Consider the following 52,610-nt stretch of genomic DNA (forward strand, 5'->3'; position numbering starts at 1 on the left):
AACCAGTGGTTCGAGCAAAGCATCCCAGACCCCTTGTTCGGCCCATCGGCGAAACCGAACGTAGACGGAATTCCATTTCCCGTAACGTTCATGCATGTCTCGCCAAGGACAACCGACACGCAGGACATACAGCATTCCGTTGAGGAAAAGCCGATTATCGTGTGCTGGACGTGACTAGCGACCGCGCTCAGGCGGCAAAAGCTCACCAATAATCGCCCATTCTGCGTCTGTTAAATCACCGCGCATACACTCTCTCCTTTCCAACGAGAAGGAGTGCATCATATGCAAAAATATTTTTGTCAACATGGCCTAGGTGATACTATAAATGAAAGTAATGCACCTAGTCATTTTATATTTTCATATGAGAAACTAAAAAAATAAGAAATAACAATAGAACCTTCTTATGTTAAATATTATGTGATAAATTCTGTTGAAAATACTCATAAAAGAATCGTCTTACAAAAGAATAATCTCAACATATCAGAACTTAACATGATTTTACATGATCTACAGAAAAATATAGATCAGATCTCTGAAGAATCTATCCTTGAACATCAAATACATATTTTTGACACTTTTTCCCCATCGCTTGTTCATCAATATTTTTTCCTTATTTTACCCATAAAGGATAAAGAGATGAGTGAATTAAATGACAAATCATCTGATAGTAGTGAGGATATAAAACAAGTTATTCTAAATATACTCCCGGAAAATGACCATACTATAGTTATTTTTTATTTTTCAAAGAAAAATGAAATTTTTAAAAATATATAAATCAGTTCTTTCTCCAGAGTGATACCGATATAAAAATTGGCCTTTCAAATATAATTCTTAACTATGTTGAAAACTCAGCATTTGGAGGTGAATATATTGAGAACAATTTCAATCCCGAAGAAAGAACGATACTATTCGATGCATTTTTTAAATCTATACAAAATTCCAATGCCTTTAAGGTTAATGACATTAATCTCTTTATATCTCCACCCCCGGTAACGTCTTCACAACCTTCATCGTCTTCAGAGACACAGTAACGACTTTTAGGAACAACTCTAGAGGATAGCGGGGGTTGTGCATTTCTTCTATGGCCCAACGATTGGCGTCGTTGGTGATGCTGCTTTTTTTGTCTGTGCTGATGCATTGCCGTTCTACTACCCAGTCTAGGGCCGGTTTGCCGTTGACGATGTAGTCATAGGCCTCTTCTGGTATGTTCGTGACTGTTACGTGCGGGTTATAGATGAGCGTTGTGCGGTCTTTCTCGCGTGCTTTGCCGCCTTTTTTGGGGGCATAGGCCATTTGCTGCACGTGAAAGGTCTCTTCCTCACTCCCGGCTGAGGTAATGTGCACGTTCTCACTCGTATCAGGGTCGTGATACGGCTTTTGCGCGTCATACTCCGTGTGCAGCACAGCCAATGTGCGCCCGGCTTGGGAAAACTGCCTAAAGGCCTCTGCTGTTTTGACGCGTGGAATGCGTGGCAGCTCTTTACTTAGAGAGGTCGCGTATTTCTGACGATACTCAGGAGAATGCAGTAGCCCATAAACATAAAAGAACACGTCTTCTTTGCTGATCTCTTCCTCTGGGTAAGCTTCTTGGAAATGTGCGAGTCCCACCTCTGTTAGAGCGTATTTCCGACGATAGCCGTTATGAGAAGCCCCGGTGCTATTATCCCGATGGAGCAGATCCGATTGCCCACCCTGCTCGGCCTCTTCTTTTTCATAGATGTAGAGAGGGAAGCATTGTGTGCCTGTCGCCGCACCTAAGGTACTAAGGTCAGGTAACCTATCAACAATAAAACAAGCAAAACGCGCTACCCCTACTCCCGTCACACAAATCGCCAAGTTTTCGGCTTCTGCGTAGGGGAAGAGTTTGAACTGTTGGTATGGCCTATGGTTAAGCACTTTACTAAAAAATATATTTTCTTTCGTAAATGGCCTGTAAGTTCCCTTTCTTATTTCACCATCATTTTTTCTCAAGATTCTATTAGAGAACAAATGATCAACCGTTGAAGATGCCCAATTGATTTTTTCTGTCGTATAGTTGGGAGATGCTTTAAACAAAGGAAGCAGTTTATCTTTTCCTCCATTTATTCCCAAATTGTGCAACCTTTTTCGTTCTTCCTCATAAACTTCCACCATACCCTCTACACTGCGCATCACTACACCGGAAGAGAAATTCCAAACCCACGCATCACGATTTGTTTGCACACCACATGAGTAGCTTTCAAAAAGCGTTCCTTCTTTTTGCGCTTTCTTACTCCCCATAGAAATAAACTCTGAGAAGCTCTCATCGCGCTGGTTAATCCACTCATGATGCTGATTAGGCGCGATCTTCTGCCAGTGCCCCGCTTGCTCTACCCCCTCAATAGAGTGGAACGTCGCGAGCCGTTCGAGCTTTTTCTCGCGCGTGAGATAGTCACCAATATCGTGAAAGAAAATGTTACCGCGCGTGGTGGCTTTGGGGTTCTTCACCAAAATGGAAATCGCGATAGGCGAACGACTACCTTCCCCAAATATCTTCCCACCCTCTTTCCGTGACGTTTCACCTGATGTGCGTTGGTTCCCCCGCAAATGGAACACATACAGGTCAGAAAACTCTTCAGCCAAACATTTCCGCACGCCAGCAGCGGCCGCGCCTTCCAAAAAGCCTGCACCACTGACAAAGCCAATCACGCCTTGCACGTCAATCCGATCCGATGACCAACGCAAGGCACGAATGTAGGAATCATAAAGGGAGTTCTTATTCGTGCTTTGCGAAAACCGCACATAGCTCTCTTCAATCGCCTTATCCAAACGTGGGTATTTAACCAACTCCGTACCATCGCCCGCTTTCGTGGCGCCTGAGGAGTAAGGCGGGTTGGCAAAGATCACGCGGATATTGCTGTCATCAGCTTCGTGGCGAATACGGTCGGCATTGCCGCGCATCCCTGCCAGACGTTCAAGGTCTTTATTGTCCAGCATGAAGGTGTCGGTAAATACGCCGCCCTTAAAAGCCGTCCACTGCCCTGTGATGCGGGCATATTCGGTTTCGATATTGATGGTCGCGATATAGTATGTCAGCAGCATGATCTCATTGGCCCAGATCATACCGCTTTCATATTTTTCCTTCATTTGCTCAAGCGATAAAATCCCCGAGGCGAGAAGACGCGCAATAAACGTGCCTGTGCCTGTAAAGGGGTCTAGCACATGCACATTCTTGGCCCCCATGCCGTGGCCAAAGCTCTTTTGCATCACCGCTTCAATCGAGTGCAAAATGAAGTCCACCACCTCTATAGGCGTATAGACCACACCAAAGGCTTTGGCATCGCGGGGGAAGGCGTTTTTAATGAACTTCTCATAGAGTGTTTTAATGAGCTTTTGCCGCCCAACCGCGTTCATCCCTCTGACAGAACGCTGCACCTCGGCCCAAAACTCCTTCAGCTCCACCCCTTCAAACTGGGCAAGCCCCGCCTCGCGAAAAGCCTGCACGCAGGGTTCCAGCTCACGCGCAACGGGGTTCTTTTCCGTCCGGCTGGCTTCACCATCCCCAAAGAGCGCTTCAAAAAGCGGCATGGTGACAATATGCTGGGCCAGCATCCCGGTAAGCTGGTCTTCTGACACCGCATTATTAAGCGTCTTACGGATATTCTTCAGCAAGGTTGAGAACGCTTTGCGGGCATTGTCATAGTCCGCATTGCTCGTGCTTTTGCGCATACGCGTAATTTCGGTCATGAGCTGCTGAGCAATAAACCCGGCCTTCTTGGCCCATTCATCCCAATACACGCCACTGCCCAGGCGCTTCACAAGCCGCGCCCGCACCGCCCCACCAAAAGCATCGACCTCATGGCGAATATGCTGCTCAAGCTCTAGGTCAAGGTTCTGCGTGTCGTTGCCGTCCTGAGACGAACGCTGCTGCTTCTTTTCGCGGCGCTCTTTGTTCCGTTTGGCCTGTGCTTCACGTTGTGCTTGCGTGGCATCGCTGCCCAGCATATCCGTACCACCATCAGCGGCGCGTTCTTCGTCTGTCTTCTTCCGCTGTGGAAGGGCTGTGACGGTCAGCAAGTTCGTAATACGCCCACGTGCGCCAATGGCCACTTGGTTCGCGTCCGCTTCCAACTGCGGGTCATGCGAGCGCAGCGCTGCGGCAATCTTCCATAAAGACGCAAAGCCCGAGCCGCTATGGTCAAGATGCTGCTCAATATTTTCATCGGGAATAAAGTCAGGGATCACAATCGGCACGATGATATAGCCCAACGACTTTCCCGGTGCTTTCCGCATCACACGCCCAACGGACTGAATAATATCCGCTGTGGAATTGCGTGGAGATAGAAACAACGCCGCATCCAATGAGGGCACATCAATGCCTTCAGACAAGCACCGCACATTGGAGAGAATACGTGATGTTCCCTCCGGTGTATCGGCCTTTAGCCACCGCAAGGCTTCCTCACGCTCGCTCCCCGTCATAGACCCATCAACATGCCGTGCCTCGGCCTGTTTGTCTGTTAGGCCATTTTCTTGGTCATAAAGATTGGCCACATGAGAGAAAACGCGTGCAATCTTCTTGGAAGAAACCAGCGCTGTATCTTCCTCAATCGCCCCACAAAAAGCCACGGCCCGCTTCATTTGCTGAGGAATGGGCTTTTCAGCCCCTTCAGCTCCCGTTTCTGTCACGAGGTCATGCCCTAACATCGCTCGCCAGCAGCCAATAATCCGCGAGGCATCATCAAGATTCACCCGCGCTTGCTCGGCCTCGTCCTTCAGCTTTCCGCCGCGCTTACGTCCTGTTTTTTGGGGCACCTCCTCCATGTTTGCTTCTGCTGCTTGGCGGTCATCCTCATGTGACGAGTTCGCCAGTATTTTCCGCACATCGCTTTGCTGAATACGCAGCACCACAAGACGATAATCGCACAAATAGCCATCATCCACGGCCTGACGAAAGCTATAGGCAAAGACGACTGGCCCGTAGGTCTTCTCATCATCCATAGATGCCAGCACCATCGCCTTCTGACTGGCCTTCTGCTTCGTCTCACCCGCATAAATACGCGGCGTTGCCGTCATATAGAGGCGGTGCTTAGCTTGGAGATACGCCCCATCATGCACCGCTTGGAACATGCCGGGGTCATCCCCCTGCTCCACAAGTCCTGTTGTGCGGTGGGCTTCATCGCAAATCACCAGATCAAACTCTGGCAAGCCATACGCTTCTTTTTGTGCCTCATGCACGGTCGCAATCGACTGATACGTCGCGAACACCACCGTCATGCTCAGCTTTTCTGCTGCCTGACCTTTTTGAAAGGACTTTACGAGCGAGGCTGGCTCCGTCGTGGCAGGATAAGACAGCGTCTGAATGACAAAACGCGCCCCTTCCCCATCCACAACACGTTTGCCGATGTCTGAATCAGAACACACAACATGGGGCGTAATGGCCGTGCTGGCTTTGTTCGTCCACGCATCCAACGTCTGCTGCACAAGCCCTAGCGATGGCGCAAGAAACAGCACCGTCTTGCCAGCACCTGCAACCTCTTCTGCAATCGCTAATGAGGTGAGCGTCTTCCCTGTTCCGCACGCCATATGAAGCTGCGCACGCTCTTTGCTTTGCTCACAAAAAGCCTCATGACAGGCCGCCACTGCGGAAACCTGATACGCCCGTAATGAGAGCGGTTCACGCGCGCCCTCTGTTAAAAGAGCCTCCTCCGGCACGTAATGCGCCCAATCAAACCCACTTTCTTCCAATCCTTGTTGATCAACAATAATCAACCTGTTTTCATAGGCTGTCTTCTGCGCATTATCCCCTAATGGCGCCGTCGTAATCAGCAAACGATCGGAAAAACTGCTTTCTCTAAGTGGGCTGGCAGAGATAAACGAATCAATTTCTTTTTTGGAAACACGCGCGCCCGAGGTGAAAAACTTACATTGGATGGCAACAGCACGACCATCATGACGCACGCCCACCAGATCAATGCCCGTATCACGCCCATCTGATACATGCTCCGCATGCTCTGCGGCCCATTGTGCATAGGTCTTAACGGCCTGAAACAGCGCTTTCCAACGCGGGCTATTCTTCAGATACGTGAGGCATAATTGTTCAAAGTTCGTGCCCCGATCCCGGTTCGTCGGAGACGATGTATCAATCCATCCGAGCAGTTTTTCTAAAGGCGTTTCCTGAGACGATAAAACAGTGGAAGCAAGAGTATTCTCAGGCATGGGCACGACCTTTTCACACGCACGGATAGCAATCACGCCACTATATCGTTGTCTCTCATCGCTGACGAGATGCTCTGGAATGAAAAACTTTCTCTACTACTACCTGTTTTTTAACCCCCACCCTCCATGTGAACGCTGGTCCATTGGGGGATGGGGAACGACAACATATGCTACATTCTTTACTAGGCGCGTTGTATAAATTTCTATTGAGAAGGTTCCATATACATCTTTAACTCCCCCATATACAAAGGGAGTATCGCTCGTACGTACATATAGAAGAAGGCATATATCTTCTTCCAATGAAGAGCTTGGCAGGTTTTCTCTGCGTTCGATAGTGCCTCTACCGCAAGGCCTTTGTTACTAGCCTTAATCGCTCGTAAAAGACCAAACCTTTGCTCCAGCCGCTTTTCCCTCTACGTTAAGTCGCTTTAATGTTTTTAGAATCCCAGCACTGCCCTTGCCGAGCATTCCCATAAGTTATTCTGTCGTTTTTATCCCCTTTATTATTTTTTTTGCAAGTTAATATTTCATTGGTACACCAATGACATATTAACTACTTAAAAAAGAGATATATTATAATAAATACATAATTTTACACAACACTAATATTTTTATATTCTTTGTTTTGCATTATGAATCAATGATTCTATTGTCGATATAGCAACGCTTGTCTTTTCATATAATTCACTACAAATTTCTCGATATTTTTTATTGTTATCTAAATCTTTTTTCGCTTCATTACGCACAATCATAATGCCGTTACGTGCGTGATGAAGCATCGTTATCCGCTCTTCTGACGCGCATGTCGAAAATACAGCCCGATCATACCACACTCGAGCCCCATCCGCTTTGCCAGCGACAGAGGCCCAAGAAAATCTATTGAAGATACCTCGATTAGCATAACTGAGAACTTGAGAAGTCTTTGCTATATCTCGTAAAAAATCAGAGAATTCTTTTGTGAGATCGTCCACAGATCTATCGTTGCGTGTAGCCATCATAAAACTCCATAATATTGAAAGGTCATTCTTCAGAGAAGAAAAACAGCGGCATGAATCCGGTAGCTTCCTACCTCATCCTGCTAAAAAGCTCGTCCACCATCTGAGGCAGGATGAACAACAACCCAGGGCTCGCCACCAAGACACCTCCCCACCATGGCCACCCCAAAACATTCACTGCTCCCATGTAACTACCGACAACCAAAACAATCGACGTGCGAAAGAAAAAGGCGATACCAAGAGCGAACACTGCAAACAGTGTCCCTATCAACGCCTGGAGGCCCATAAAACTTAGATACAAATCAAAAACACCCAGCCCGCTAGGCCTAAAAAGATAAAAGGCACTTTCCTGCTCTCCCAATCAAACAAACTACTTTATCAGCCAATAGACACCCTTCTGCTTACGCGTGACGTCAAAAAGTGCTGCATTTATAAATATCCTATTTTGGGATATTTATAAATCTCATTTCTACAAGGCCTTTCTGGAGGCTCTCATGAAATCTATTTTTTCCGATCGGTACACAAAAATGCTGCAGTTACTCATTACTGCACGTAAGGAAAAACCTCTTACACAGGTGGAGCTCGCCCGGCAGCTCAAAAAGCCTCAATCTTTCGTCTCAAAATATGAGCTTGGCGAAAGACGCATTGATGTTATCGAATTTATGGTGATTTGTGAGGCAATCTCTACCGACCCTTGTGACATTATCCGGCAACTTTAGCGGGACCAACGCAACTTACAGCGCACAGAGCCATATAGTCATGCACTGGAATTTGTGCCCTATACGTTCCTGGTGGGGAACGTCACTCAATTTTTTAAGGAAAGGAATGTAAGAAAAACCGCAGTTTTTGGCTGGTGCGCCCTGCTGGATTCGAACCAGCGACCCACAGCTTAGAAGGCTGTTGCTCTATCCAGCTGAGCTAAGGGCGCTCTGCCTTCGTAATCTGCAGTGGTCGGGGCGCCCGGACTCGAACCGGGGGCCTCTTGTACCCAAAACAAGCGCGCTACCAGGCTGCGCCACGCCCCGACGACAAGGAGGTGTATAGGAGAGCTTAGCTAAATAGGCAAGAGGGTTTCTTGCCTATTTCACTGTTTTTTTTAAAAAAATTAGCTTTTCGTGCCGCGATTAAGAGGTGGAACAAAAAGAGGTGCGGTATCCCATGGGAATAAAACCCAGGTATCCTGCGGGACTTCCGTCACAAAATGGTCTGTGAAAGGCTTCCCATCAGGCTTTGCATAAAGACATGCAAAAACAGCTTTTGGCAGCATCTCGCGCACGTAACGAGCTGTCACGCCGGAATCAACGAGGTCATCAACAATGAGGAAGCCCTCACCATCACCAGCTGCCTCTGGTGCTTTTAATGTAACGGGTTTTTGTTGTGTCCCCTCCTCTGCCTCATAGCTGACGACGGAGACGCTTTCGATTAAACGACACCCTAGCTCACGGCCAAGAATCGCCGTTGGGATAAGGCCACCTCGTGTAATCGCGACAAGACCACGGAATGGCTTATGCTTGTGCATAAGCTCCGTTGCCAACAAACGGGCATCACGATGAAGCTGATCCCACGTAACGGTCGCATAGTTTACATTCTGAGGTGTAGTATTTTGTGTTGCTGTCATGCGTTTCATCTGCCTTCAGTCGACAAATTTTGCAACTCTTTGAGCCAAAGAAAGTACAGCAATAAAAAAGCCCAAGCACAAGGCCTGGGCTTTTAAAATTGGCTCCCGAAGTAGGACTCGAACCTACGACCCAACGATTAACAGTCGTTTGCTCTACCAACTGAGCTATTCGGGATCAGATGGGTGTCTTTTACCTAAACAACCCGCAGAGGTAAACCCCCTATTTATCTTTTAGATGCAGAAGAAGCCGCATGATATAAAAAAAGCCCAAGCACAAGGCTTAGGCTTTTAAAATTGGCTCCCGAAGTAGGACTCGAACCTACGACCCAACGATTAACAGTCGTTTGCTCTACCAACTGAGCTATTCGGGATCAGGTGGAAATTCTTTTATCTAAATGACACGCCGAGGTAAACCCCCCTTCTGTGAAAAAAAATCATAACAGCCTGTTTTCTTTTAAAGACAACGCACAGAATCACCCAACTTCACGCGCCCCGGCTTTTCTACAATGACATTTTGGCCAAACATGATCCCCTTTTCCTGTCGTCGGAAAGTGCCGAGCTCTTTAAGAGGCTGCCCGGCTTCAGGAATGTGTCCGCTTGCTTGATCAACCGTTGTCATAATGCAGCGTGAGCATGGCTTTACCACCCGTAAAACAGCCTCTCCTACCGCAAGCAGGCCCCATCGGTCTTCCGCCCACGGTAGCGCTCCTGAGACAACGATGTTGGGACGAAAGCGTTCCATTGACACTGGATGAGCCAAACGCTCGTTCAGGTTATTCAGTGAAGCTTCTGTGCACAGCAAACCTGGGAAACCATCGGCAAAAGATGTTGGATAGTCATATCCCTTATAATGCTGTTTCCGCGCTTTTTGGGGCTCATCCATATATACAAGGCGACACGCCTTCCCAAGGATGGAAGAAAGCCACTCAGCGGCTTTATCACCAGCATCACATGTTAAAACGTCACTCTTCCAAACAGTGACTGACTGCCTATCTGATCGGCTGGGACAATCTACATCAAGACTGGCAGCATGCTCACGTGTAAGAGTTAAACCATTTTCTCGCATGATAGGCTTAATCTGAGCCATCACGGGCAGTTGACGCTGCGTTAAAAAACGCCCTTCCGCATCAACCACCATCCATCGCCGATCCCTCTCTGGCCCCCATGGTTCAAAGGTGAATGACGAACAGGATACGCCACCTAAACTTTTAACTGGGTAGATATGCAGAGAGGCAACCTTCACAACCCCACTCCTCTATGAAGCATCCGATGCTTCAAGCTCTTCCCGCCCCTGGGTCGCGAGCTGATCAACACGCTCATTTTCCACATGGCCTGCATGGGCTTTTACCCAATGCCATTCGACATCATGGCGTTTAGATACATCTAAAATACGACGCCATAAATCCATATTAGCAACAGGATCACCCGATGCATTGCGCCAATTCCGTCGCACCCATCCTGTATGCCACCGCGTAATCCCATTCCTGAGATATTCACTATCGGTTGTCAGATGGACGGTGCAACGCTTGGTCAATGTTTCTAGGGCAACGGCGGCAGCTGTAAGCTCCATACGATTATTCGTCGTTTCAGCTTCACCACCTTTTAGCTCACGCTCACGCCCTTGGCAGCGTAGCAATATGCCCCATCCTCCCGGACCCGGGTTCGGTTTACAGCCCCCGTCTGTCCAAATTTCAACATACGGAACTGTTTCGTCAGAAGATGTGTCAGACATAGTCCTGCTCCGCAAAAAAGGCCAAGCGCTTTTGGTATTCCCACGGATCTTTCCGCGTTACCAATGCATCCTTTGGAGTATGCACCCAATCATAAAGACGCGTTAGCAAAAAGCGTAATGCGGCCCCCTGACACAGAATCGGTAAAAAAGCACGCTCTTGGGGGGAAAGAGGGCGAATAGCTTCGTAGCCCTTGATCATAGATTGTGCCCATTCTGAGCGATAGGTCATATCCTGATCAAAGCACCATGCATTAAGACAAATCGCGAGGTCGTACGCCAGAAAATCTGTACAGGCGAAGTAGAAATCAATCACACCGCTCAGAGCGCTCTGATTAAAAAAGACATTATCAGGGAACATATCCGCATGGATCGGGCCGCGCGGCAATGTTTGCTCGTCTGGCCAATGCTCTTCCAGCCATGCCAAACGGCTCTGCGCCTCTGTTATGAGAGCCTCTAGTGACGGATCACCACCACTCCTGCAACGCTCTAAAAGGTCTTTCCACCCCAGAACATCAAGCGCATTCCGCCGCATGGGTGCATAACCCTGCCCGACTTGATGCAACCGCGCCATCATGCGGCCAACTGCCTCACAAGACGAAGTATCATACTCTGTAAGAGACTTACCTTGAAGGAACGTAACAATGACAGCTGGACGCCCAGCGAGGGTTCGCAACGCTTCCCCGTCACGACCAACCACAGGAAGGGGGCACGCAATTCCCTCTTGGGCCAAATGCCCCATAAAACCCAGAAACCAAGGAAGTTCTTCTGGGTTCATACGCTTTTCAAAAAGCGTGAGGATAAACACGCCCTTTGTTGTGGTGAGACGAAAATTACTATTTTCGATCCCCTCGGCAATCCCCTCATAAGATTGAAGGGTACCGAGGTCATAAGACGTCAAAAAATGACGTAATGCGTCTTCCTGTAGCTCCGTATACACGGCCATGACTAATCAATGTGCTCCTGACAGCGGGTGAGGCAAGCGGAAATTGATATTTTCCTCTTTCACAATGCGTTCTTCAATTTGTACATCAAAACGCAAGGAAAGCTCTCTGATCATTTCCTGAACAAGACTTTCTGGCGCAGAGGCCCCCGCACTCATGCCGAGTGTTTTGACCCCTTCAAGCTCGCTCCAGTCCATATCAGCCACTTTCGGGACGAGGAGCGCACGTTTTGCCAAAGAGCGTTCCGCCACTTCTCGCAAACGCTGAGAGTTAGAAGAGTTCGTCGCACCAATAACGACAACAAGATCACATTCAGCGGCCAATTCTTTAACCGCTGTTTGGCGATTCGTCGTCGCATAACAAATATCTTCGCGGCGTGGCCCTTCAATTTTAGGGAAACGCTCCCGCAAGATCGCAACAATCTCTGACGTATCGTCAACAGAAAGCGTTGTCTGCGTAATAAAAGCGAGCTTGTCAGGGTCAGCAGGCTCAACAGCCGCTGCCTCTTCCGCATCATTGATGAGTGTAACAGCTCCAGGCGGGAGCTGGCCCATCGTACCAACGACTTCAGGATGCCCCGCATGGCCAATCATGAGAATATGACGCTGCTCATCACCGCCACCAGCGAAGTGACGCTCAGCCTCACGGTGCACTTTGGACACCAGCGGGCACGTCGCATCAAGATAGATAAGGTTGCGGCGCTCAGCTTCTGCAGGCACTGACTTAGGCACACCATGGGCGGAAAACACCACATGAGCATCTTGTGGCACTTCATCAAGTTCTTCCACAAAGATAGCACCTTGAGCCTCAAGCCCTTCCACAACCGTACGGTTATGGACAATTTCATGGCGCACATAGACGGGCGCACCATAACGGCGCAACGCCTCCTCAACCACGCGGATAGCACGGTCAACCCCCGCGCAAAAACCACGCGGGCCTGCAAGCAAAAGACGCAAGGAACGCTTAGGCGTTGGTGCATCTGCCCCGGGGGGTGCAGAGGTTGAAGGTTCTGGTCTCGTCTGTTCTGACATAATCTTCCCCAGGCAGGCGATAATCACTATGATAAAAAGGCGTCAACGCTCTTACAGGGGTGTAAGAGGGGTTTTGACACACTCACTCAGGCGCTTATATCGGATGGATTGCCTCTTGGCGCAATGTCTGCGCCGTTTTCTTGTGGAGTTTCTGCGACTGATGTCCACGCCTCGCCTTCATTTTTCCTCGTTTCTTCGCGTGGCAGGCCCCGCCTGTGCCCTCTTAGCCCTAGGCGGACTGGGAGGCTGTGGTGAAGAAGATACAGGCCTTAGTGCCTTTGCACCTGCCTGCCCTCATTTCGATGTGCCCGGCTCTATTGCTGATCGTTTTGTCTATAACGGTAAGGGACTCGATATTGGGAACCAAATTAGCCATACGCAAATCCTCGCTGTGAACGGGGATTGCAGTGACGGGCCTAAAGACGCACAGCATCGCCCGCTGACACGTGTCCGCCTCAGCCTTGCCCTCCAACAAGAGCGCGGCCCAGCGGCAACCCATACATCAGAAGATGTGCCCTATTTTGTCGCCGTGGTGCAGGATGGAAAGATCATTGATAAAAAGACCTTCACCGACACTGTGCGCATTCCTCCATCACACGATACGCAGCGCCTCAACACACCGCTCCGCTTTATCGATATCCCGACGGGGAAGAACCCACAAGTCAGTCCTTACTCAATGGAAATCGGCTTTCAGCTTACGCGTGATGAACTAAATTATAATCGGCAACATCTCAAAAATGTGGCGAACTTTGAAAGCCACGTCCAATAAGCCATAAGCCTCTAGCCCTTCATTCAGCGAGCCTTTTGTTGCTCGCTTTTCAATGACGGGCTAGCGCCTTGGCTTACAAACCTTTCCGCCGGCGATAATGACGAATCTGCCGCGTATAGTTCCCCATAGGCAAGCTACGATTAGCCCCACCATAACACCAGAAATGCACAAACCCACGGGCACGCTCTGGGGCCATGCTGCCATACTCTTTCACAATCGGAGAGTTTGGATCCCCTCCAACATCGGTCACACTATTGATCAATGTTGCGTCAAATGCATCTATTTTACGCAAAGCATAATTCATCACGGATTGTTCATGGAACGGGATGCTGCCACGACCGTGCATGTCTGTATAAATTAAATTCGTCAAAAACGCTGGATCTAATAAATGCCGTTGCGCCTTTACATTAGGCACAAGAAAAACACCCGTATTAAAGCCAGCTTCTGTCCGCCCTAAATTGTATGGATCCTTAGAATAGAGAACCGCTCCATTACTCTGCGAATGTCGGAAATCCCCATTAAAATTCTCTAGCTGCGCACTCGACATCCGCTCTAAAGCACCGCGTAGTAAGTTCGGCTCAATGGGTGCATTCACCGCAATATCGCCATCCATATAGAGCAAAGGCGCGTAATCATCGAGCACCCCAGAACTAAAGAGTGTCTGTCGTGTTGAAATATAGTCAGGGTAATCAAATGCACTCATCGTGATAATACGGCATTGATCCCGCATAGAAGGAGGCATGGCGCTTTCAATTTGCTCCGATAGTAAATTCGTCGCAACCAGAATCTCTCCCGTATAAAAGCCCGGGTTCATAAGACTTTCTAATGATGTCCGGAATTCTTGTAAGACCTTATCACCGAAAACAACGTAAAGAACGCCCGGCCGATAAAGAGCGGCACGATATACATTCCGCTCCGCCATGAATAACAACTCATGCGGTGCCGGTTGTTTCATAATCGCTTCACAAAATTGATCAAAATCGACCCACAGCGACCCAAATTTTAACGAACGGAAGCTACTTTTCCACTCATCTATCGTTGCCTTCTCTCCATCAGGGCCCAGCGACCACGTCTGTCGGGCAACCGCCCACAGCTTTGTAAAATCCTCCCATGGGATAAGGCGGAACATACTGCGGTCCCCAAAACGCTCTGGGTCGCCCTCCACCACGTCCACAGCATCTTGTGCCGACACAGAAAGATAGCCGCCTTTTTCCTTTAAACGAACAAGACCGGACTCATTCGTTGTTTCAATCGTCATTAATCCCGCAGAAACGGCACGGTTAGGGCGGCCCGAGAGAAAATCATACCATAACGTATAAGGCGGCGCGCTCAGAAAGCTCCATTTATCGCCCTTCTGACCAAGCGACATAACTGTATCGAGCGTTTCTAGCCCTCCTAAACGGCCACAAAAAAGCCCTTCCTCTGCCGCACACGGCACCCGAAAATCATGGGTGATCAGAGCATAACGTATCATGATACCGTCCTTGGCAAACTCTCAAGATGAGACCGCATAAGAGCCGTACGATGGCTATCCAACCATTCCTCACAACACAAAAACGTGCCGTCCACCTGTCCGGGCATTGCTGGGTCGTTAAGGTTACAGTCCCGCTGCGTTAACAAAGCTGGATCAAACGCCCCCAAAACAGCGGCGACATAATGAAAAATACCCGCCTCATACTCAGCATAAGCTGGGTGACGCGGCTTTCCTAAATAGGATACGGCAGAGCGTAGCGCCTCTTCTAGAAAGATTTTTTGCTGGCGCGTTGACGGCAACACCACTACGGACATCGTAAATCCATACCGTATCTTATGCCCCTCCGGCAGCGCTGCTCCTAGAAACGCCCCATGTTTGTTTGCTTGAGGAACATCATCCCCTTCAAAAACATGTTCGACGGGCGCCCCCAGAGAGGAGCCCCCCTGCGCAAAGCGTCGTAAAGTCTTGTCGATAGGTCGTGTCACAAGGACAGAACTTTTCAAGCAAACAACAGGAGCGTAATCATCAAACATCCCACTCACCAAAGACGCTAAGAGAGGCATCGCCTTGTCACGCTCTCCGCCCATAGATAAACGTACTAAGCGATAACGTCCTTTTAACTCAGCAGGAATGAACGCTTCAACACGCTGAGCAGGCATAGCTGATGCAATACAAACATTCCCTTGATAGCGTCCGCATTCGACCAGACTACGGAGAGAAAGCGCCAATTCTGCAAGCTGTTCTGCCTGCGTTAGGGAGTAAAAGACCACCGGTTTATAAGGGACAGCCCGATGAATGGAACGCTCAGCCATAACCAGCAGGGCCTGTTGTGACAGGCGCTGCCGCTCTCGAGCCGCTATGAGGAAGTCCTTAAACTCAACAACCAAGCGTCCAAAATGGATCTCCCATATCGTGCTTTCGCCACTACAAGCCTGTGCTAGACGTTGATGATCTCCCAGCACCCAGCGCTCTTTCATGACATGCCAAAGGGCACGCACATCATCACCGTCCAACAAACGGAAACGGCATTCACGCCGATGAGCCATCGCCCCAAAAGGAGTTATCGCTCCGGAGAGTTGTGCATGAAAATAGCCATCTAGCCCGGTGAGGCGACAAATACCCGCATCGAAAAGATCGCCCTCCACCTCAATACGAGCTTCAGGAACGCAACGATCAAAACAGCCTGCATTAATGTCATACCACCACCGCTCAGGCGTATGCGTTACAAGGTTCCACCCTCCATTATACCACTGAAGTGACACAACATGAGTGAGGTCTGCCAGGGTGTCTAAAGCTCGCGCAATAAGTTTGCCATGTTCCATACATAGAACGCGCAGATCGTACGTCAGAAGGGCAGAGGTCATCACATGCCGGCTCCCCACAACTCCTTCACGTTTTTATAATAACGCTCCATCCTCTCATGGCGTTTATCATCCGCAGCAAAGCCAGACAGACCATTTGCATGAAATGGATTGAGCTCTTCATCACATTCATGATGGAGGAGAGTTTCTACAAGAGAAGGAGAAAAGTCTCCAACCTGCCGCAGCCCATAATTGAGGATTGACTGCGCTTCACAAGGGATAACGTTCTCTCCATATTCTTTGATACAGAGAGATAGTAAATCAAATGCTTTCTCTAGATACGGGCGGTGTAAAGTGACATGAGGAACAACCATAAGCCCCGAAAGCTGCCCTGCTTTCAGCCCTGCGATAACGTCACGCTCTTGTGGCTCCGTTGAAAATTCAGGATGGTGAAAATAGCCCTTTGCTGATACGCAACGTGCCAAAGCGCAACGCCCTAAGAAGCTTTCAATATTTTGGTCGAAAACAACACCGGCCTCTACAAAAAGCAGCGGCGTATAGTCTGCCAGCATATCGGGATCAGCCATCAAGCGAGCACGTGTGCGCAAAGCTGCAAAGCGGTCTTCATCCTCAACCGACACCACGCGGATCACCTTGCTATCATGATTTGGGGGAAAACAAGCCCTTACTTTTCCCTCAGGTTGGTTGGACGTGACCATAACCTCCCCGTGATATTGTCCAAGGCTTTCCAAACTCTCCAGAGCAATGGGCAATTCCTCCAATGAAGACGCGCCAAAAGACTCAATAACGATAAGAGGATTGTAATCTGTAAAGCGCCAGATCTTCCATTCCTCATTCAGTAGTAAATCACCGTGATGCTGTGACTGGCGCGCAGCTTCTATAAATTGTTCAAAAGAGACTTTAATATCCCCAATAAAAAGCTCTTCAACGGTGCTTTTTTCAATCTCTATACGAACGTGTTCGCCACTTGGGCCACACACCCATCGTTTGGCCAACATCTCACGTAAAAGCATCAATTCATCTAGCGCCATAAAGCGCAACACAGCCGCTGCCAACGGTTCCTTCGCGTCAAAACGAATATGACCCGACCAATCAACACTTAAATAATGACCATTGGCACGCAGAAGATTAAGCTTAACACCACGTACGTCAAACGCGACACCCTGTGCTGGCAGTAATGACACCATCTTTTTCGACACGGGGTCATACCAGCGCACAGGCTGCGAAACAGAACGAAGATACCAGTGCACCCCCTGTTGAACGAGGCCAACAAGCCCCTCAAGGGGGCCCTCGCTGTTCAAAGAACGCGCGTAGAATTGGCCATCTTCTCCAACACAGATCACCTGACAGTCAGGTGTCATGAGAACCTGAAGGCTCACTTAGCTTTCTCCCTCTTATATTGCCGTCACGCTACAGCAAAAATATCATCAAGCGTTTATCATAGCGCCAAAATTAGGACGATACACATGTTACAGCTGCACTTTCCCACCCTGCCCATAGAAGGTACGGTCACAATCCACTAAGCACAGCCACGGCACCCAAAGGACATACCAGATTTCAGATGGCCCTTTAAGAGGGCATGCAATGTCTGTCATCACGACGAGCGCTATGAAGGAAAAGACTGCCATAACCTCCCAATCTCTGCGTTTGAGACAACGCACCATCGGCCATCCAAAAGCCAAGACAAGCAACAACTCTCCAACAAACCCATAGCTATAAAAAGTGCCTAGATAGAGATTATGCGCATGCGCAAACAATTGACCATCAACAGCGACACGCACCGGTGCACCTTGGCCGTGGCCAATCCATGGTCTTTGCCAGCTCTGTCCCCATACTGTTTTCCAAATAAGGCGATGATAGCTATCGCCGCGCGCTACAGCGTCTTGCATAAAAGACGCAACCCGCCTCCACAGGATAACACCACTGACAAAAAGTGAGCCCCCGACAAGAGTACATAAGCGCCAAAACCGGCCTTTCTGTGCTGTTACAGCCAGCAGCAATACCGCCACAGCAACAGCAACACACGGTGTGCGGCTCCCACTAAAGACCATAAAAGAAGGAAGGATCAGCAAAGCGGCTATCGTATCCGATGATGCTTTCTCGTTCTTTAGGAAAGACGCGCTTGCCCATAGAAAACATATCCCAGCGATAATCACGGCGGGCAATGTGGTGTGCAATACCCCAACCCCACCGGGCCTGTCTCTGCTCTCTAAGCCTAAAAGAAGTGTCAACAACGTCACGCCAGCATTGAGTGACATCCCAATGACACACACACGCTTGAGCTGATACGAGAAGTCTGGACGATCCCTTAATGCTAGCACGCCCCCCAACAGAAAAAGAGCTGTACACACGACATCAGCAATACCATGCCATGACGGGCTCCACGTGATACTCAGCAAGGCCCAAAGAACAAAAAGACCGCCCCCGAACGCTTCACGCGGGACAACCAAGGCCCCACACGCTACACGGCCCATAAAAAGGGGAATAAAGAGGAGGTAAAAACATAAGGCCCATACCGGCAAAGACGGCATGACAAAACCGCTTGCGACAAAACCGAGCACAATGAAAGGCCAATATCGCGTGATCATAGAGAAAGCGCGTCCCAAAACTCACGGTTCGTGCCATTTTCTCCCAAAGCATGATGAATAATATAATCAGCAATACGGCGCTCATTAAAAAGCTCATGATAACGCCGCCATCCCGCACGAGCGACGCGTTGCCGCTCTTTTGTATCATGATGATAAAAATCAATATGATCGACTAATTCACTAATAGAGCTAAAAAAAGCCATTTCATCGTCAGCAAAAAACTGATCATAACCTGTTTTACGTTCTATAAGAATTAACTGACCTGAGCCAATCATGTGAGCTAGTCGATCGGAACTATACAAAGGATAGTCCGCACGTCGGCTAATATTCAGCCCCATCGCCGCATTCCCCAAACGCTCCGCATAGTCTGCCCCACTGCAATAAGGCTGTCCGCGCACTCCTGCATAAGAAAAACGGATAGTCTCTGGCGCATGCTCTTCCAACATGTGGCAAAACGCATTCATTTCCCACGATGTGCCGCACACAATCCGTTGTCGTGCTGGATTGCCACACGCATAAAAGACATCAGCCTCTAGCTCACGTTTTTCATGAGCCCGCCCACGCTCAACAGACCAATCAACAGGGTTTGGTAAAAAACCGGCTTTACCCTTTGGCCCTATCAACTGCCTTACCATAGGCCCTGCTGTTGAAATAAAACTTGCATCGACAACCTCATGTCGCGCCGCAAAGTCACGCGCATTCTCTTCCACAAAAAGAGCGTCGATGTTCCATTGTATGACCACTAAACCCGGGAGGGCTTGCTTAATGTCCGCAATAACGTCTGGTGGAATCATATAGCCATGACCCAACAAAAGGATATCAGGACGGCATGAGAGCATGAACTCTTTCAATGCACGGCAAAGATGCCCTCTTCCCCACCGACGACTACGAAACCATCCACTTGCTCTAGCAACATCACGATAAGAAAAATTAATGACATGGTGGCCATTGCGAATAAGACCATTCGTCAGCTTACCCCCTACGCTAAATTGGCTTGGAGCACGCTTCTTTAAACTAAAGAAAAAATCACCAACGTGAACAATCTTGAGGCTGCGTTGAATCATACTCTTGAACTAGGCCCATAAGCTGTCCTGACACAATAGGCAGCTCTCAGTTTCCTCTTCTCCCCAACCATCCTGTATCGTCTCATATTTCTGCTCACTTAGAGGGACAGAAGAGAAAGCACTCCTTATAATGTTGACACATCGCAATAAAAAGAACACATCTCAACAATTGACAGGACGACGCTGATAGGGAACGAACGCAACATGCCTTATAGACATCTTCACACAGCGTCTCCCAAAGAACTTACCATACGTGGCATTCTCCTCGGTGCCCTTATTACAGTCATCTTTACCGCAGCCAATGTTTATTTGGGCCTCAAACTTGGCCTCACTTTCGCCTCGTCTATTCCCGCCGCTATTATCTCCATGGCCGTTTTGCGCCTTTTAGGCCGTAGCTCCGTGTTGGAAAATAATATGGTTCAAACGCAGGCCTCCGCAGCAGGTACTTTATCGTGTGTATTTGCCGCTCTTCCCGGGCTTGTGTTGGTCGGCTGGTGGCAATCTTTCCCCTATATTCCTACCGTTATTTTGACGATGGCTGGCGGAATGACGGGCGTTCTGTTCACCATTCCTTTACGACGCGCGCTCGTCACAGAGTCCCAACTCCCCTACCCAGAAGGCACAGCATGCGCAGAAATTTTACATGCGTCTTCCCCTGAAGGAGATCGTAACCAACTGCGTCTTCTCGGTATCGGCAGCCTTGTGTCAGCCTGTGCCAGCTTCGCAACCTCAGGCCTCAACCTTCTTGCAGGGAGCGTCTCTTATGCGACGCGTTTAGGCTCGTCAGTCTTTAGTATCAGCGGGTCTTTTTCCTTCGCCCTCTTGGGCACGGGTTATCTCGTTGGTCTTTCCGGCGGGATTGCCATGCTACTCGGTGTGTTACTGGCATGGGACGTTCTTGTCCCACTCTTTGGCGCCTTATCCCCATCAACTCATCCCTTGCAAGATGCGCCTCTTCTATGGGCTCATAAGGTACGCTTTATCGGTGCCGGCGTCATTGCCATTGCTTCCTTGTGGACACTTCTCCGCCTTAGTCGCCCTGTTGTCCGTGGTGTGCGCACAGCTTTCTCAGCCTCTCTTCGAGCACTCAGTGATGAAACAGATCGTGATCTCTCGCCTCGCACCATTATCATTTTAGGCTTAATTCTTACCGCCCTGCTCGCTATTATTTTCGGATGGTTTCTGCTTCCTGCCGGATTAGGATGGCACAGCATCCTTCTCATGACATCACTCGGCGTTTTCCTCTGTCTGACACTTGGGTTTATCGTCGCCAGCGCTTGCGGCTATATGGCCGGGATTGTTGGGTCTTCATCATCTCCCATTTCAGGCATTGGCATCATTGCCATTATGAGCATCGGACTTATTTTTTGCGCCCTTGAGACCACGCATTTGCTCACCCCTGCCCAGCGCCCAATGGCCATTGGCTTTAGTTTGTTTATTCTCTCAGCCATTACAGCATCAGCAGCTGTCTCCAACGATAATTTACAAGACCTCAAAACTGGGCAGCTTCTCGGAGCCACACCATGGAAACAAGAGATTGCCCTTCTTATCGGTTGCGGCGTCGGTGCTCTCGTTATCCCTTGGCTATTAAATATTATCTATAATGCCTACGGCCTTGCCGGTCATATGCCTCACCCTGGGATGAATCCTGCCCAAGCACTCCCCGCCCCACAACCCGCTTTAATGGCTGCCTTAGCACAGGGTATCATCAACCATAGCTTAGACTGGACGATGTTAGAAATTGGGGCTCTTCTGGGGTGCTTCCTCATCATAGCTGACACACTATCCCGTCGTTTTAACGCCCCCCTCCCCCCGCTTGCTCTGGGAATGGGGCTCTATCTCCCTCCGGATGTCTCGGTGATCGTTGCCGTAGGAGCCATCCTTGGGCGTATTCTTCATCATGGGAGCAAAAAACGTGGCACGATGATTGCGTCTGGTTTTATTGTTGGGGAAAGCGTTATGGGCGTCCTGTTGGCAGGGATCAGCAGTGCAAGCGGACATACCGACACACTCAGCCTCTCCCTGCCCTCATGGCTCCAAACGAGCCTTGGCATTGTTGTCTTTATCAGTGTTCTTGGGTGGTTTTCCCGCCAAGTGATGCGGTCGTCCCCTCACTGAGAGTGAGGGAAAGCATCCTTTAGTCTTTCCACCATTGGATAGGCTCTTGCTCTTCTACCACGTTCGCTTCTTTTACAGCAGTCTGTATTTTCTTACGCTTCTGGTTTTGACGACGAACAATCGTTTTTTCGTGCTCTCTCGCATGGTGCAACTCAGCTTTAACACGCAATGTTTCTTCTTGCTGAGCCTCAAGAGCCTTTTTCTGTTCATCAACCTGAAGACGATAATGCGCTAAACGGGTCTCGAAACTCTGCAGACGTTGTTTTAACGCTTCTGTCTCCGCTTCCGCGTCGTGGTAGCGGCGTTTTTCTGCACGCAACTCACGTCGTAACTGCTCCGCATCATTTTGCTCATCTAACGTTGCAGTGCCACCCTGACGATTGTCTCGGAAAAACTGCCGACTCTGCGCCTTACGACCTTGTGCTGCATGTTCTACAATGACGTGATTACCACCAGAAAAGCGGCGCCTACGCCCAAAAGCTGCATTCCCTCTTGTTGGCTCATGTGGACGCGCTGATGATGTCATTCTGGAATCATCATGACGTGGAGAATCGCCATCACTTGCCCCAAGACGAGAAAGAGCCTGACGAAGAGAATCTTCAGTTAAGTGCGGATCTTCTTGCATACGTAAAATTCTACAATCGTACTATCTAAATCAACTACCCAAACTTCTCGAACCCACAGCTGGTCACGCATTACCGTAACCTTTCTAGCAGAGCCCTAAAGAAGCTACTGGCAGAAGCATGCCTGTCATCCCACGATTAAGGCAGGCCCTGCCATATTGTCGGACATGTTGCTACTCTATTTTTATCCCCATGTCACCCTAAAGGGTAACACTAACACAGACATTAATTGTGAATAATCACGCCCCTTCACAAAGAAGTTATTTAATATCTCACGAGATCACGGGCTTTTTTTTGCATTTCCTGCCCAATCTGTAACGCTGATCCTGCAAGATTTTTTACATCCGCTGTACTTCCTTTCTTTTGCAAGCTTTCTATTTTTCGATAATCGTTCGCAACAAAAGAACGCGAGATTACTTGCAAAAAGGCATGGTCAAACGCTCGCCCATAAAGGTGAGAAAGACGCTTCGCTGAGTTCTGATCTTCCATACTCAAAGAAGACGGAAGTGTTACATGTAAAGGCTGAATTAACTTTGTGATCGCATCTTGATGCTTTTTATAAGAATCAGAAAGCTGACTTGAAAACTGCTTCACAAGGTCACGTTCGCTGTGGCTTGGCACTAATGCCACTAATGTTTGAATGAAAAGAGCACGCTCATTCATCACTTGAATCGCTGGGAAATCCTCGCTGCTTATAGGGGGTACAGCAGGGCTAACCGGGCCCTTTGGAAGGGGGGGAGCTGGAGGCGCATCCGGGGCAAGCACGGTATCACACCCTCCAAGCGTTAACACCAACCCACCTAACACACTGTACTTGGCCAGCTTTGTCATAAATTCTATTCTTCCTTCTCTCTATAGCTGCTCTTTTTAAAAGGTGATCTTATGCAGCCCTCTTATATGAAACACAGCCCCACAAGCTCGCCCTCGTCTTCCTCACTCCATACCAGCCTTATATTAAGAGCCTGTTTCGCTACAGCCGCTCTTATGAGTGGGATCAGTGTTGCTCTCCAAGCTATAGCTGCTCATTTGCCGGAGGCCGCATTCTCCCCTCCTCATGGGCGTGATATGGTTCATATGGCAGCAAACATCGCTTTATGGCACGGGATTGCACTTTGTGCCCTCACAATTGGAGCCCCTTATTTACACCCATTACGCACACGCCTTGCTTGTGTAGGAATGATGCTTGGCACACTGCTTTTTAGCATTTCGGTAACTCTGTATGGCCTTCACATAACAAGCAGCGCCCCACCAGCTCCTTTTGGAGGTTCTCTCCTTATTCTGTCATGGCTCTTAGTGGCAAGTGCTCCCTTTCAACGCCGCTCCTCATCTTAAGAGTTTTTTTTCCAACGCGCCCATCCCCAGAGCATCCCCATTTGTAGGGCAAAAGCGAGTAAAAAACAGACAACCACAATCGCACTCATGATCAGCTGTTCTCGCCCTAATGCGCTCGTAATATGGAAAAGAACATAAGCCCGCTGCCACAAAGCCGTCCCTGCTGCGTGTTGCACGATATGTGACACGGGTGCGCAAAAACGCACAAGTGCCATAAACAGCAATGTAAGACCAATAAGGCCGGCTGTTCGCCCCAAGGTTGAAGCGATACTTACTTCATTTTTAGCAGAAATCGTGTTTTCGTTACGAGCCACACACTCTCCCTTCATTCATCAAGCCATCAGGTGCCTAGACCATAACGGGCATTCGGGTACATATGAATAGGGTGACACTCTATTCCTGACGATAAGGTTTTTATGCGTTTTTTCTCTTTTGCCGCCCTAGCCGGCTTTGCCGCTCTCTTCGCGCAGCCAGCTCACGCTACAGCTTCTGCGCCGCCTACCCTCCATAACAGCGCGATAAAACCGGCCGCAGCACCTTATCCTGACGCATCCCTTGCTCCCATCCAAGTCCGTGAAGCTTTCATGACTGCACGGAAAACACATCGCCGTGTTCTTCTCGATTTTGGCGCTAATTGGTGCCCAGACTGTCGGATTCTCGCCGGCATTATGGCTTCGCCTGACGTTTCCTTTTGGCTAGAGAAGAACTTTGTTATCGTTCCCATCAATGTTGAACGCCTCACGGCCAATATGGACATCGCCCATCATTACAACGTTAACATTACAGCCATACCCACCGTACTCATGCTGACCAGTGATGGCCGTCTTCTCAATAAAGACGGAACCCTTTCCTTAGGCAACGCCCGCCGTATGTCTCCACAAGCCGTTGTTGATTTGATCGCTCAATGGAACGCACGGCCTTGACCCTTATGAGCGCTCTTAGCTTTATCGGATTCCCTGCACAAAGCGTTTAAGCCGCGTGCAGGCTTCCATCAGCTGTTCATCCGATGCGGCGAATGACAGGCGCACATGCGGCCCTAAACCAAACGCAGAACCCGGCACAACGGCTAAATGTTCTTCTTCCAGCAAAGCTTCTGCAAAGGCGACATCACTGTCCAGCTTATACCCTGCTGCTGAACATTTCCCGATGAAAGACTTGATCCCCGGATACGCGTAAAAAGCACCCTCAGGCATTGCACATGTCAAACCCGGGATCGCACGCAAAATTTCAACGACCTTATTGCGTCGTCGCTCATAGGTCGCCCGCATGGTTTCAACACCGTCCATGCCACCATATAGCGCTGCCTTGGCACCGCCCTGCGCTAAGGTGCAAATGCCTGATGTTATATTGCCCTGCACTTTAACCATCGCCCGGATCAACGCTTCAGGCCCGTACGCAAACCCAACACGCCACCCCGTCATCGCATAGGCTTTACTCACACCATTGACGATAAGAATGCGATCCGCCAAGTCCGGCGCTACTTGCGCTAAAGAAAGATGTGTCCGCCCATCAAAGGTGAGATGCTCATACATCTCATCACACATAATCAAAACATGCGGCGCAGTACGTAAAACCTCAGCAATAGCCTCAAGGTCTTTGCGCTCTAAAATAGCTCCCGTTGGATTATTCGGGAAGTTGAGCACCAGCCAACGCGTTTTTGGCGTGATGGCTTGAGCTATATGAGCAGCATCAGGCCGGAAGCCGTCCTCTTCACGACACACAACATCAACGGGCACACCGCCAAACATCCGCGCGATGAGGGGGTAGCTCACCCAATAAGGCGACGGAACAATCACCTCATCCCCTTCTTCCAACGACGCCATGAAGGCGTTGAAAATGACCTGTTTGCCACCATTGGAGACCATGAGCTGCGAGAGCTTTGCCTCCAGCCCATTATCGCGCTTAAACTTATACGCAATGGCCTCCAGTAAATCTTTTTGCCCAACAACCGGCGGATACCCTGTCCGCCCCTCTTCCACTTCACCAATCGCTCCGGTGAGCGCCTCAGCTGGCGATGGGAAATCAGGCTGTCCCAATGCAAGTGAGAGCACAGGTTTTCCCTGTGCTGCAAGCTCACGCGCTCGCGTCGCTACAGCAATCGTAGCGGGAGCTGGAAGAGACGAAATCCGCGTTGCTGGACGAAACATTACTGCACCCCCTCACAAAAGCGACAAATACGCGCACATGCTTCGACCAAAAGCTCTGTGCTCGTCGCATAAGAGACACGGAAATAGCCCGGCATCAAAAACGCAGAACCATGCACAGCCGCAACGCCTGTTTCTTCCAACAAAGCTGTCACGAAGTCTTCATCCGTGGTCAATTGTGTCCCTTGAGGAGAAGAACGTCCAAGGAGTTTCTTGATCGAAACAAAGACATAAAATGCCCCTTCTGGACGCTGGCACTCCAACCCCGGAACCGAAGAGAGCGCCTCCACGACTTGATCACGACGCCCTTGATACACAGAAACCATCTCATCAATACAGTCCTGAGGCCCCGTCACCGCAGCTAGTGCCGCCGCTTGCGCAATCGAGCAGGCATTGCTGGTGCTTTGGCCTTGAAGCTTAATGAGCTGCTTCGTTAGCTCAACAGGTGCCGCCGCAAAACCAATACGCCATCCCGTCATCGCATAAGCTTTGCTCACGCCATTCATCGTTACGGTGCGATCACGCAAACGCGGCTCAACCTGCACCATTGTTGATGACACACGCCCATCGTAAATCAGCTTGGCGTAAATATCATCTGTCAGTAGCCAAACCTGTGGGTGTTCTAACAAGACATCCGCCAACGCACGCAGCTCTTCCGGAGAGTAGGCTGACCCTGTCGGGTTGCATGGAGAGTTCAACACAAGCCAGCGTGTCTGTGGCGTAATCGCCTGACGCAATTGCTCTGCTGTCAGACGAAAACCCGTTGCTTCTTCAGTCGGGACGACAACAGGCGTTCCATCAGCCAAACGCACAATGTCAGGATAAGACACCCATGCTGGGGCGGGAATGATAACCTCATCACCCGCATTGAGCGTCGCGGTCATCACATTATAAATGACCTGCTTTCCCCCTGTGGAAACCGTAATCTCCTCAGGACGATAATCAAGGTCAAAATCTTTATTGAGCCACGCAGCGACCGCTTTACGCAGCTCAATGGTGCCTGCGACATCAGTATATTTCGTCTCACCACGATTGATCGCCTCAATGGCCGCTTGTTTAACGAAATCTGGCGTATCAAAGTCCGGCTCACCCGCAGAAAGACTGATGATATCCCGCCCCTCAGCTTTCAAGGCGCGGGCCTTCTGGGTAATAGCAATCGTCTGACTGGGCAAAATACGCCCCATACGATCAGCACTTACGGCCATACTCGTCTCTCCCTATATGATAGCCCCGCCCTTTTCACAGTAAGGAGGGGCGTCAATCGCTCTTAAGCCTGCGCTGCCATTTTCTTCAATACAGCCTCGCCCATTTGCTCTGTGGTGGCACGGGCATCACCTTCGCCAGCAATATCGGCCGTCCGCAACCCATCGGCCAATACGCCAGAGACGGCGCGCTCAATCAGTTCAGCATCCTCTGGACGGTTGAGCGAGTAGCGCAACAGCATCGCCAAAGACAGAATTTGCGCGAGTGGATTAGCACTCCCCTTGCCCGCAATATCCGGTGCACTGCCATGAATAGGCTCATACAACGCGGCACGCTTGCCGTGCTCATTCTCCGCCCCCAGCGTTGCAGAAGGCAGCATACCAAGAGACCCTGTCAGCATGGAGGCGAGGTCAGACAGCAGATCCCCGAACAAATTGCCTGTCACCATCACGTCAAACTGACGTGGATCACGCACAAGCTGCATTGCGCAATTGTCAGCCAGCATATGCGTCAACGTGACATCAGAATACTCAGCCTTATGGAGACTCGTCACCACCTCACGCCATAGCAAGCCACTTTCCATGACGTTGCCTTTTTCGACCGAGCAAACACGCCCATCGCGCTGGCGTGCCAACTCAAACGCCACACGCGCCACGCGCTCAATCTCTGCGGTGGTATACACTTCCGTATTCACCCCGCGCTTCGTGCCATCAGGCAGGGTCTCAATACCACGCGGCTCACCGAAATAAACACCACCAACCGTTTCACGCACGATCATCAAGTCCAGCCCACGCACCACTTCCGGCTTTAGTGCAGAAGCTGACAACAGCGCGTCAAAAAGCTTAGCGGGACGTAAATTCGCGTATAACCCGAGCTCTTTACGAAGGCGTAGAATCGCCACTTCTGGGCGCTTCTCAAACGGCGCATCTTTCCAAGCCGGGTCACCGACTGAACCAAACAAGACGGCATCCGCATGACGCGCCTGCTCAATGACCTCATCACGAATAGGCGTATCATGGGCTTTCAGAGAGGCCCCACCGACGAGCTCTTCCGTCAACTCAACATTAAGCCCGCGATGGTCGCGCAACCAATGCAGCACTTTAACAGCTTGCGCCATAATCTCAGGGCCAATGCCATCACCGGGCAGAAGAAGCAGTTGATGGGTGTCGCTCATGAGTTTTCCCCTTGCGTTGATGGGATCCATGCCCGGTTAGCGCGTTGTTCAAATTGCTCAATCTCCCCCTCACGCAGAAGGGTTTGAGAGATGTTATCAAGCCCTTCCAAGAGGTTATGACGCCAGAACGGATCAACATCAAAAGGGATCGTTTCGCCGTCAGGACGGACAATCTGTTGTTTTTCCAGATCAACCGTTAAGCGCGCATTTTCCCCCTGACGCGCATCATCCATCAGCGTTTCACAAATCTCTAAAGGGAGACGGATGGGCAGCAGACCGTTCTTAAAACAGTTACTGTGGAAAATATCAGCAATGCTCGGTGCAATCACACAGCGAATACCAAAATCTTGCAGAGCCCACGGCGCATGCTCACGCGATGAACCACAGCCAAGATTATCTAGGGTAATTAAGATGCCTGCTTTTCGATAAGCTGGTTTATTGAGAACAAAATCAGGCTTCTCATTCCCTTGCTCATCATAACGCTGATCAGCAAACAAATGCTTTCCAAGCCCCGTCCGCTGAATCGTCTTCAAAAAACGTGCTGGGATAATTTGGTCTGTATCAATATTCTCTTGTGGGAGCGGTGCTGCCACTGTCGTCAGACGTGTAAACTTCTCCATCACCGCGCTCCTTCCATCAGCTCACGCACATCACATAACGTCCCCGTCACAGCCGCTGCTGCAGCCATACTGGGGGAACATAGATGTGTTCGCCCTTGCGGCCCTTGCCGCCCTTCAAAATTTCGGTTGGATGTCGATGCGCAGCGTTGCTGTGTCTCAAGCTTGTCTGGGTTCATTCCCAAACACATCGAACAGCCCGCTTCGCGCCACTCAAACCCAGCATCACGGAAAATTTTATCAAGCCCTTCGGCTTCCGCCTGCTGTCGCACAAGCCCTGACCCCGGGACGACCATCGCACGCACGGAAGGCACCACTTTACGGTTCTGGACAATCGCAGCAGCGGCTCGCAAATCTTCAATGCGGCTATTGGTGCAAGAGCCAATAAAGACCGCATCCACTGGCGTTCCAGCCAGCTTCTGCCCTGCCTCAAGCCCCATATAGCTCAACGTGCGACGAATACGCTCCGCTCTTGCTGAATCCGTCGCCTCATCAGGGCTCGGCACTCGCCCATCAATGGACATCACATCTTCAGGGCTTGTTCCCCATGTCAGTGACGGCTTGATCTCCGCCGCATCAAGAAAGACTTCCTTGTCGTAATGCGCCCCGTCATCAGAGCGCAGACTCTGCCAATAAGCAACAGCCTGCTCAAAAGCCTCCCCCTTAGGGGCATAAGAACGCCCTTTGACATACGCAAAGGTCGTCTCATCAGGAGCCACCATCCCTGCACGGGCACCAGCTTCGATCGACATATTGCACAGCGTCATCCGGCCCGCCATATCCAACGCGCGCACAGCAGAGCCTGCATATTCAATAACGTAGCCCGTCCCACCAGCTGTCCCGGTGCGGCCAATGATCGCCAGCATAATATCTTTTGCCGTCACGCCCGGGCCAATCTGGCCCTCCACACGAACAAGCATGTTCTTCGCACGCTTTTGCAACAATGTTTGCGTTGCAAGCACATGCTCCACTTCAGACGTCCCAATGCCAAACGCCAAAGAGCCCAAGGCTCCATGCGTCGAGGTATGGCTATCCCCACACACAATGGTCATACCCGGCAAGGAAATCCCCTGCTCTGGCCCTACCACATGGGCGATACCCTGTTTACGTGACAGAAGTGGAAAATACGGAACCCCAAATTCCTCGACATTACGCTCCAGCGTTTCAATCTGAAGACGACTCTGCTGATCTTCAATCGGCAGCGAGCGATCTGAGGTCGGGACATTATGGTCGGCTACAGCAAAAGTAGCCCCGGGACGCCGCACCGGGCGCCCCGCTGCCCGCAAGCCTTCAAAAGCCTGCGGACTGGTCACCTCATGAAGGAGGTGACGGTCAATGTAGAGAAGGCACGTCCCGTCTTCGAGGGTAAGGACCACATGATCATCCCAGATTTTGTCATATAACGTTCTGGGAGAAGACGGTTTGTGCATTTCTCTATCTCCAGTTAGGACGCAGCCTTTTTGCTGCCTTTGTTAACATCACGCGGACGCTCGGCGATACGTGCTGACTTACCAGAACGACCACGCAGGTAATACAGTTTCGCACGACGAACCTTACCGCGACGCACTACCTTAATCTCTGCGATCGTCGGTGAGAAGAGCGGGAACACACGTTCCACACCTTCACCGTTAGAAACCTTGCGCACAGTGAAGCTGCTACCCAATGCGCGGTTGCTACGAGAGATCACAACACCCTCGAAAACCTGAACACGCTCACGTGTCCCTTCAACAACGCGCACACCCACGCGAACCGTATCACCTGGAGCGAATTCCGGCACGCCACGAATAGCGGAAAGACGCTCCATCTCGCGCGCCTCATACTGCTGAATAATGTTCATGACCAAACTCCTGAAAAGAAACTCAACTACATTAAGGTCGCTGTTCGTACGCCGCCCATAAATCTGGGCGTTGCGCGCGCGTTACAGCGATGGATTTTTCATGACGCCAACGGGCGATATCCTGATGATGACCAGAAAGAAGAACCGACGGAACATCCCGCCCTTCCCACTCTGCTGGACGCGTATAGTGAGGATATTCAAGCAGGCCTTCAGAGAAACTCTCTTCCTCCCCACTATGAACAGACCCCATAACCCCGGGAAGAAGTCGAACACAGCCATCAAGGAGCGCTAAAGCCGGGATTTCTCCTCCCGAAAGCACAAAGTCTCCCATACAGAACTGCTCAACAGCGTGCTTTTCCAACACGCGCTCGTCCACTCCTTCAAAACGTCCACACAAAATGACGACTCCATCACCTTGCGAAAAACGTTCGATATCCTTTTGCTCTAACCGTTTTCCGCGCGGTGTCGGATAGATCACCGGGCATTGACGGCTCCCCCTTACATCAGACAGCGCATGATCTAATACGTCAGGACGCATCACCATACCTGCCCCACCCCCAAACGGTGTATCATCCAGAGCACGATGCCGACCCCGCCCATAAGGACGCAGATCATGGGCCCGACAGGACCACACATCATTCTCTAAAGCACGACCCGCTAAAGAATACCCCAATGGACCGGGGAACATATCGGGAAAAAGCGTAAGAATATCAGCTTGCCAGGTCATGAGCGTATCTTCACATCACCCGACAAATCACCTTCCACCTCAACCATTTCCGGCAATTCAACCACAAGACGATTCGCCTTACGGTCAATCTCCGGTACGCAGGCCAACGTAAATGGGATAATCTGTCCGCTCTCAAGCTCAAGGCTTGTTCCTGCACCGTAATCATGCACCTTCGTGACAACACCAAGACCTTCACCGGACGACAGAACAGCCTCCATACCGAGCAGATCGACATGGTAAAACTCTTCATCATCCGTTTCAGGCAATGCCTCACGCACGGCATAAAGACGGCGATTGACTAGCTTCTCTGCGGCATTACGATCAGGCAAAGCCTGGCCATCAGCATCAAGAAGTGCAGCAATCCCAGGGGCTTTCCAACGCACATGCCACTGCCCCCCATACTCATCATGCAGCGCACCAATATCCTCCACCATGTCGGCAGTTTCTGTGGCTGGATGAAGACGCACGAGCCCCCGCACACCATGAGGCTTCCCAATGGTGGCAATCAGAACATCACGATCTGAAGGGTGGCGTGGCAAAGGAAATTCTCCCGTTTAAACGTCAGTCAATTAGGAAGCGGCTGCTTCAGCAGCGGCGGCAGCGCGCTCCTGAGCCTTCTTCTTCGGTGCCGATTTCTTGGGCTGGTCACGGAAAACAGGCTTTGGAGCCAGACCGGCATTACCAAGGAAGCGCGCAACACGATCTGTCGTCTGCACACCATTGGACAACCAGTGCTTGATGCGCTCTTCGTTCAAACGCACGCGCTCTTCGTGATCGGAAGGCAGCATTGGGTTATACGCACCGACCTTCTCCACAAAGCGGCCATCACGTGGGCTGCGGCTATCAGCCACAACAATGTGATAGTACGGGCGCTTTTTGGAACCAGCGCGGGAAAGACGAATCTTCAGGCTCATACGAACTCCTGCATATTAAGAGAGTTAAACGTCAACAAACTTCGGCCAAGAGGACACTCAGCCAAAGGGATTAGGGCCACCTGGGCCGCCCATCCCCTTGAACATATCGCCCAGACCTCCGGCACCCCCCATGCCACGCATCATCCCGGACAAACCCATTTTGCTGATACGTTTCATCATGGTGGACATTTCATCAAACTGCTTGAGCAGTCGATTGACCTCTGGCACGCTCGTGCCAGAGCCCGCCGCAATACGCTTTTTCCGCGAGGCTTTAATAATCCCCGGTGTCCGGCGCTCCTGCTCAGTCATGGATGAAATAATCACCTTGTGGCGATCAAAGATCTTAGAATCAAGATTCTTCCCTTCCAGCTTATCCTTCAGCTTACCCATACCGGGCAGCATGCCGAGAATACCGGAGATCGACCCAAGGCGATTAATTTGATTGATCTGTGACACATAGTCATTGAGATCAAACTTGCCGGCGAGCATCTTCTTGGCAACACGCTCACCTTCTTCCTGATCCAGCTGCTCCGACGCTTTTTCAACCAGCCCAGCAACGTCACCAAGCCCCAAAATACGTCCAGCAACACGTTCAGGATGAAATTCTTCTAAAGCGGAAACTTTTTCACCCGACCCGGTGAATTTGATCGGCGCTCCCGTAACAGCCTTCATAGACAAAGCCGCACCACCGCGTGCGTCACCATCCATACGGCTCATCACAACGCCTGTGATACCGATCTGGTCTTTAAAGGCTTGCGCCGTATTCACCGCATCCTGGCCGGTCATCGCATCGACAACCAATAAGGTTTCGGCCGGGCTCGTTGCATCACGCACCTGACGGACTTCATCCATCAGCGCTTCATCAATAGCTAGACGCCCCGCCGTATCAAGCACGACGACATCATAGCCTTCACGACGCCCCGTTTCCATGGCGCGGCGAGCAATCTCCACAGGCTGCTGACCATCAACAATGGCCAAAGACGTAACACGTCCTTCCGTCTGCTGCCCTACCTGCTCAGCTAACTGCTGCAACTGTAACTGCGCTGCCGGACGCTGCACGTCCAAACTTGCAAGCAGCACTTTCTTGCGATCACGTCCCGCTAAACGCAGCGCCAGCTTACCCGATGTGGTGGTTTTCCCAGCCCCCTGCAAACCAACCATCAAAAATGGGATCGGCGCTGGCGCAGAAAGATTAAGCGGAACAACCCCTGCCCCACCGAGCGCCTCAATCAGCGCATCATTAACGATCTTAGCGACAGCCTGACCGGGGGAAACATCATCAAGGACTTCCCCACCAACGGCACGTTCTTTGACATTTTTAACAAAGCTTCGCACCACAGGCAGAGCCACATCCGCTTCCAGCATAGCCAGCCGGACTTCCCGCATAGCTTCTGAAACGTCACTTTCTGAAAGCTTCCCTCCGCGAGAGAGACCTTCAAAGACTTTCGACATTCTACCTGAAAGCTGGTCGAACACGTGATACCCTTAATTCCATGACAAACGCGCCACTGCGCGAACCCTCGCGGAGTGACGTGTCCGTAAACCTTTCCGACTTCTAGGCTGCTGCTTCTTCAACGTCAAGTATTTTGATGGGTTGACGCCGCTTCCGTTTTGATGTTTATGCAGGGTCACGCTTTCAGGAGCGCACAATATGCGGATGGGTGTCCGAGTGGTTTAAGGAACTGGTCTTGAAAACCAGCGTGCGGGGAACCGTACCGTGGGTTCGAATCCCACCCCATCCGCCATAAAATTCCTTCACAAAACAATATGTTATTTTATAAGTAAGCGTGTGATGCGCTATACTTAAGTGAAACACATTCGTTCTATGCAAACCACAGAATTGCTTTATGGAACATTCCCTTTAATAGGTTCTCAGCTCTTCATATGACGACCCGTCTTCAAGGTGCTGCCCTGTCCCCACCTGAATGCTCACGACAAGGATACATCCATGCTTTCCTTACCTAGCGCCCAAACCGCCCTTGTTCTTATTGACCTGCAAAATGGCATCGTTTCACTGCCCACCGCTCCCTATTCAGGGCAGACCGTCGTTGAACGCAGCAAAAAACTAGCGCATCATTTCCGGGAATATGGATCACCCATATTTTTGGTCAATGTGGCTTTCGCATCCGATGGTGCCGACGCACTGCAAGCACCTGTTGATCGCCCACTCACCTCTTCTGACGAAGCACTTCCCTCGGATTGGTCAGAGCTCGTCGATGGGCTAGCAGAACCCACAGATCTCCGCATTACCAAACATCAATGGGGCGCCTTCTTTGGGACAGAGCTCGATCTCCAACTTCGCCGTCGCGGCATTACAACACTCGTCATCGGCGGTATTGCAACCAACTTTGGCGTTGAATCAACAGCTCGAGCAGCCCACGAGCACGGATATAACGTCGTTCTGGTCGAAGATGCGACCACCAGCCTCTCCCCCGAGATGCATCGCTTTGCTTATGAAAGCATTTTCCCAGCATTAGGTCGCACGACAACAAGCGACACTATCACCTTAACAACGTAAGGCATCCCAGAGGGAAGACGCACACATCTACCAACCTCTTTATAAGGTGCAGTATTCCACCCATGCCTCAACATCGTCACCGCTACCGAAACGCTCGTCAATCAGGCCATTAAGCATGACGGTTGGAGATGTGTGAATACCATTTTGGCGCGCATAACGTGTCTGACGCTTCAACATCGCCGTGACACTCTCTTTTTCGAAGGAATCCGACAGTTTTAATCCCGCATAACCCTCAACTCGCTGACGAATTTCAGTAGGCGTGACGGCCATCAACGCTCCACGGCAATGGTCGATCGCGTCAAACTCATCACGGTGATCGGCCACAACATCAAGCACACGCCACGCATCCTCTCTCCCCTCAGAGCTCAAAGCTGCTGCCAGCGCTGTCCGCGCAATAAGACCCGAAAAGAGATGCCAAGGCTGCACGTGAAGATACACCCGAACCGTAATGGCCTCTTCTCCCATTAACGCTACAAAAGGCTTTATTTTTTTGAAGGCCTTATTGGAAAATGGGCATGTTGGATCGAGAAAGAACTCAACCTCTACTGGACCGTGCCCCCATGTTAGTGGCGTTCTTTGTGTTCTCTGATCCACCATTTTTTTCCCCCTAAAAAAAAGTCGCTCATTAATCTCGCACACGATCCAAACATTCGCAAAAAAAAGGCGGGGGAATGTTTTTCATTCGCCCCGCCTTCTCACCTGCGATGCACGCTCGCGGCATGATTATGAAGAACGCCGCATGCCACCACGGCGGGGCGCTCCACCACCGCTATTGTGACGACGAGCTCCACCACCACGCCCAGAAGACGGACGACGGGAAGAACGCCCACCACCGCGACCTCCACCTAAAACAGGCGGACGCTGCGTTGAGTTCTGCGCATCATTAGAATGATACGGATGATCCGTTATAACCGAAATATCCTTGTCGATACGTTTCTCAATATCACGCAGCCAAGCACGTTGCTCCGCATCACACAGCGAAATTGCCCAGCCTTCACGACCAGCACGCGCCGTACGACCAATACGGTGGACGTAAGCCTCCGGCACATTCGGAAGATCGTAATTGAAAACATGTGACACGTCGTCAACATCGATACCACGAGCTGCAATATCCGTAGCAACAAGCACGCGAATACTCCCATCACGGAAGCCACTCATCGCACGCTCTCGCGCCCCTTGTGACTTATTGCCATGAATCGCCGCTGCTGTAATGCCATGACGGTTGAGATATTCCGCCACTTTATTGGCTTCATGCTTCATCAACGTAAAGACAACGGCCCGCACAACACGCTCATTATCTACGAGCATCAACAGAGCGTCTTTCTTCTTCGCTGCATCCACGAACAACACGGCCTGACGGATACGATCAACCGTACTGGATTCTGGCGTCACTTGCTCAATGGCAGGATCATTTAACAACGAATGGGCCAGGTCACGGATTGAAGAAGGCATCGTTGCTGAAAATAAAAGCGTCTGACGTTCACTCGGCAATTTCGCGACAATACGACGGATATCATGCACAAAGCCCATATCCAGCATACGGTCGGCTTCATCCAACACAACAATTTCTGGTGTTGAAAGATCAATATGCCCCTGCCCAACAAGGTCTAAAAGACGCCCAGGCGCTGCAACCAGCACATCGACACCGCGCTTCATAGCGTCAACTTGGCGCCCCTGCCCAACACCACCGAACACAACGGCATATGAAAACTTCATATGGCGTGCATAAGCGGCAAAATTTGCACCAATTTGCGCGGCAAGTTCACGCGTTGGTGCCAAAATTAACGCCCGCATACCACGTGCAGGAGTGCGGCGAGGGTTCTCAAGAATATGCTGCAAAATCGGCAAGGCAAATGCCGCTGTTTTACCAGTTCCGGTCTGTGCCAGCCCTAATAAATCGCGCCCTTGCAACAGGTGCGGAATAGCGCCAGCCTGAATAGGCGTTGGGCTTTCATACCCCTCATCATTCAAGGCCTTTAAGATCGGTTCCGCCAGACCGAGAGCCGTAAAACTGCTCATGATTTCTCCTAAGAAACGGCGTTCACCAAGTACTGCCCAATGACATTATGGAAATGGGAGCTTGTTAGTCCTATATAGTAGGCTGGCCGTATGGTGAGAGCAAGGGTTTATTTTCTCCCTAGCTCTCTAAAATTTGCGTAAATCCCTCCAGATATCTCACAGGATATCCGGAAGCACTCACACTCTAAAAACGATCAAAACGCACAATCTCTTCTAAAGGAAGCATACCAGAGCGCGGTTTAGGCTCACTCGCTGCCTTACCAATCGCCACAAACATGATCAGCTCGTGATCTTCTGGCAGATTAATAATCTTCTTGACTTGCTCAAAGTCAAAACCATCCATCGCACAGCTATCAAGCCCGTAAGCTTGTGCGGTCATCATGAGCGCATATGCCGCCATACTTGCAGAACGGAATCCTTCATCACGCTGAACCTGCTCCCTACCTTCATAATAGTTCGGAATCATCTGATCAGCATAAAGTGCTTGTATCTCTTCAGGGGCATTCGCCCAGTAACGTCTGGGCTCTTTCTCCCATGCCTTAAGATCAGCGCACATCACAATTAATGCCGAACAGCTATTAATCTGAGGTTGGTTCCAAGCGACCTTTGTCAGCTTTTCCCGCTGCTCAGCATCACGCACCACAAGAAAACGGTAATTTTGGATATTAAACGCCGTTGGTGCATAGCGTGTTGTATCCAAAATCGCCGTTAAATCCTCCTGACTCAACGCATAATTAGGATCAAAATTTTTAAACGAACGGCGGTTTTTAATGGCCGCAAGAATATCCGTCATAATCTACGCTCCAGGTAACGTATTCATAAAAGAAAGCATGCTCTATCAGAGCGCTTTTCGATAGAGATGGGGACGTTACCTACGTATGTCATCCCTTTTTAAAAAAAAGAACTAAGGCACTCCTTTTTATATTTTTCGTCGCAGCAGGAAGAGCGCTTGCTCCCCACATAAATTGGCTAAACGCGGGGAATAATACCACGGAGCCCGCCGCCCTCGCTCATTAACGGTTGTCCAATGCTCAACGACATAGCCATCTTCTTCACATAAAGCGAAAAAATCTTTGATCGTACAGGGATGGATGTTGGGCGTCTCATGCCATGGCGTCGCCCAGACAGACGTCATCGGCATCCGCCCTGTGTAAAGAAGTTGCAGGCGCAAACGCCAATGACCAAAATTGGGAAAAGAGACAATCGCATGTTCACCAATCCGAAGCATCTGCCTCAACACTTCACGTGGACGCTCGACAGCCTGCAACGTGCGTTGCAACACAACGTAATCAAAACTATCATTGGGATAATGAATGAGATCGTGATCTGCATCCCCCTGTATAACAGGCAAGCCATGAGCGACAGAATGCGTCACAGCCTCCATACTAAGCTCAATTCCCTGTGCATCACAGGCTCGTGTACGGAAAAGATGGCCAATAAGACTGCCATCCCCACTGCCAACATCCAACACACGACTGCAAGGTGCGATCATGTCCGCGATAACCTGTTGATCAACGCGCATGTGCAATCCCCCCTTGCGTTAGCCCCGCGTGCTCAGCGGCCCCGTTCAGAAAACCACGCATCGTGCGGTCAAAGTCTGGTTCCTCAAGAAGGAACGCATCATGTCCACGGTCACTTTCGATCTCCACAAAAGACACATTGACTCCAGAACGGTTGAGAGCCCTTACAAGATGGCGTGATTGAGACGTTGGAAAAAGCCAATCAGAACTGAAAGAGATCACACAAAAACGTGTCGGCGACCCCTTAAACGGAATAGTAAGATCACCGTCATACTCTGCCGCAAGGTCAAAATAATCCATCGCACGCGTTATGCTGAGATAAGCGTTTGCATCAAAGCGTTTTACAAAAGTCGAGCCTTGATGGCGCAAATAACTTTCCACTTCGAACATATCGCCAAAGAAAACCGACGGCATATTACCTATCGCTGAAGGTTGGGACGCATTACGCACACGCCGCCCGAATTTCCGCGTTAAAGCTTCTTCAGACAAATACGTAATATGCGCCATCATCCGCGCAACTCCGAGCCCACGGGCTGGAATCGTATCAAATTGACGGTAATTCCCATCATGCCAGTCAGGATCAGCAAAAATAGCCTGACGACTCACTTCATTAAACGCAATATTTTGTGCTGACTGGAAGGCCGATGTCGCAATAGGTATCGCGGCAAACACACGATCTGGATAATCTGATGCCCAGGTCAACACTTGCATGCCACCCATTGACGCCCCAATCACTGAAAAAAGCCGACCGATCCCTAAATGATCCATCAACTTTACCTGAGCCGCCACGATGTCATGCATCGTAATAATCGGGAAATCCCTTCCCCATAGCTCATCGCTATCGGGTTTATGTGAAAGTGGGCCCGTGGAACCCATACACCCACCCAGTACATTTGGGCAGATCACAAAGAAACGATCCGTATCAATCGGCAAGCCCGGCCCAACCATACGCGCCCACCAGCCCGGCTTTCCGGTAAAGGGGTGTGTATCTGCTACATATTGATCCCCGGTCAAAGCATGACAAATCAAAATGGCATTATCACGCGCCGGAGAAAGTGTGCCATAGGTCTGATAAGCAATATCAAGCGGTGCTACACGCTCTCCGCATTGAAGGTCTAACCCCTCTTGAAGGGAAATTTTTTGATAAACCAATGCGTCTCCTCGTTCTCACGGCATGCGATGGACTAGGACAGGCATCCTAAGACGGAGAGCGAGGAGCGCAAGAGAAATCATTCTGCAGCCTGCATCATTGGCGGATAATTATCTTGTGTCATCCCCATATGCGAGACACCCCGCACCGAAGACGCCTTACGAACAGGTTGAGGTAACCAATACCCATAAGCTGCCAGTGTCATACTTAACTGCATCAATGCTTTCCTGAGCTCTGAAACGATACCCTCTTCATGGGAAAGAATCTGCATCTCTGCCATCACCTGTAACAAATGCTGCTCAGTTGACGAAACATCCAAAGAGCACGTTGTATGAACCGTATGGAGAAAGAATGCGTGAAAACGCTGATGAAGTGAATAAGCTTCTTTCCCCAGCAATCCCGTAAGAGACATTCCCCCTCTTTGGTGATGAGGCCCTAGGAGCTTTCTAAGCGACCATAAAGCAATTTTCTCTTCATGCTTTAACATATCAAGAGGACGACCACGCCCTGAAAAACCCACCATCATAGCTGCTTTCCCTACTGTGCATTGCGACTAAGGAAAGACTAGATGAGAATTCTTCTCATTTTCAAATAGAAGATACCCCATCTAACAGCAGTAGATATAAGCTGCTCTAAAAAGGGGCAGGAAACTGCGCCTTAAAATAGGAGATAGCCTGCCTTCCTTACAAAAAATCTAGATATAGTGCTACCAACCTCAGAAAAACCACTAGGTGCTGATTCTTGTAGGTCATCTAAGTAAGAGCTCTGTAGGGAAGACAAGCAGGAAAACGAAAGAGTCTCTCATGCACATCTTCTCCCACCCGCATGTTCAAACCAGTCCAGAATCGCTTCTCTTTTGAAGAAGTGACTCTCAATGATCATACCTCAGGACGTGTTAAGTCTTGATACGATCGCTGTAGCAGCGATGAGCAAGAAAGGACGATACGGTTTTTCCATATTGTATCGCGACAGCTCGTCATTCCTTGAGCTTTGCCCATAGCTTTTCAATCAGATGGCGATGCCTGTAAGCCCATTTTGGACAACTGACGTCAGGATCGTTTCGCCGTGTTGGACTAACAGGACGGGTTCCATGGTTCCAGATAGCGTCACGGAACTTCTGGGAGGTATAGCCACGGTTGCAGACAACATAACCCGGTCGGTAAGGCAGATTATCAAGAAGAATATAGGCAGATGGCACCTCATGTGCTTGCCCGGGCGTAAGTGCGAAAGACAACGATTTCCCATGTCCGTCAGCTACGCCGCAGAGCTTGGTACCAAATCCTCCATGTGAGCGGCCAAGAACTTCACGGTTTCTCTGGCTTCTTGTGTATCCCCTTTTTTGGCCGCCCCGGCGGCCTTATGATGAGCGCGAATGATCGTACCATCAAGGAAGACCATGCCCAAGGCCGGATCTTTGCGACTGACCCTGTCGAAAAGACGTTGCCAAACACCAAGTTTCGACCACCGAATAAACAATTGCGCAGCAATCCACCAAAGGCCGAACTCAGAGGGTAAGGCACGCCATTTCGCACCGTTCTGATGCCGCCAGAAAATCGCAGAAATCGTCCGTCGAAGGTTCTTAGGCGGCGTCTTTCCCTTTGGGCGGACCTCCTCAATAAGAGGCTCCCAGAGGAACCAACTTTGATCAGAAAAAACGGACTCACTCATACTTATGAAAGACAGACAGGAAGCCTGCCCGTCTTTCAAGACCTGACAGAGCCTACTCCAAGAATTCCTAAAATAAGCATCTTATTCATATAGAGACACTACTTAATAAGTAATAATATTTAAGGAATTCACACAAAACTCTTATCCTCTTGAATGAAATTATCTACTATTCTATATTTCAAATAAGGAAAAGGAAATTTTTATAGCTCACTTTGAGACAACATATCTATTCGATGTTTTTTGTACTAAAGTTCAATGTTTTTGCATTCTCAATTAAAGTCCTTATTTTATCATCTTCTAAACCTTCCGGTATATTGGCACAAATGTCCAACTCTAACTTTATATCCGCACCTGGTATCTGTTTTAGCTGTTCAATAATCCCCTCAACGACCTTCCCAAAAACCTTACTTGGACGCTCAGCAGGCAATGATACCGTTCCAATAAAACGTGTTGGCACAACCGGGGCGGGAGATACATCGGACGATTGCGCAGGCGCAAAAACTGAGGTCCCTCTTCCACTATCTCTAGCTGGAAGAGATGCAACTGATGCGGCAAGCATATCATCCTGCTGTTCCTGTGCAATATCAGAGCGCACAAGAAGGCTTTTTTTATCAATTACGATCGGAGCATCCATGTGACCAGAAACAAACAATCCATTATAATGTCTTGCATGGTCATCATAATAAGCAGCGTAAGCGAAAGGCCCTGCGGTTAGACCTGAAACAGCCTTTTTGATGACCTCCTGCAAAACAGCTAGAGACTGCATCCTCGGTAGATATAAATATCGATTAAAATTTTCCCATACATCCCGCGTATGCAGATATGTTTTTTCCTTCCAAATATATTCTTTTAACTCCCGATTGAAGCGCTCCGGCCCAATATCAGTAAATAGACCTTCTTCACCGACAAGATATTTCCGAACTTTATTCAACACATCATCTGCTACCGCCAACTTCTTGCATGTCCAGTCCGGATCCATTTCAGGCTTTTCCTGCCGAACAAATAACAAACAACACCAGCACTCTTTTAGGCGACTTTTAAGGCTTTCTTCGCTTTGTTTCAATTTAGTTATGGTAAACCTTATATCACTTTCCTTAAGGTTTAACCCGTTTTCTCCGCGATTATCGTATATTGATTCCCAAGCCATTTTTTGGCGCATAGCCACCGTGACTGTCTCCAGCGCCCGTTTTTCAGGAGCCAAAAAGACCAGCGTATTACGATAAACACGCGGACTATTACCTCGTTGAACAAGAATATCTTTTACTTCTATTTCAGTCTCGTCGCGCTCATTCCACCGTCCTGTAGAAGGATATTCTGCTCCTAGAAAAACAATCCGCGTACCATCACACTCATCTGGAACCTCTTTGGAGGAAGAAGGTGCAGCATGAATCCCGGCAAACAACCCGCGATCTAGGCTGCTTGTATATTTCCTTAGAGATTCATCAATATTTCTTAATACAGTGGCCTCCTCAAAGTGCTTAGCACGATCATCTGCTTCCCGATTAAGGCTAGCAGACATAGAATACCAGTAACGCCCACCTTCGCTATGAAGAAAGCGCGCCTCGCTAGCGAGGCGCCGTAGTGCATCACTAAAGATAGCTACTTTCTCTCCCGGCTGAACCACACCTAAATGAATAGAGCGAACATCTATTCCATTATTTTGAGACTGACTTAACGGTGCTGTCTCCATAAAAATGGTTCGCGCGACACGACGAGCTGCAGAATAGCGCCCCAGATTATCTAAGCTTTTATCTATTCGATACGGAATCGCCTGTGTCCCATCCACATCCCCGGCAATAATAGACTGCCATGTCTGGTCTAAATAGTGCAGCAACTCTGGCTCTACCCGAGTAGAGCCCACAGCTACACTGCCAGGCATAATCATGACCGACTTATCCGACTGCATCCATTGCTCATGCACGACCTGAGCCATGAAACGCAGCACCCCGCGCGTCCGTTGAAACTTCTCTAACGATCCCCAACTTTCATAAAGTTGATCGAATAGTTTGGGGTGAATGGGGTAAGCTAAAGATAACTTCCTGCGCTGCTCTTCTCCTTCCCAGCCAACGGGGAAATCCTCCGAATTCTCTCTATATAGCTTACTAAACTGCTTGACTGTATTGTCTAAGTATCGCTGATTATCTGCTGATATCTGTTTAAAAAGACGCCGACGAACAATCTCATAACTTTCCTCTTGATTGGCCGGTTGCCAAGATGTCTGCACACGGCTGAAAGTCTGCTTTAATCTATCTAGCGCCTCTGCCCCTCCGGTGCCACCAACTTCTATCTGAGACGCAGGGAGAGAAGCCACCAACACTGTACGGGGGCTAGTTTTAACGGCTTCTGTTAGCGACTGCGCAAAAGAAAGATTAGAATCAAAAGAGCCTGCGGGCAGCCCCATGACCTTATAAATCTGCCGCAAATAGGCGACCCATTCATCAATAAGGATCAGACAAGGTGCACAATGGCGGAACAAATCCCTTAGTTGGTTAGAACCAGGGGCGGTACCATTAATATCATTCTCCGCTACCATGGCATACCCTTCTGCACCTCCAAGCTGCCAGGCCATATATCCCCATAAGGTATGTATCTCAGGCCCGTTTGCAACAGAAATACAACTACCAGGGCTATGAGCGGTCCCCACCAGGATGGCACGATTAATACCAACCGGTAGGGTAAGGTTTTCATCCCCTAAAAGCTGATCCACCCCCAATAAGTCCTGTGGTAGAATGCTGCCTGTCATATGGTATAGTGCCAGCATTGAGTGTGTCTTGCCGCCACCAAAATTGGTTTGCAGCTCTACCACCGGGTCACCACCTTTATCACTTAGCCTTTTTGCGGCCCCCAGCAAGAGCCTTTTCAAACCGGTAGTTAGGTAAGTCCTACTAAAAAACTCCTTCGCGTCTCTATATTCCGGTGCCGTATCATGTGAAGAGACAGTTGCCAGGTCAGCTGCAAACTCAGATTGTTGGAAACTTCCCTTTGCAACATCATCATGTGGAGTAACTACCTCTCTCCATGGCAACAACCCGGGCATCACATCTACTGCGATATCCGTTTTTTGTACTTTTCGACGCTCCTCGTTACGCTGCTCTTCACGCCACTTTGTCTGCAGAATCGTCTTACGCATAGCTTTCAAACTAGCAGCTATCTCCCCCTCATTTATAGCATCCATAAGGCGATACATTGTATCAAGGGATCGTTCGGCATCATCATAAGTAAAGGGTTCATTATGAGCCACTTTATTTCTTATAACGACCAACTCATTCACCCAAGAGCGAGCCTCTCTCCCCAAAGCATCATCAAATGCCTCCCGCCAGTAACGGTTCATGGTATTCAATAGCGCTTGTTGATCCCAGTTTACCTGGCCAGAACTATTAGCCTGTATAGCTCTATTTTCTTCAAAAACTCTCACCTGCCAATGGCCCTTCAGGCCATGATTTAACCGCCGCTCTACAAAAGGAATCAGAGCTTCTGGCAGTCGTTCCATCCCTTCAAACACACATGTGCGTGCGCTTTTTGCCATTATCCTATTCCTTTTCTTAGATATTTAACGAGCCCTGCCCATTACGAGCGACGGAGGTTTGAGATGATATATTATCTTCATTTTGTCGTGCAGCAGATTCTGTCAAAGTGCCCCAATCCTGTATCAAGGCATTGTAAGAAGTTGCCTGAGCGGGCTCCTGCCGTTTAGTAGCGCAAATTTCATACAGGCAATAAGCTAGATCCTTCACAGCCTCAGCATGCTGCCTCATTTGCCTAAACAGATAAGTCGTTGCCGGAGAGACACCCTCAGCCTCATATTGACGGATGAGATAATGCAAACATTCCCAGATCGTCAGATGGTCATCGCGATCTGGCGACCAATCTTCCTCCAGCTCATTCCGAGGCAGAATGCGAACTTTCCCTGCGCGGCTCTCTATAATTCCAGCATGCTTTACGCCATCAACCGAAAGTCCCTTGGCCATAGCAATATTATTAGCCATGCCATAATCGCCGGATTGAAAGCCATATTGCTCAAACCACGTCAGAGCAAAACGTGTTTCGGCATCAAAATCACCTTCTACTCCCCCCAGATAGTCATCCAACTCCCGATTAATAAGCTGCAAAGCAGTCCGAACACTCATTGAAGTATCATCAGCTTCCAACACTTTTTTGTATTGAGAGAAGATAGCTATGCCCGGCCCGATAGCCGACTGTGGCATGTCGGCTGGGGCAATATTAGCCTTTTGCAAAGTTTCCAGCTCCCTCGGGAGGTGCCTCTTAAGGGCTTGTAGAAACACCCCACGCGTTACCGTCTCTGCCGTAAGGCGCCGCTTACGGCAAACCAGCACAACCGAACTGGCAAGAGCATTAGTGCCTGAAGCAATCATCCGATTAGCCATTTCTGTACGAACAGGCCACGTACCAACAATAGCATACCCTGCTTGCATTACCGCTTGCAGGAAGGTTGCCCACCCTGTGGAGGAAATGCCCTCTGTCTTTATCTCACTCTGTTTAAACGCATAATAAATTGTGGTTGGATATGTGTTATCAATCTGCCCTGCCATATTGGCAATCGCCTGCTCCATTCCTTGCATAAAGAAATCAGCTGCTGCTTCTTTTCCCCCATGCCGGTATGGGGCCGCAATCAGTTCCTCTGTCTTGGGGACAGACAAAAAACTAAAAATTTGCGGGTAAATCTCTTTAAGAAGCGGCTTTAGCCAAACAAAGAAAAAATCAGACAGATCAGCATAGCCGATATTATCATAATAAGGTGGATCAGTCGAAATAACAGCGCCGGCGGGATACGTCACGCTTTGGGCGTCATGCTGTATTTCACAACCGGAAGAAGCTGTTACGAAATTGGCGACCGTTTTCCAGACCCAATTGACCATAGCCATCCAATTACCTGATGATGAGGAAAAAGGATTAGCCTCAGCGTAGTCCCATGTCATCGGGATGGCCTGCCGCCCAAAGGTATTTCTTATCCCATCACGAGAACTATCCCACGTACAGATAGACGACCAATAATCACTACATTTATCAATCGCAAAGCCAAGATAAACACTCACAGCCTCAGCATAAGCCCGCGCACCTGCACCATTTTCCCGCAGAGGTATCCCATCATCCGTCACCCCCGCACCCAGCGCATCCCGCTCGATCTCGTCCCGTATCTCCGCTACTATTTCACTAAAGGTTCCCAATGCCACAAGCTGCCGGTTGGTAAAAAGAGAACCAAACGTGGTTAAGCCGTAAGATACTGTCCAAAATGCTCTTTTTTCATCCGGCAGTTCCGTATCCGGTTTTTCATTAATTATAGCCTGTTTAGCTGCTTGTATCTGCACACGATCAGACGCCAGATAAATTCGTTCCCGCTCTCCTTCTGCAACAATCGCCATCAATGTCGCACCCAACCTTCCTGCCTTCCCCTCCTCCTTAACATACGTAGGTTGGATGGTAGCTCCTGACATAAGACAGATAAAATTTGCTCCTCTCCCCGCTTTTGTCCCCTCCTTCGCACGGGATATTTCCTCTTTCGTGCCCCCATGGCGGACATGATAGGCAATGGTATGGGCTTTCCTATCTACCACTGGCTTCAACCACACTTCCTTCCCTGCCTTAGCACTAAGAAGAAAACTAGACACCAGGGGCACAGAAACATTGGCAAAAGCTGGGTCGGGGCTAGGAACCGTCCGTGCCCAAATCCACGCGATGACCGTTGCTTTTCCATCCCCATCATTACCAGGCTGACTACTGGGCACGTCAATCTCGGGATAAAAAGAACCGATCCGCTCCCACGCCTTGCTTCGCACACGCTCCCCGTAATAACGAATATCTTCAGCTAGTCCCTCGGCATTACGATAGCCAGAACGCGACTGCTCTCCTTCACGCAAGGGATGGATAGGAGGTTGATCTGCAAAACGCGGAGGAATCTCGATAGACGCCTTGCCAATCATCACAGCAATGGGGTTCAGATCTGAACCATAAGCGGGCAAACCAAGCCTTTGAGCTTCCAAAGGGATGGAGCAACCACCTGAGAATGGATCATAAACAGGCGGCAACGCACCTCCGCAGCTTTTTCTTATCTCCGCTCGCGCTTCCTCCAGAACATTTTTACTAGTGGAATTTTCCCACGTAACCAATTTTTCTATAAGGTCGAACAAGCGGCTACGTTCTGCCTCCTGTGCCTGCATGGTTGGAAATTGGTCAGGGTGGCTGGAGGGATCATCCACTAGCTGCGCAAACAAGATAGCCCTACACGCGGCCAATGGCCGCCGCGCCCACCAGAGATGAAGTGTAGAAGGATGCCCGTGCCGCAATGATTTTTCACGTATAGATGCTTTATTGATGGCTTCCAAAGGAAGAGCCACCTCAATAAGTTTTTTCTTATGCGTTAATGCGATGTTTTTTGTCATCGTGACGTCAAACCCCACGTTACATAGATGTTAATGTGATACTCATGATGGCTCTATAGCTCTTTCTAGAATTTTTTTTAAGTTAAAACTCACAGACACCTCAGCAAACCCAGGCTCCCTATTTAATACCGCTCCGTAACGATAGAGTGGTGTTTTAGGCTTACCGTTGTCTTTTATAAACACGAGCGCAAGAATGAATCTTTCTCCTACATTTAATGAAGCCATCAACTCCTCACGCGTAAGAGTGACTGTATCGGCCCCCTCAATACGCCCTTTTACTTCGATACACCTTAATACTTTTTCTGGAGTTTCAGAAAGGATATCATAACCTAGGTTACGCTCAGCTGAAACATCCTTTGGCGAGTTTCCTAACTTACGCTCAGCCTCCATTACAGCTTCCATCGCAGCCACTTCGACACATCGCCGGGCCTCTGCGTCCGCCGAAGTCTCTGCACTCAGACATTTTCCGCGTAAATATCCCTTAGGTATAACGAGCATCCCACCACAAACTTTAGGCGAAAGAGCTTGGATCGACCGTTCTTTCTCCAACTGTTTTAAACGGCACTCTAATCGTTCCGCAAGCTCTTCAGCTCTACGACGGGCGTTTTGGACGTTCATCCGCTTTTCTTGGCCGCGACGCTCATCTTCTCCTATCGTGAGAGCACGACAATCCCAATAATTAATCTCATGTTCTAAGCGTGCTTTTACCTCACGTTCTGTTTTTTCAAGCTCAGGAAGGCGGCGACTTTTCACGTTATCTACATGTCTGCGACTCACTTCAGCAATTGCATAGTCTAACACTTTCTGTTCAAGGTCTTGTCCATTCCATCTTGTGTTACTACCATCCTCTATCGAAGCAATTTCCTCTGCCGTAGCAGGACGAAGGTTGAGATGCGGTGCATGTCCTGCATCGTGTATGCTACCATCCGATGCTACACTTACGAATTGCAATTGGCGTGAGATTATATTTGGTTGGTTATGTCGCCCCGACACACCATCCTTCACAGCCCCCTCTAATAAATATAAAACTGATACGGCAGTCGCATCATCACTTTCATCCACCATCACAGCCCCTTGCTTTAACAGGGTTCCATACTGCTCACGGATAAGACTGGTTACCGCTTCCATTAAAGGATGGCCGGGATAGATAAAGGTAGCTACGGGCTGACGATTGATGAGAGATTTATCAAAGCAAATACGCTCATAGCGCATTTGCACCATCTCTCCTTTTCCCATCTGCCGATCTTGCTCTCTTATCTTGCTGGGCACACGCGTAATCTCCCAGCGCCCCTCTTCCTTTAATTTAATCCTTCCACCTAATTGTTTAAAAGCCTCCAAAAAGTAACTTTCTACATGGTGAGGCTGAAGGCGCCGCACCTCTGCCCGCTCCATTTCTTCGCGGATTTCGGTTACTATCCCAGTGGACATGGTATCTTCTGTCAGAGCACGCCTTTTCAACAGATCCAATAACGTGCTTTGGTCTACGGCCTTATCTACAATGCGAAAGAGTTGATCGCGTCTCTCTTCTCCATACTTAATCGCCTCACACAGTAAATCTTTAAGCGAAGTGCCTTCAAACAACTCTCCCAACACATCGTAAACCCGATCATTTAACTCCAACCGGGCCGCCTCCAATTTTTCCAAAAGACGTGCGTAAACAGCGCCTTCTCGTGTTTCAGAAGCGACTAGATTCCACAAATGACACACTTCTGTCTGACCAATACGATGAATACGCCCAAAACGCTGTTCGATCTTATTCGGGTTCCAAGGGAGATCATAATTTACCATCAAATGACCGCGCTGTAAGTTGACCCCCTCTCCAGCCGCATCATTAGCGATAAGAAAACGTAACTGCTTATCCTGCATAAAACGCTCAACAACTTTGCGTCGCTCTTCACGCGTTACACCACCATGGATAACTGCCACAGCTTCAACTCGCCCCACGTACGATTTAATCCGCTTCCATAAGTAAAAAAGAGTATCTTTAGCCTCTGTGAACACAATAAGTTTACGATAATTACCCTCTTCATCCCTCATGAGAGGGTCATCAAGAATACGCTGAAGCTCAACCCATTTCTTATCCTCTCCAGAATCTACAAGACATTGAGCTCTAGCCTCTAGCATTTTTAACGTCTCAACTTCTTTTTCTAACTCTTCAAGAGTTTCAGACGATGTCGCTCCTGTTGATATAGTATCTTCAATTTTATCAATATCACCCTGTGTATATTCCTCACTATCCTCAAAATAATCATGACTATTCAGCGAGACAGAATGACCAACAATAGCAGTCTCCTGACGCTTAGAGCGTAGCTGTGCCTCACCCAGTTCTTCCTCCAACCTATTACGACGACGCTTCAAAGACTGATAGATAGCAGACGGCGATGAAGCTAATCTCCGCTGAAGAATCTGCAAGGCAAAGCCAACATTGTTACGTTTCTTGCCACCCTCTTTCTTACTTGCAAAACGCTCTACGCGATTCATCTCATCACGCACATAATTCGATACTGCTGTATATAATTCTGCTTCATCTTTTGAGAGATGATAACTTACTGTGCGTGCTCGCCTCTCCGGGAAAAGTGGCCTACCATCGAACCGTAAAAGCTCCTCTTTAGTAAGCCTTCGCATCATATCCTGCGAATCAATTGAATGATCCCCATCCCGAAAGCGCCCCTCAAAGCGGTCACTATCGAGCAAAGCCATAAAAAGCTGAAAATCTTCGGGCTTGCCATTATGCGGTGTTGCAGACATTAAAAGAAAATTTCGACACTTTTTCCCCAATGTCTGACCAAGCGTATAACGCTTTGTGCGCCTAATCTCTCCCCCAAAATAACTCGCAGACATACGATGGGCTTCATCACAGATGATAAGGTCCCAATCCTTTGCTTGTTGAAATTTTTGTTGTAAATCATCATTACGTGCCAGCATATCTAGCCTGACAATTAAATGATGATGATTCTCAAATGGATTTCCTATGCGAGAGGCTTCTGTCATTTCTCGTGAAAAAATAGTAAATTCAAGACCAAATTTCTGCCCAAGCTCATCCTGCCATTGCTCAACCAAACTGCCTGGAGCTACAATCATGCAACGTTCAAGATCACTCCGCGCTTTTAACTCTTTTGCAAACAAACCTGCCATAATCGTCTTCCCTGCACCAGGGTCATCTGCTAGCAAGAAACGTAAAGGTTGCCGTGGCAACATCACCTTATAAACCGCAGATATTTGATGCGGCAATGGATCAATTAAACTTGTATGAATCGCTAAATACGGATCAAAAAAACAGGCAAGACGCATTCTATACGCTTCAATAACAAGTCGTAACAATGCCCCATCACCAGAAAAACTCCAGCTTTTTCCACTTTCTTCTAGCTGTAATTCGGATTCATTATCTCGGAATAATATCGTCTCTCCGAGTATATTGTCATCAGACTTATGAGTAACCTCCACACATGTATTACCAATCCAGCGCGTAGCAATCACTGTCACTATATGGGAAGATAAAATACCCTTTACACGCGCGCCATTCTTTAAATTTTCTAATGTCATTGCCATATGATATTGTCCTCATCCCTTACATATATTTTTATATCCCTACACATAGAATCATAATGCACGCAACCATCTTTACGCCAATGCATTCCCAGAAACAGGGTCACGCATTTCATTCTGTGGGAAACCATTCTCAAATTAGGATGGGTCTAAAAATATACGAATCTGTAAACGTGCGCTTAAGCAGGCTCGACGTGAGAGAGGCTTGTTGAGCTGTTGTTTAAGAGCTTTCAGCCTCTGGTCATGAGGCATCTCGTGTGTGTGGGCTGCCTCTAATAGCTCATCGTTTGGGGCGTCATTCCGCCTTCCTCTTCCCTCTAACCTTCGTCGGTGACCAAGCTTCTCCCCAAGAGCCTCACTATGGAAACACGCTGGGTTCTGTGCTGTTCTCAGCATGAGAAAGCTCTAAGCCAATCCCCGACGCAGACAGCATTTGTCGAAAATGATGCCGGAAGGAGTAGCCAATGAAGAGGTGCGTTGTTTTCCCTATGATGATTCACCATAAATCAGAGGCAAACCTCTTTCCTTTTGCTAAGCAGCATAGTCACAAAATCCTAAGGCTTCTAATTCATCAATCACAGGAATAAGATGTGACCCATTAGCTGTCTTGGTTCCAACTTTACGCAGATCAATGCAAGGATCCTGACCAATCATCACAAGCTCAGAAGGCGCTGATAAGATTTCCCCGCCACGCGCTCCTGTCATCGCCAAGAGAACCGCCAAACACCAACAATCATCACGATGATGCTTCATGATCTGCTGCTTTAAGAAAAACTGCTGCAACTCTTCTTTTGTAACAGGACGCCGCTTTATCTCACCATGAAGCTCATCGCGGGATGCACGCCGAGAAGACTTTAGAAACCCTAAATCATCTGCCATTTCGTCAGAGCGCTGCTTTACCTCGTTCAACCAGAGCTGTGCATCTTGTGGATTAGACGGATCAGGGAGTTTAACAGGTTCGGGAGGCTTCCCTATTTTCATGAAGGAGCGCATGCCCGATAATTTTTCTGCTTGGCGCATATTTTAACGGAGAAGCTCCTCCACTCCCGGATGAGAGAAGAATGCTATAATCCGAGTGACCTTGTGCCTGACATCTTCTATTGATCATGGAATGTTGCCAAGACAGGAGCCATTCTCTGACGCGCAAGTATAATGTCAGAAGTTTTAAGAGAGACGACGATTTCCTTGCCTAAACGTTTCTACTATTCGTGTGAGCTACGGACACGGAGATAGAGACGATTGGGCTGTCGGCTCACGTCAGGAGTATTGCGCTGCAGAGAGACGCAGCTAGTCTCTGAAGTGATTAGAGAGATGTAATTTTATGGGGTATTGGATGCGGGGGTAGGATTTGAACCTACGACCTTCAGGTTATGAGCCTGACGAGCTACCGGGCT

At 49.3% G+C, this 52,610-nt stretch carries 42 protein-coding genes, 5 tRNA genes and 2 pseudogenes; 8 read left to right on the plus strand and 41 right to left on the minus strand.

The features are described from left to right. Positions 1 to 159: pseudogene (locus F457_RS14125) on the minus strand (transposase); the annotation flags it as partial. Between the two features lie 333 nt (positions 160 to 492). On the opposite strand from F457_RS14125, the gene F457_RS0109825 reads away from it, so the two are divergent. After that, positions 493 to 774, plus strand: coding sequence for a hypothetical protein (locus F457_RS0109825; RefSeq protein ID WP_018980973.1), 282 nt, complete (start codon positions 493 to 495; stop codon positions 772 to 774). Positions 775 to 972: 198 nt separating this feature from the next. Here F457_RS0109825 and F457_RS0109830 read toward each other — a convergent pair whose 3' ends face one another. Further along, the gene (locus tag F457_RS0109830) at positions 973 to 6,174 is read right to left on the minus strand and encodes a type ISP restriction/modification enzyme (RefSeq protein ID WP_018980974.1); all 5,202 of its coding nucleotides are present in this window, start codon (positions 6,172 to 6,174) and stop codon (positions 973 to 975) included. A 611-nt stretch (positions 6,175 to 6,785) separates the two neighbouring features. Next, on the minus strand, positions 6,786 to 7,172 hold the full coding sequence (locus F457_RS0109835; protein WP_018980975.1) for a hypothetical protein: 387 nt from the start codon (positions 7,170 to 7,172) through the stop codon (positions 6,786 to 6,788). A gap of 491 nt (positions 7,173 to 7,663) precedes the next feature. Here F457_RS0109835 and F457_RS0109845 point away from each other — a divergent pair, with 491 nt between their 5' ends. Further along, positions 7,664 to 7,888 carry a helix-turn-helix domain-containing protein gene (locus tag F457_RS0109845; RefSeq protein WP_026294340.1) on the plus strand — a complete coding sequence of 75 codons (225 nt, stop codon included), beginning with the start codon at positions 7,664 to 7,666 and terminating at the stop codon, positions 7,886 to 7,888. 132 nt (positions 7,889 to 8,020) lie between these two features. On the opposite strand, the gene F457_RS0109850 is transcribed toward F457_RS0109845, so the two are convergent. From F457_RS0109850 to ispH, 9 genes are all read right to left on the minus strand, one after another. Then, positions 8,021 to 8,097 (minus strand) — tRNA-Arg (locus F457_RS0109850). Positions 8,098 to 8,117: 20 nt separating this feature from the next. Continuing rightward, positions 8,118 to 8,194 (minus strand) — tRNA-Pro (locus F457_RS0109855). Between the two features lie 80 nt (positions 8,195 to 8,274). Beyond that, complete coding sequence (gpt, locus tag F457_RS0109860; protein WP_018980978.1) at positions 8,275 to 8,796, minus strand: xanthine phosphoribosyltransferase; 522 nt, start codon at positions 8,794 to 8,796, stop codon at positions 8,275 to 8,277. A 90-nt stretch (positions 8,797 to 8,886) separates the two neighbouring features. Next, positions 8,887 to 8,962: transfer RNA gene (locus F457_RS0109865), tRNA-Asn, on the minus strand. A 120-nt stretch (positions 8,963 to 9,082) separates the two neighbouring features. Then, positions 9,083 to 9,158 (minus strand) — tRNA-Asn (locus F457_RS0109870). An 83-nt stretch (positions 9,159 to 9,241) separates the two neighbouring features. After that, a complete protein-coding gene (locus tag F457_RS0109875) occupies positions 9,242 to 10,030 on the minus strand; it encodes an MOSC domain-containing protein (protein WP_026294341.1) in 789 nt (262 codons plus the stop codon). Positions 10,031 to 10,042: 12 nt separating this feature from the next. Beyond that, positions 10,043 to 10,519, minus strand: coding sequence for a ribonuclease HI (rnhA, locus tag F457_RS0109880; RefSeq protein ID WP_018980980.1), 477 nt, complete (start codon positions 10,517 to 10,519; stop codon positions 10,043 to 10,045). Further along, entirely contained in the window at positions 10,512 to 11,462 is a 951-nt protein-coding gene (locus F457_RS0109885) for a homoserine kinase (RefSeq protein ID WP_018980981.1), read from the minus strand. The genes rnhA and F457_RS0109885 overlap by 8 nt, the downstream gene beginning before the upstream one ends. Before the next feature lie 6 nt (positions 11,463 to 11,468). Next, a complete protein-coding gene (ispH, locus tag F457_RS0109890; RefSeq protein WP_018980982.1) occupies positions 11,469 to 12,491 on the minus strand; it encodes a 4-hydroxy-3-methylbut-2-enyl diphosphate reductase in 1,023 nt (340 codons plus the stop codon). A gap of 160 nt (positions 12,492 to 12,651) precedes the next feature. Here ispH and F457_RS0109895 point away from each other — a divergent pair, with 160 nt between their 5' ends. Then, the gene (locus F457_RS0109895; RefSeq protein ID WP_040921075.1) at positions 12,652 to 13,260 is read left to right on the plus strand and encodes a hypothetical protein; all 609 of its coding nucleotides are present in this window, start codon (positions 12,652 to 12,654) and stop codon (positions 13,258 to 13,260) included. A gap of 73 nt (positions 13,261 to 13,333) precedes the next feature. Here F457_RS0109895 and F457_RS0109900 read toward each other — a convergent pair whose 3' ends face one another. The 5 genes from F457_RS0109900 to F457_RS12835 all read right to left on the minus strand — a co-directional run bounded on the left by F457_RS0109900 (position 13,334) and on the right by F457_RS12835 (position 19,708). Further along, positions 13,334 to 14,734, minus strand: coding sequence for a hypothetical protein (locus tag F457_RS0109900; RefSeq protein ID WP_018980984.1), 1,401 nt, complete (start codon positions 14,732 to 14,734; stop codon positions 13,334 to 13,336). Further along, a complete protein-coding gene (locus F457_RS0109905) occupies positions 14,731 to 16,101 on the minus strand; it encodes a hypothetical protein (RefSeq protein ID WP_156809431.1) in 1,371 nt (456 codons plus the stop codon). The genes F457_RS0109900 and F457_RS0109905 overlap by 4 nt, the downstream gene beginning before the upstream one ends. Then, on the minus strand, positions 16,098 to 17,435 hold the full coding sequence (locus tag F457_RS0109910; protein ID WP_018980986.1) for a hypothetical protein: 1,338 nt from the start codon (positions 17,433 to 17,435) through the stop codon (positions 16,098 to 16,100). Before F457_RS0109910 ends, F457_RS0109905 begins: the two co-directional genes overlap by 4 nt. Positions 17,436 to 17,525: 90 nt before the next feature. Beyond that, entirely contained in the window at positions 17,526 to 18,644 is a 1,119-nt protein-coding gene (locus F457_RS0109915) for an O-antigen ligase family protein (protein ID WP_018980987.1), read from the minus strand. After that, positions 18,641 to 19,708 carry a glycosyltransferase family protein gene (locus F457_RS12835; protein ID WP_018980988.1) on the minus strand — a complete coding sequence of 356 codons (1,068 nt, stop codon included), beginning with the start codon at positions 19,706 to 19,708 and terminating at the stop codon, positions 18,641 to 18,643. Before F457_RS12835 ends, F457_RS0109915 begins: the two co-directional genes overlap by 4 nt. A gap of 204 nt (positions 19,709 to 19,912) precedes the next feature. Between F457_RS12835 and F457_RS0109925 the strand changes: the two genes are divergently transcribed. Beyond that, complete coding sequence (locus F457_RS0109925) at positions 19,913 to 21,826, plus strand: OPT family oligopeptide transporter (protein WP_018980989.1); 1,914 nt, start codon at positions 19,913 to 19,915, stop codon at positions 21,824 to 21,826. Positions 21,827 to 21,845: 19 nt separating this feature from the next. Here F457_RS0109925 and F457_RS0109930 read toward each other — a convergent pair whose 3' ends face one another. Next, a complete protein-coding gene (locus F457_RS0109930) occupies positions 21,846 to 22,451 on the minus strand; it encodes a hypothetical protein (protein WP_018980990.1) in 606 nt (201 codons plus the stop codon). A gap of 262 nt (positions 22,452 to 22,713) precedes the next feature. Continuing rightward, a complete protein-coding gene (locus F457_RS0109935; protein ID WP_211209046.1) occupies positions 22,714 to 23,112 on the minus strand; it encodes a DUF4142 domain-containing protein in 399 nt (132 codons plus the stop codon). Between the two features lie 219 nt (positions 23,113 to 23,331). Here F457_RS0109935 and F457_RS0109940 point away from each other — a divergent pair, with 219 nt between their 5' ends. Next, positions 23,332 to 23,781 carry a DUF423 domain-containing protein gene (locus F457_RS0109940; RefSeq protein ID WP_018980992.1) on the plus strand — a complete coding sequence of 150 codons (450 nt, stop codon included), beginning with the start codon at positions 23,332 to 23,334 and terminating at the stop codon, positions 23,779 to 23,781. Here F457_RS0109940 and F457_RS0109945 read toward each other — a convergent pair. Further along, positions 23,778 to 24,095 (minus strand): hypothetical protein, encoded by a 318-nt coding sequence (locus tag F457_RS0109945; protein WP_245539146.1) that lies wholly within the window; start codon positions 24,093 to 24,095, stop codon positions 23,778 to 23,780. The two genes, F457_RS0109940 and F457_RS0109945, sit on opposite strands and share 4 nt — an antisense overlap. A 102-nt stretch (positions 24,096 to 24,197) precedes the next feature. Between F457_RS0109945 and F457_RS0109950 the strand changes: the two genes are divergently transcribed. Then, positions 24,198 to 24,704: a thioredoxin family protein gene (locus F457_RS0109950; RefSeq protein WP_018980994.1), complete on the plus strand. Its 507-nt coding sequence runs from the start codon at positions 24,198 to 24,200 to the stop codon at positions 24,702 to 24,704. 21 nt (positions 24,705 to 24,725) lie between these two features. On the opposite strand, the gene F457_RS0109955 is transcribed toward F457_RS0109950, so the two are convergent. From F457_RS0109955 to ffh, 10 genes are all read right to left on the minus strand, one after another. Then, the gene (locus F457_RS0109955) at positions 24,726 to 25,928 is read right to left on the minus strand and encodes a pyridoxal phosphate-dependent aminotransferase (RefSeq protein WP_018980995.1); all 1,203 of its coding nucleotides are present in this window, start codon (positions 25,926 to 25,928) and stop codon (positions 24,726 to 24,728) included. After that, entirely contained in the window at positions 25,928 to 27,130 is a 1,203-nt protein-coding gene (locus tag F457_RS0109960) for a pyridoxal phosphate-dependent aminotransferase (RefSeq protein WP_018980996.1), read from the minus strand. The genes F457_RS0109955 and F457_RS0109960 overlap by 1 nt, the downstream gene beginning before the upstream one ends. 62 nt (positions 27,131 to 27,192) lie before the next feature. Continuing rightward, a complete protein-coding gene (leuB, locus tag F457_RS0109965; protein ID WP_018980997.1) occupies positions 27,193 to 28,302 on the minus strand; it encodes a 3-isopropylmalate dehydrogenase in 1,110 nt (369 codons plus the stop codon). After that, positions 28,299 to 28,922, minus strand: a complete 624-nt coding sequence (gene leuD / locus F457_RS0109970) for a 3-isopropylmalate dehydratase small subunit (RefSeq protein ID WP_018980998.1) — start codon at positions 28,920 to 28,922, stop codon at positions 28,299 to 28,301. The genes leuB and leuD overlap by 4 nt, the downstream gene beginning before the upstream one ends. After that, the gene (gene leuC / locus F457_RS0109975; protein WP_018980999.1) at positions 28,922 to 30,349 is read right to left on the minus strand and encodes a 3-isopropylmalate dehydratase large subunit; all 1,428 of its coding nucleotides are present in this window, start codon (positions 30,347 to 30,349) and stop codon (positions 28,922 to 28,924) included. Before leuC ends, leuD begins: the two co-directional genes overlap by 1 nt. 14 nt (positions 30,350 to 30,363) lie before the next feature. Continuing rightward, positions 30,364 to 30,756: a 50S ribosomal protein L19 gene (gene rplS, locus F457_RS0109980; protein WP_018981000.1), complete on the minus strand. Its 393-nt coding sequence runs from the start codon at positions 30,754 to 30,756 to the stop codon at positions 30,364 to 30,366. A 31-nt stretch (positions 30,757 to 30,787) separates the two neighbouring features. Then, positions 30,788 to 31,483 carry a tRNA (guanosine(37)-N1)-methyltransferase TrmD gene (gene trmD / locus F457_RS0109985; RefSeq protein WP_018981001.1) on the minus strand — a complete coding sequence of 232 codons (696 nt, stop codon included), beginning with the start codon at positions 31,481 to 31,483 and terminating at the stop codon, positions 30,788 to 30,790. Next, on the minus strand, positions 31,480 to 32,022 hold the full coding sequence (gene rimM, locus F457_RS0109990) for a ribosome maturation factor RimM (protein WP_018981002.1): 543 nt from the start codon (positions 32,020 to 32,022) through the stop codon (positions 31,480 to 31,482). Before rimM ends, trmD begins: the two co-directional genes overlap by 4 nt. A gap of 30 nt (positions 32,023 to 32,052) precedes the next feature. Continuing rightward, entirely contained in the window at positions 32,053 to 32,397 is a 345-nt protein-coding gene (gene rpsP / locus F457_RS0109995; protein ID WP_018981003.1) for a 30S ribosomal protein S16, read from the minus strand. Positions 32,398 to 32,454: 57 nt separating this feature from the next. Next, a complete protein-coding gene (gene ffh / locus F457_RS0110000) occupies positions 32,455 to 33,873 on the minus strand; it encodes a signal recognition particle protein (protein WP_026294342.1) in 1,419 nt (472 codons plus the stop codon). A 179-nt stretch (positions 33,874 to 34,052) separates the two neighbouring features. Here ffh and F457_RS0110005 point away from each other — a divergent pair. Further along, positions 34,053 to 34,142, plus strand: a tRNA-Ser gene (locus F457_RS0110005). Positions 34,143 to 34,345: 203 nt separating this feature from the next. Beyond that, on the plus strand, positions 34,346 to 34,915 hold the full coding sequence (locus tag F457_RS0110010) for a hydrolase (protein WP_018981005.1): 570 nt from the start codon (positions 34,346 to 34,348) through the stop codon (positions 34,913 to 34,915). A gap of 39 nt (positions 34,916 to 34,954) precedes the next feature. On the opposite strand, the gene F457_RS0110015 is transcribed toward F457_RS0110010, so the two are convergent. The 11 genes and pseudogenes from F457_RS0110015 to F457_RS0110070 form a co-directional block, all read right to left on the minus strand. Continuing rightward, complete coding sequence (locus F457_RS0110015) at positions 34,955 to 35,512, minus strand: DsbA family protein (protein WP_018981006.1); 558 nt, start codon at positions 35,510 to 35,512, stop codon at positions 34,955 to 34,957. 126 nt (positions 35,513 to 35,638) lie between these two features. Beyond that, on the minus strand, positions 35,639 to 36,934 hold the full coding sequence (locus F457_RS0110020; RefSeq protein ID WP_018981007.1) for a DEAD/DEAH box helicase: 1,296 nt from the start codon (positions 36,932 to 36,934) through the stop codon (positions 35,639 to 35,641). Positions 36,935 to 37,118: 184 nt separating this feature from the next. Then, a complete protein-coding gene (locus F457_RS0110025; RefSeq protein WP_018981008.1) occupies positions 37,119 to 37,727 on the minus strand; it encodes a nitroreductase family protein in 609 nt (202 codons plus the stop codon). A gap of 126 nt (positions 37,728 to 37,853) precedes the next feature. After that, positions 37,854 to 38,456: a methionine biosynthesis protein MetW gene (gene metW / locus F457_RS0110030; RefSeq protein ID WP_018981009.1), complete on the minus strand. Its 603-nt coding sequence runs from the start codon at positions 38,454 to 38,456 to the stop codon at positions 37,854 to 37,856. Then, entirely contained in the window at positions 38,446 to 39,606 is a 1,161-nt protein-coding gene (gene metX, locus F457_RS0110035; RefSeq protein ID WP_018981010.1) for a homoserine O-acetyltransferase MetX, read from the minus strand. The genes metW and metX overlap by 11 nt, the downstream gene beginning before the upstream one ends. A gap of 77 nt (positions 39,607 to 39,683) precedes the next feature. Beyond that, positions 39,684 to 40,130: a hypothetical protein gene (locus F457_RS0110040; RefSeq protein WP_018981011.1), complete on the minus strand. Its 447-nt coding sequence runs from the start codon at positions 40,128 to 40,130 to the stop codon at positions 39,684 to 39,686. Positions 40,131 to 40,583: 453 nt separating this feature from the next. Further along, positions 40,584 to 41,272: pseudogene (locus F457_RS14240) on the minus strand (IS5 family transposase); the annotation flags it as partial. Positions 41,273 to 41,498: 226 nt separating this feature from the next. Next, positions 41,499 to 44,798 carry a DUF499 domain-containing protein gene (locus tag F457_RS0110055; RefSeq protein WP_018981014.1) on the minus strand — a complete coding sequence of 1,100 codons (3,300 nt, stop codon included), beginning with the start codon at positions 44,796 to 44,798 and terminating at the stop codon, positions 41,499 to 41,501. 16 nt (positions 44,799 to 44,814) lie between these two features. Beyond that, positions 44,815 to 47,670: a DUF1156 domain-containing protein gene (locus tag F457_RS0110060; RefSeq protein WP_040921079.1), complete on the minus strand. Its 2,856-nt coding sequence runs from the start codon at positions 47,668 to 47,670 to the stop codon at positions 44,815 to 44,817. 42 nt (positions 47,671 to 47,712) lie between these two features. Then, the gene (locus F457_RS0110065; protein WP_018981016.1) at positions 47,713 to 51,219 is read right to left on the minus strand and encodes a helicase-related protein; all 3,507 of its coding nucleotides are present in this window, start codon (positions 51,217 to 51,219) and stop codon (positions 47,713 to 47,715) included. A 528-nt stretch (positions 51,220 to 51,747) separates the two neighbouring features. Further along, positions 51,748 to 52,197: a site-specific integrase gene (locus F457_RS0110070; RefSeq protein WP_169584124.1), complete on the minus strand. Its 450-nt coding sequence runs from the start codon at positions 52,195 to 52,197 to the stop codon at positions 51,748 to 51,750. Positions 52,198 to 52,610: the final 413 nt, after the last annotated feature.

This window comes from Saccharibacter floricola DSM 15669 (assembly GCF_000378165.1).
GTDB classification, from domain to species: domain Bacteria; phylum Pseudomonadota; class Alphaproteobacteria; order Acetobacterales; family Acetobacteraceae; genus Saccharibacter; species Saccharibacter floricola.

What these genes read in the sequence shown, in the direction of transcription:
- F457_RS0109825 (WP_018980973.1), top strand. Translation starts at nt 493, where the DNA reads ATGATTTTACATGATCTACAGAAAAATATAGATCAGATCTCTGAAGAA.
- F457_RS0109830 (WP_018980974.1), bottom strand. Translation starts at nt 6,174, where the DNA reads ATGCCTGAGAATACTCTTGCTTCCACTGTTTTATCGTCTCAGGAAACG.
- F457_RS0109835 (WP_018980975.1), bottom strand. Translation starts at nt 7,172, where the DNA reads ATGATGGCTACACGCAACGATAGATCTGTGGACGATCTCACAAAAGAA.
- F457_RS0109845 (WP_026294340.1), top strand. Translation starts at nt 7,664, where the DNA reads ATGAAATCTATTTTTTCCGATCGGTACACAAAAATGCTGCAGTTACTC.
- gpt (WP_018980978.1), bottom strand. Translation starts at nt 8,796, where the DNA reads ATGAAACGCATGACAGCAACACAAAATACTACACCTCAGAATGTAAAC.
- rnhA (WP_018980980.1), bottom strand. Translation starts at nt 10,519, where the DNA reads ATGTCTGACACATCTTCTGACGAAACAGTTCCGTATGTTGAAATTTGG.
- F457_RS0109885 (WP_018980981.1), bottom strand. Translation starts at nt 11,462, where the DNA reads ATGGCCGTGTATACGGAGCTACAGGAAGACGCATTACGTCATTTTTTG.
- ispH (WP_018980982.1), bottom strand. Translation starts at nt 12,491, where the DNA reads ATGTCAGAACAGACGAGACCAGAACCTTCAACCTCTGCACCCCCCGGG.
- F457_RS0109895 (WP_040921075.1), top strand. Translation starts at nt 12,652, where the DNA reads ATGTCCACGCCTCGCCTTCATTTTTCCTCGTTTCTTCGCGTGGCAGGC.
- F457_RS0109900 (WP_018980984.1), bottom strand. Translation starts at nt 14,734, where the DNA reads ATGATACGTTATGCTCTGATCACCCATGATTTTCGGGTGCCGTGTGCG.
- F457_RS0109915 (WP_018980987.1), bottom strand. Translation starts at nt 18,644, where the DNA reads ATGATCACGCGATATTGGCCTTTCATTGTGCTCGGTTTTGTCGCAAGC.
- F457_RS12835 (WP_018980988.1), bottom strand. Translation starts at nt 19,708, where the DNA reads ATGATTCAACGCAGCCTCAAGATTGTTCACGTTGGTGATTTTTTCTTT.
- F457_RS0109925 (WP_018980989.1), top strand. Translation starts at nt 19,913, where the DNA reads ATGCCTTATAGACATCTTCACACAGCGTCTCCCAAAGAACTTACCATA.
- F457_RS0109930 (WP_018980990.1), bottom strand. Translation starts at nt 22,451, where the DNA reads ATGCAAGAAGATCCGCACTTAACTGAAGATTCTCTTCGTCAGGCTCTT.
- F457_RS0109935 (WP_211209046.1), bottom strand. Translation starts at nt 23,112, where the DNA reads ATGAATGAGCGTGCTCTTTTCATTCAAACATTAGTGGCATTAGTGCCA.
- F457_RS0109940 (WP_018980992.1), top strand. Translation starts at nt 23,332, where the DNA reads ATGCAGCCCTCTTATATGAAACACAGCCCCACAAGCTCGCCCTCGTCT.
- F457_RS0109950 (WP_018980994.1), top strand. Translation starts at nt 24,198, where the DNA reads ATGCGTTTTTTCTCTTTTGCCGCCCTAGCCGGCTTTGCCGCTCTCTTC.
- F457_RS0109955 (WP_018980995.1), bottom strand. Translation starts at nt 25,928, where the DNA reads ATGTTTCGTCCAGCAACGCGGATTTCGTCTCTTCCAGCTCCCGCTACG.
- F457_RS0109960 (WP_018980996.1), bottom strand. Translation starts at nt 27,130, where the DNA reads ATGGCCGTAAGTGCTGATCGTATGGGGCGTATTTTGCCCAGTCAGACG.
- leuB (WP_018980997.1), bottom strand. Translation starts at nt 28,302, where the DNA reads ATGAGCGACACCCATCAACTGCTTCTTCTGCCCGGTGATGGCATTGGC.
- leuD (WP_018980998.1), bottom strand. Translation starts at nt 28,922, where the DNA reads ATGGAGAAGTTTACACGTCTGACGACAGTGGCAGCACCGCTCCCACAA.
- leuC (WP_018980999.1), bottom strand. Translation starts at nt 30,349, where the DNA reads ATGCACAAACCGTCTTCTCCCAGAACGTTATATGACAAAATCTGGGAT.
- rplS (WP_018981000.1), bottom strand. Translation starts at nt 30,756, where the DNA reads ATGAACATTATTCAGCAGTATGAGGCGCGCGAGATGGAGCGTCTTTCC.
- trmD (WP_018981001.1), bottom strand. Translation starts at nt 31,483, where the DNA reads ATGACCTGGCAAGCTGATATTCTTACGCTTTTTCCCGATATGTTCCCC.
- rpsP (WP_018981003.1), bottom strand. Translation starts at nt 32,397, where the DNA reads ATGAGCCTGAAGATTCGTCTTTCCCGCGCTGGTTCCAAAAAGCGCCCG.
- F457_RS0110010 (WP_018981005.1), top strand. Translation starts at nt 34,346, where the DNA reads ATGCTTTCCTTACCTAGCGCCCAAACCGCCCTTGTTCTTATTGACCTG.
- F457_RS0110015 (WP_018981006.1), bottom strand. Translation starts at nt 35,512, where the DNA reads ATGGTGGATCAGAGAACACAAAGAACGCCACTAACATGGGGGCACGGT.
- F457_RS0110020 (WP_018981007.1), bottom strand. Translation starts at nt 36,934, where the DNA reads ATGAGCAGTTTTACGGCTCTCGGTCTGGCGGAACCGATCTTAAAGGCC.
- F457_RS0110025 (WP_018981008.1), bottom strand. Translation starts at nt 37,727, where the DNA reads ATGACGGATATTCTTGCGGCCATTAAAAACCGCCGTTCGTTTAAAAAT.
- metW (WP_018981009.1), bottom strand. Translation starts at nt 38,456, where the DNA reads ATGCGCGTTGATCAACAGGTTATCGCGGACATGATCGCACCTTGCAGT.
- F457_RS0110040 (WP_018981011.1), bottom strand. Translation starts at nt 40,130, where the DNA reads ATGATGGTGGGTTTTTCAGGGCGTGGTCGTCCTCTTGATATGTTAAAG.
- F457_RS0110055 (WP_018981014.1), bottom strand. Translation starts at nt 44,798, where the DNA reads ATGGCAAAAAGCGCACGCACATGTGTGTTTGAAGGGATGGAACGACTG.
- F457_RS0110060 (WP_040921079.1), bottom strand. Translation starts at nt 47,670, where the DNA reads ATGACAAAAAACATCGCATTAACGCATAAGAAAAAACTTATTGAGGTG.
- F457_RS0110065 (WP_018981016.1), bottom strand. Translation starts at nt 51,219, where the DNA reads ATGGCAATGACATTAGAAAATTTAAAGAATGGCGCGCGTGTAAAGGGT.
- F457_RS0110070 (WP_169584124.1), bottom strand. Translation starts at nt 52,197, where the DNA reads ATGAAAATAGGGAAGCCTCCCGAACCTGTTAAACTCCCTGATCCGTCT.